Origin of the sequence: Streptomyces sp. NPDC004539, assembly GCF_040610055.1 — a bacterium.
Classification (GTDB): Bacteria; Actinomycetota; Actinomycetes; order Streptomycetales; family Streptomycetaceae; genus Streptomyces.
The window spans coordinates 514,839-560,682 of sequence record NZ_JBEXLS010000004.1; the positions used below are offsets into that span (position 1 = coordinate 514,839).

Annotated in this window: 38 protein-coding genes and 1 pseudogene (1 of these 39 running past the window's edge); 17 read left to right on the forward strand and 22 right to left on the reverse strand. The window is 71.2% G+C overall.

The window, feature by feature from the left end; all coding sequences use genetic code 11:
• The 3 genes in view from ABZX85_RS11730 to ABZX85_RS11740 are tightly spaced (each overlapping or abutting the next) and all read left to right on the forward strand, a layout consistent with a single transcriptional unit that may run on beyond the window.
• Positions 1 to 41 carry the final stretch of a glycosyltransferase gene (locus tag ABZX85_RS11730; RefSeq protein ID WP_355865317.1) on the forward strand. Its footprint begins 1,093 nt before the window's first position, so the window shows 41 of its 1,134 coding nt (coding positions 1,094-1,134); its start codon lies beyond the left edge, outside the window; its stop codon occupies positions 39 to 41.
• A complete protein-coding gene (locus tag ABZX85_RS11735; protein WP_355865320.1) occupies positions 38 to 733 on the forward strand; it encodes a lipopolysaccharide biosynthesis protein in 696 nt (231 codons plus the stop codon). Before ABZX85_RS11730 ends, ABZX85_RS11735 begins: the two co-directional genes overlap by 4 nt.
• Positions 730 to 1,836 carry a GNAT family N-acetyltransferase gene (locus ABZX85_RS11740; protein WP_355865323.1) on the forward strand — a complete coding sequence of 369 codons (1,107 nt, stop codon included), beginning with the start codon at positions 730 to 732 and terminating at the stop codon, positions 1,834 to 1,836. The genes ABZX85_RS11735 and ABZX85_RS11740 overlap by 4 nt, the downstream gene beginning before the upstream one ends.
• Positions 1,837 to 1,861: 25 nt before the next feature.
• Here the strand turns inward: ABZX85_RS11740 and ABZX85_RS11745 are convergent, their stop codons facing one another.
• Entirely contained in the window at positions 1,862 to 3,235 is a 1,374-nt protein-coding gene (locus ABZX85_RS11745) for a glycosyl hydrolase (RefSeq protein WP_355865326.1), read from the reverse strand.
• A 179-nt stretch (positions 3,236 to 3,414) separates the two neighbouring features.
• Between ABZX85_RS11745 and ABZX85_RS11750 the strand changes: the two are divergent.
• Together ABZX85_RS11750 and ABZX85_RS11755 are read left to right on the forward strand one after the other, a co-directional pair.
• Positions 3,415 to 4,647 (forward strand): annotated as a pseudogene (locus ABZX85_RS11750) (ATP-grasp domain-containing protein); the annotation flags it as partial.
• Positions 4,648 to 5,063: 416 nt separating this feature from the next.
• Positions 5,064 to 6,644, forward strand: a complete 1,581-nt coding sequence (locus ABZX85_RS11755; protein WP_355865328.1) for an NAD(P)-binding domain-containing protein — start codon at positions 5,064 to 5,066, stop codon at positions 6,642 to 6,644.
• A 103-nt stretch (positions 6,645 to 6,747) separates the two neighbouring features.
• On the opposite strand, the gene ABZX85_RS11760 is transcribed toward ABZX85_RS11755, so the two are convergent.
• From ABZX85_RS11760 to ABZX85_RS11770, 3 genes are all read right to left on the reverse strand, one after another.
• Positions 6,748 to 7,794, reverse strand: coding sequence for a chaplin family protein (locus ABZX85_RS11760; RefSeq protein WP_355865331.1), 1,047 nt, complete (start codon positions 7,792 to 7,794; stop codon positions 6,748 to 6,750).
• A gap of 168 nt (positions 7,795 to 7,962) precedes the next feature.
• Positions 7,963 to 8,190, reverse strand: coding sequence for a chaplin (locus ABZX85_RS11765; protein WP_109362607.1), 228 nt, complete (start codon positions 8,188 to 8,190; stop codon positions 7,963 to 7,965).
• Positions 8,191 to 8,439: 249 nt separating this feature from the next.
• Complete coding sequence (locus ABZX85_RS11770) at positions 8,440 to 8,850, reverse strand: rodlin (RefSeq protein WP_355865334.1); 411 nt, start codon at positions 8,848 to 8,850, stop codon at positions 8,440 to 8,442.
• Between the two features lie 222 nt (positions 8,851 to 9,072).
• Here ABZX85_RS11770 and ABZX85_RS11775 point away from each other — a divergent pair, with 222 nt between their 5' ends.
• From ABZX85_RS11775 to ABZX85_RS11785, 3 genes are all read left to right on the forward strand, one after another.
• A complete protein-coding gene (locus tag ABZX85_RS11775; protein ID WP_055722897.1) occupies positions 9,073 to 9,474 on the forward strand; it encodes a rodlin in 402 nt (133 codons plus the stop codon).
• A gap of 102 nt (positions 9,475 to 9,576) precedes the next feature.
• A complete protein-coding gene (locus ABZX85_RS11780; protein ID WP_355865338.1) occupies positions 9,577 to 10,674 on the forward strand; it encodes an LCP family protein in 1,098 nt (365 codons plus the stop codon).
• 111 nt (positions 10,675 to 10,785) lie between these two features.
• A complete protein-coding gene (locus ABZX85_RS11785) occupies positions 10,786 to 11,193 on the forward strand; it encodes a rodlin (protein WP_355865340.1) in 408 nt (135 codons plus the stop codon).
• A 77-nt stretch (positions 11,194 to 11,270) separates the two neighbouring features.
• On the opposite strand, the gene ABZX85_RS11790 is transcribed toward ABZX85_RS11785, so the two are convergent.
• From ABZX85_RS11790 to iolC, 10 genes are all read right to left on the reverse strand, one after another.
• Positions 11,271 to 13,190, reverse strand: a complete 1,920-nt coding sequence (locus ABZX85_RS11790) for an AMP-dependent synthetase/ligase (RefSeq protein ID WP_355865343.1) — start codon at positions 13,188 to 13,190, stop codon at positions 11,271 to 11,273.
• 76 nt (positions 13,191 to 13,266) lie between these two features.
• Entirely contained in the window at positions 13,267 to 14,121 is an 855-nt protein-coding gene (locus ABZX85_RS11795; protein WP_355865346.1) for an ABC transporter permease, read from the reverse strand.
• Positions 14,118 to 16,742: a CocE/NonD family hydrolase gene (locus tag ABZX85_RS11800; RefSeq protein WP_355865348.1), complete on the reverse strand. Its 2,625-nt coding sequence runs from the start codon at positions 16,740 to 16,742 to the stop codon at positions 14,118 to 14,120. The genes ABZX85_RS11795 and ABZX85_RS11800 overlap by 4 nt, the downstream gene beginning before the upstream one ends.
• A 204-nt stretch (positions 16,743 to 16,946) precedes the next feature.
• On the reverse strand, positions 16,947 to 17,438 hold the full coding sequence (locus ABZX85_RS11805) for a hypothetical protein (RefSeq protein WP_355865351.1): 492 nt from the start codon (positions 17,436 to 17,438) through the stop codon (positions 16,947 to 16,949).
• 18 nt (positions 17,439 to 17,456) lie between these two features.
• Complete coding sequence (locus tag ABZX85_RS11810; RefSeq protein ID WP_355865353.1) at positions 17,457 to 17,771, reverse strand: hypothetical protein; 315 nt, start codon at positions 17,769 to 17,771, stop codon at positions 17,457 to 17,459.
• 200 nt (positions 17,772 to 17,971) lie between these two features.
• The gene (gene mmsA, locus ABZX85_RS11815) at positions 17,972 to 19,474 is read right to left on the reverse strand and encodes a CoA-acylating methylmalonate-semialdehyde dehydrogenase (protein ID WP_355865356.1); all 1,503 of its coding nucleotides are present in this window, start codon (positions 19,472 to 19,474) and stop codon (positions 17,972 to 17,974) included.
• A 22-nt stretch (positions 19,475 to 19,496) separates the two neighbouring features.
• Positions 19,497 to 21,365 (reverse strand): 3D-(3,5/4)-trihydroxycyclohexane-1,2-dione acylhydrolase (decyclizing), encoded by a 1,869-nt coding sequence (gene iolD, locus ABZX85_RS11820; RefSeq protein ID WP_355865359.1) that lies wholly within the window; start codon positions 21,363 to 21,365, stop codon positions 19,497 to 19,499.
• The gene (gene iolB / locus ABZX85_RS11825; protein WP_355865362.1) at positions 21,362 to 22,174 is read right to left on the reverse strand and encodes a 5-deoxy-glucuronate isomerase; all 813 of its coding nucleotides are present in this window, start codon (positions 22,172 to 22,174) and stop codon (positions 21,362 to 21,364) included. Before iolB ends, iolD begins: the two co-directional genes overlap by 4 nt.
• Positions 22,175 to 22,181: 7 nt before the next feature.
• Positions 22,182 to 23,072 (reverse strand): deoxyribose-phosphate aldolase, encoded by an 891-nt coding sequence (locus ABZX85_RS11830; protein WP_355865365.1) that lies wholly within the window; start codon positions 23,070 to 23,072, stop codon positions 22,182 to 22,184.
• Positions 23,069 to 24,139, reverse strand: coding sequence for a 5-dehydro-2-deoxygluconokinase (gene iolC / locus ABZX85_RS11835; protein ID WP_355865368.1), 1,071 nt, complete (start codon positions 24,137 to 24,139; stop codon positions 23,069 to 23,071). Before iolC ends, ABZX85_RS11830 begins: the two co-directional genes overlap by 4 nt.
• Positions 24,140 to 24,284: 145 nt before the next feature.
• Between iolC and ABZX85_RS11840 the strand changes: the two genes are divergently transcribed.
• The 3 genes from ABZX85_RS11840 (at position 24,285) to ABZX85_RS11850 (ending at position 26,291) form a co-directional block, all read left to right on the forward strand.
• Positions 24,285 to 25,202: a sugar phosphate isomerase/epimerase gene (locus tag ABZX85_RS11840; protein WP_355865371.1), complete on the forward strand. Its 918-nt coding sequence runs from the start codon at positions 24,285 to 24,287 to the stop codon at positions 25,200 to 25,202.
• Between the two features lie 179 nt (positions 25,203 to 25,381).
• Positions 25,382 to 25,582, forward strand: a complete 201-nt coding sequence (locus ABZX85_RS11845; protein ID WP_010350119.1) for a MerR family transcriptional regulator — start codon at positions 25,382 to 25,384, stop codon at positions 25,580 to 25,582.
• A 118-nt stretch (positions 25,583 to 25,700) separates the two neighbouring features.
• Positions 25,701 to 26,291: a GNAT family protein gene (locus ABZX85_RS11850; RefSeq protein ID WP_355865374.1), complete on the forward strand. Its 591-nt coding sequence runs from the start codon at positions 25,701 to 25,703 to the stop codon at positions 26,289 to 26,291.
• Here the strand turns inward: ABZX85_RS11850 and ABZX85_RS11855 are convergent.
• Positions 26,272 to 27,315 (reverse strand): zinc-dependent alcohol dehydrogenase family protein, encoded by a 1,044-nt coding sequence (locus tag ABZX85_RS11855; RefSeq protein WP_355865377.1) that lies wholly within the window; start codon positions 27,313 to 27,315, stop codon positions 26,272 to 26,274. The two genes, ABZX85_RS11850 and ABZX85_RS11855, sit on opposite strands and share 20 nt — an antisense overlap.
• Positions 27,316 to 27,730: 415 nt before the next feature.
• Between ABZX85_RS11855 and ABZX85_RS11860 the strand changes: the two genes are divergently transcribed.
• From ABZX85_RS11860 to ABZX85_RS11870, 3 genes are all read left to right on the forward strand, one after another.
• The gene (locus tag ABZX85_RS11860) at positions 27,731 to 28,681 is read left to right on the forward strand and encodes a PrsW family intramembrane metalloprotease (protein ID WP_355865380.1); all 951 of its coding nucleotides are present in this window, start codon (positions 27,731 to 27,733) and stop codon (positions 28,679 to 28,681) included.
• Positions 28,682 to 28,762: 81 nt separating this feature from the next.
• On the forward strand, positions 28,763 to 28,993 hold the full coding sequence (locus tag ABZX85_RS11865; RefSeq protein ID WP_355865383.1) for a heavy-metal-associated domain-containing protein: 231 nt from the start codon (positions 28,763 to 28,765) through the stop codon (positions 28,991 to 28,993).
• Positions 28,994 to 29,079: 86 nt separating this feature from the next.
• Positions 29,080 to 31,323: a heavy metal translocating P-type ATPase gene (locus ABZX85_RS11870; protein ID WP_355865386.1), complete on the forward strand. Its 2,244-nt coding sequence runs from the start codon at positions 29,080 to 29,082 to the stop codon at positions 31,321 to 31,323.
• 866 nt (positions 31,324 to 32,189) lie between these two features.
• Here ABZX85_RS11870 and ABZX85_RS11875 read toward each other — a convergent pair.
• Complete coding sequence (locus ABZX85_RS11875; RefSeq protein ID WP_355865389.1) at positions 32,190 to 33,419, reverse strand: mannosyltransferase family protein; 1,230 nt, start codon at positions 33,417 to 33,419, stop codon at positions 32,190 to 32,192.
• A gap of 559 nt (positions 33,420 to 33,978) precedes the next feature.
• Here ABZX85_RS11875 and ABZX85_RS11880 point away from each other — a divergent pair.
• The 3 genes from ABZX85_RS11880 (at position 33,979) to ABZX85_RS11890 (ending at position 38,809) form a co-directional block, all read left to right on the forward strand.
• The gene (locus ABZX85_RS11880; RefSeq protein WP_355865392.1) at positions 33,979 to 36,228 is read left to right on the forward strand and encodes an ATP-dependent RecD-like DNA helicase; all 2,250 of its coding nucleotides are present in this window, start codon (positions 33,979 to 33,981) and stop codon (positions 36,226 to 36,228) included.
• Positions 36,229 to 36,508: 280 nt separating this feature from the next.
• Complete coding sequence (locus tag ABZX85_RS11885; RefSeq protein ID WP_355865395.1) at positions 36,509 to 37,798, forward strand: citrate synthase; 1,290 nt, start codon at positions 36,509 to 36,511, stop codon at positions 37,796 to 37,798.
• 186 nt (positions 37,799 to 37,984) lie between these two features.
• Positions 37,985 to 38,809 carry an MOSC N-terminal beta barrel domain-containing protein gene (locus ABZX85_RS11890; RefSeq protein WP_355865398.1) on the forward strand — a complete coding sequence of 275 codons (825 nt, stop codon included), beginning with the start codon at positions 37,985 to 37,987 and terminating at the stop codon, positions 38,807 to 38,809.
• A 170-nt stretch (positions 38,810 to 38,979) separates the two neighbouring features.
• Here ABZX85_RS11890 and rbsD read toward each other — a convergent pair whose 3' ends face one another.
• From rbsD to ABZX85_RS11920, 6 genes are all read right to left on the reverse strand, one after another.
• Entirely contained in the window at positions 38,980 to 39,369 is a 390-nt protein-coding gene (gene rbsD, locus ABZX85_RS11895; protein WP_355865401.1) for a D-ribose pyranase, read from the reverse strand.
• Positions 39,366 to 40,274 (reverse strand): ribokinase, encoded by a 909-nt coding sequence (locus ABZX85_RS11900; RefSeq protein ID WP_355865404.1) that lies wholly within the window; start codon positions 40,272 to 40,274, stop codon positions 39,366 to 39,368. The genes rbsD and ABZX85_RS11900 overlap by 4 nt, the downstream gene beginning before the upstream one ends.
• A gap of 83 nt (positions 40,275 to 40,357) precedes the next feature.
• Positions 40,358 to 42,304, reverse strand: a complete 1,947-nt coding sequence (locus tag ABZX85_RS11905) for a substrate-binding domain-containing protein (protein WP_355865406.1) — start codon at positions 42,302 to 42,304, stop codon at positions 40,358 to 40,360.
• Positions 42,294 to 43,814, reverse strand: a complete 1,521-nt coding sequence (locus ABZX85_RS11910; RefSeq protein ID WP_355865409.1) for a sugar ABC transporter ATP-binding protein — start codon at positions 43,812 to 43,814, stop codon at positions 42,294 to 42,296. The genes ABZX85_RS11905 and ABZX85_RS11910 overlap by 11 nt, the downstream gene beginning before the upstream one ends.
• Entirely contained in the window at positions 43,811 to 44,827 is a 1,017-nt protein-coding gene (locus ABZX85_RS11915; RefSeq protein WP_355865412.1) for a LacI family DNA-binding transcriptional regulator, read from the reverse strand. Before ABZX85_RS11915 ends, ABZX85_RS11910 begins: the two co-directional genes overlap by 4 nt.
• Positions 44,828 to 44,949: 122 nt before the next feature.
• Positions 44,950 to 45,420: a GNAT family N-acetyltransferase gene (locus ABZX85_RS11920; RefSeq protein WP_355865415.1), complete on the reverse strand. Its 471-nt coding sequence runs from the start codon at positions 45,418 to 45,420 to the stop codon at positions 44,950 to 44,952.
• Between the last annotated feature and the right edge of the window lie 424 nt (positions 45,421 to 45,844).

Here is a 45,844-nt window from a genome sequence, read left to right on the forward strand (position 1 = left end):
CCCTTTCCGTCCCGTCACCCCAGAAAGCCACCGCCACATGACCGAGAACACCTCCCGCCGCCCCGCCGTGCTCACCCGCGCCAAGGCGCTCCCGCCGTGGACCCTGCTCGCCGCCGGCGCCCTCGTCGGCGGCCTGGCCGGCGGCTCGTACGGCCTGCTGAAGCCGCCCGTCTACACGGCGACCGCGTACGTCGTCGCCGTCCCCGCCGAGAAGTCCGACCCGTCCTCCGCGCTCGGCTTCGCGCAGGCGTACGGCCGGGTCGCCACCCAGCTCGCGGTGCTCGGGGACGCGCAGGTGTGGGCCGGGGTGCCCGTGGCGACGCTCCAGAAGAGCGTCCAGACGGCGACCTCGCCGGACGCCCCGATGGTGTCGATCACCGCGGCCTCGGGGCGTGCCGACCTCGCCGCCGACATGGCCAACGCGGTGTCGCGGGCGCTCACCCAGCACGCGAAGAGCAGCGAGAAGACCACCAACGTCGAACTCCAGTCGTTCGCACGGGCGATGAAGCCGACCGCCCCGTCCTCGCAGTCCCCGGCCGTCACCGGCCTGGTCGGCGCGAGCGCGGGCGGGCTGCTGGGCGGACTCGTGCTGCTGGTGCGCCCGAAGCGGAAGGGCACGGCGGTCAGGGCGACTCAGCTCGCCGGCCACGGAGTTGTCGCGGAGTCCCCGGAGGAGACCAAGGCGCCCGTCCCCGGCCCGGCTCTCGCCGCCGACGTCCACGGGGCACGATGAAGACCGAACTGGTCGCGGACGAGGCCCGGTTCGCGGCTCTCGCCACCGACTGGGCGGACCTGTACGGGCGGTGCGCGACGGCGACCCCGTTCCAGAGCCACGCCTGGCTGCACTCCTGGTGGCTGTCCTACGGCAGGCGCGGCCGACTGCGCCTGCTGCTGGTGCGCGGCGCGGACGGCCGGCTGCTGGCCGCCGCCCCGCTGATGGCCGTCCGCAGCCCCTTCCCCGCGCTCGTGCCGCTGGGCGGGGCGATCTCCGACTACGGGGACGTCCTGGTCGACGACGGGCGCGCGGAGGAGGCGGTGGCCGCGCTCACCGAGGGGCTCGCGGCGGCGGCCCGCACCGCGCTGATCGACTTCCGCGAGGTGCGTCCGGGGGGCGCCGTCGAGCGGGTGTACGAGCACTGGCGCGGGCCCCGGCGCCGGGTCGGCGACTCGGTGTGCCTGGAGCTGCCCGCGGTGCCGATGGAGGAGCTGGTGGCGCGGCTGCCGTCGGCGAAGGCCCAGCGGGTGCGGGCCAAGCTGCGCAAGCTGACCTCGCTCGGGGTCGAGCGCAGCGTCGTCGCGCCGGACGAGGTGGACGGGGCGCTGCGGCGCCTCCTCGAACTGCACCAACTCCAGTGGCAGGGGCGGAAGGTGACCTCCGAGCACCTGCAACGCCGGTTCTGCGAGCACCTGGTGCGCTCGGTCGGGCCGATGGTCAGGTCGGGGGACGCGGTGGTGACCGAGTTCCGGCTGGACGACGACGTCGTCGCCGTCGATCTCACGCTGCTGTCCCGGAAGTTGGCCGGGGGGTACCTGTACGGGGCGCATCCGCGGCTGCGGGAGCGGAAGGCGGACGTCGCGGTGATGCTGCTGGACGCGTGCGCCGAGCACACCCGCGAGCGGACCCGGGGGGCGTTGAGCCTGCTGCGCGGGAACGAGCCGTACAAGCACCACTGGCGGCCCGAACCGGTCGTCAACCAGCGGCTGTTGCTCGCCCGGCGGCGCACCGCGCCACTGCTGTCGGCGGCGCTGTGCGACGTGGCGGCCCGGCGGCGCGGCAAGGAATTACTGCACCGCTGGGAGTCCTTCAGGGAGCGGTCCGGTGGCGGCGGGACCTGAGGCGGTCCCGCCACCACCGGCTCGGTCACCGGTTGCGGGAGAACCAGTCGAACTTGACGCAGAGCTTCCCGCCGAGCCAGTACTCGACCCAGTTGCCGAGGCTCACCGGCGCGCAGTTCGGCTGGGGTTCGGGCTGCGGCTCGGTCGGCGGTACGACCGGCGGGACCACCGGAGGTACGACCGGGGGTACGACGGGCGGCACCACCGGAGGCTCGACCGGGGTCACCGGCTCGTCCACCCGCCCGGACAGCAGCGAGCGGTACACCTCGGAGGAGCGCGGGTTCGCACCGCACTGCCACACGCCGTGCGGGCAGTAGTCGGTGACCGTGTTGTACAGCGGCTTGTGCTCGTCCATCCAGGCGAGCATGCGCCGCATGTACTCCGGGTTGTCACCGTTGCGGAAGAGTCCCCATTCCGGATAGGAGATGGCCTTGTTGTGGGATTTCGCGAAATCCACGTGGCTCTGAAGGCCGTAGGGCTCTGTCACCTGTTCGTCGAACGTCCGGCCGGTGGGCTGGTCGTACGAGTCCATTCCGACGATGTCGACCGTGTCGTCACCGGGATAGCACTCCGTCCACGGAACGGCGTCGCGGCCCCGGCTCGGCGTGAAGTCGAACTTGAACTGCTGGCCCGGCACCGAACGCATGGTGGTGACGATCCTGTTCCAGTACTTCTTCCAGGACTCCGGGTCCGGACCGCAGCGGTGGGTGTACGTCGTGCCGTTCATCTCCCAGCCGAGCACGATGACCGTGTCCGGCACCTTCAGGGCGACGAGCCGCTCGGCGAGGGCCTTGTAGTGGTGGTCGAACTGACCGGCGGCGCCCTGCCGCAGCAGCCGGCGCACCTCGGAGTCGGGGACGCCCTCCTCGTTGCGCTCCAGCATCGGCACGTTCAGGACGAACATCCGGTCGTCCTTCTCGCGCCGCCAGTCCGCCCACACGTCGAGGAAGCCGGGGGCGCCCTCGATGTTGCTCCACCGGTCGCCCGGCAGGTAGGTGTGACCGACCCTCAGCTCGGAACCCCCCAGCCAGCGGCTCAGCTCGGCGATCCGGGCGACACCGCGCGGACCGTAGTCGAGGTAGGCACCGAAGGCGGGGTACTTCTTGGCGGGGGCCGCCGGGTCCTTCGGAGGTACTACGGGTACCGCGGGGTCCACGGGGGCGGGGACCGCCGAGGGGGCCGGCTCCTGGGCGGGGGCCGCGGCCTCGTCGCCGTCCCCCCACCACCCGTCCGTCCACCGGCCACTCTCCCACCACGCGGGAGCGGGCGGATCGGCGCTCCGCACCACCCCCGAACCCGCGGCGAAACCAGGACCGGAGGCCAAGGCGGCCGATACGACGACAGCAGTCGCCACGACGGCCAGCCGCCGGGACCGGGCACGTCGCTTTCGTGGGGCCATGCCTGCTCCTTTCTCCACTCTCACGCGTGATGACCGCACCATTCGCGCGTTATGACAGCGTCAGGAATTCCTGACAGACAGTCACATGTAAGTCATACGAAAAGGAAGTACGCCACCGCCGTTACGGCTTTCGAGTGGTCCACTCGCCCGCACCGGTGAACGAACCGAAGGAATCGACCTTGCCCCTGCTCGACACCCGCGTCCCCGCAGTGCTCCTGCGGATCGACCGGAATCCCTTTCACCACGGAACGCTGGGTGCCGTGCGCTCCCTCGGCCGCGCCGGGGTCGAGGTCCACCTCGTCGCGGACGTCGCGGGCAGCCCCGTACGCCACTCCCGGTTCGTACGGCAGCTGCACCCGCCACCGCCGCCCGGGGCCGCCGACGCCGACATCGCGGCCGTGCTGCTGCGGGTCGCCGCGCGCGTCGAGCGGCCCGCCGTGCTGATCCCGATGGACGACGCGGGCGCGGTCGCGGTGAGCCGGCTGCGTACGGAGCTGGCGCCCGCGTACCTGCTGCCGCAGCAGCCCGGTGAGCTGCCTCAGCGGGTCGCGGACAAGGCGGAGCTGGCCGGGCTGTGCCGGGCGGCGGGCGTCCCGCATCCCGAGACGGTCGTCCCGGAGAGCCCTGAGCAGGCCGCGCAGGCGGCGTGGCGGCTCGGACTGCCGGTGGTCGCGAAGTGGAGCAGGCCGTGGCTGCTGCCCGGCGGGAGCGGACTGCGCAGCACGGTCGTCCTGCGCTCCACGCAGGAGGCGCGCGAGCTGTACCTCCGTACGGAGGAGGCCGGTTGCCGGCTGCTGCTCCAGGAGTTCCTGGCGCCGGGCACGGGGCTCGACTGGTTCTTCCACGGGTACGCGGCCCGCGCGGGCGCCGTCCTCGCGGGCGGGCCCGGCCGCAAGCTGCTGTCCTGGCCGCGCGGGGCGGGGCTGACGGCGGTCGGGGAGTGGGCGCCGAACGCGACGGTGACGTCCCTCGCCGAGCGGCTGACGGCCGACCTCGGCTACCGGGGCATCCTCGACCTCGACTTCCGGCGCTGCGCCGCGACCGGCGCCTACCACCTGCTCGACTTCAACCCCAGGCCCGGCGCGCAGTTCCGGCTCTTCTCGGACTCGGCGGGCCTCGACGTCGTCCGCGCCCAGCACCTGGACCTGACGCACCGTCCGCCGACGGCCGGCTCGCCGCGCCCCGGCCGCGCCTTCGTCGTCGAGAACTACGCCCCGCTCGCCGCGCTGCGCCCGGCCCCGCACGGCCGCGAACTCGCCTGGCACGCCGTCGACGACCCCGGCCCCGGCCGTGCGATGTGGGGCCTGTGGTGCCGCCACGTCGCCACCCGGGTCGCGGAACGCCTACGCCGCACGGCGGCCGGTCCGGGTCCGGGCGCGCGCCCCCGAGTCGTACGCCAGGCCGCCGCACCGGCGGTCTCCCGGACCGGGCTGCTGCGGCCGACGTCCCTGACGGTGGCCCCGGCGGGGGGCGGGACGTCGGGGGCGGGGGTGTCTGGGGCGGCGGCTGCGGGCTCGGCTGCGGCGGGCTCTGCGGCGGCGGGGGGCGCGGCGGGATCGGCGGCTGCCGGCGCTTCGCGGGCGGCGGGATCGGCGGCTGCCCCTCAGGTATCTCCCTCGCAGGTATCTCCGCCGCAGGTATCCCCCACGGAGTCCCCTACGGGCTCCCCCACAGCCTCTCCAGGGGGCTCCCCGGCGGGTTCTCCGCCGGGGCCGGCGGTCGTCCCGCCGGATCTCCCCCCGGCTTCCCCTACGGGTCCTCCCCCGGCCTCCCCGGAGGTCTCCGGTACGACCCCTCCGACCGACGACGAGAAAGCGAGCAGTTGCTGATGTTCGACCTGCTGGTGGTGGGAGCGGGCCCGTACGGCCTGTCCATCGCGTCTCACGCCGCATCCGCCGGGCTGAGCCTGCGCGTCTTCGGCCGGCCCATGGCGTCCTGGCGCGACCACATGCCGCGCGGCATGTTCCTCAAGTCCGAGCCGTGGGCGTCCAACCTGTCCGACCCCGCCGCGCGCTGGCGGCTCGACGCGTACTGCGAGACGCGGGGCGTCTCCGCGCGGCACGGCGAGCCGATCCCCGTGGAGATGTTCGCCGACTACGGCCTGTGGTTCGCCCGCAACGCCGTCCCCGAGGTGGACGAGCGGACGATCGTCCGGATCTCCCCGCGCCCCGGCGGCTTCGAGGCGGTGACCGACGACGGGGAGACCGTCCACGCGCGTACGGTCGCCCTCGCGGTCGGCGTCATGCCGTTCGTCGAGATCCCCTCCGCGCTGCACGGCGTCTCCCCCGGCCTCGTCTCCCACAGCAGCCACCACAGCAGCCTGGACCGCTTCGCGGGGCAGGACGTGACGGTCGTCGGGGGCGGCCAGGCGGCCCTGGAGACGGCCGCACTGCTGGCCGAACAGGGCACGCAGGTACGGGTGTTGGCCCGCGCGGGCCGGCTCGACTGGAACGACGTGCCGCCGCCGTGGGAGCGGCCGTGGTGGCAGTCCCTCCGCTCCCCGCACAGCGGGCTCGGCTGCGGGTGGCGGAACTGGTTCTACTCCGAGCGGGCCGGCTGGTACCGGCGCCTCCCCGAGGAGACCCGCGCCCGCATCGCCGCCGACGCCCTCGGCCCGGCCGGCGCCTGGTGGGTGCGGGACCGGGTGGAGGGGGTCGTCGAGGTGCTGCTGGGGCATGAGGTGACGGCGGCGGAGGGGAAGCCGACGGGGGGTGGCGAACTGGGCTCGCGGCAGGGTGAGTCGGGGGTTGCCGGGGGGCTGTTCGGCGGGGAGCAGGGCGGGTTGGGGGCGGACGGCAGGCAACAGGGGGTTGGTCAAGGCGAGTCGGCGGCGCCTGGCGGGCGATCCGGCTCCGGCTCCGGCTCCGGCTCCGGCCAGGACAAGTCGGGTGCGTCCGGCGGGCGTTCGGGTGCCGGGCGGGGCGAGTCGGGTGCGGGCGACGGACGTTGGGGTGGCGGGTCGGCCGTATCCGGCGTCGGTGGCGGCGGGTTCACTCCCGACGGCATCCGCCCCGGCGTCGACAAGCTCCGTCTGGAGATCGCCGGTTCCTCCGGCCGGACCCGTGTCATCGAGACCGACCACGTCATCGCGGCGACCGGCTTCAAGGCCACCCGTGAGCGACTCGCCCTGCTCTCCCCGGAGTTGCGCGGGGCGCTCGGTGCCGTGGCCGACGGATCTCCGGCCGTGGGCCGGGAGTTCGAGTCCTCCTGGCCGGGCCTCTTCATGGCCGGCCTCGTCACCGCCTCCGGCTTCGGCCCCGCCATGCGCTTCGTCCACGGCGCGACCTTCACCGCGGGCACCCTCGTCCGCGGCGTACGGCGCCGGCTGCGCACGGGCGTTCCCGGCGGCGCGGTCCCGGCACCGGGGCGGAGCGGGGAACGGGGTTCGGTGGACGCCGTACGGCGTTGATCCCGGGGCCGGTCGATCCGTACCGGCCGTAAAACGCGGGTGCCGGCCGCTTCTCGGAGCGTCCGGCACCAGGTGTGCGCAGGGGTACGGACCAGGGTCCGTGTCACCGACGGGTCGCGGCCCTGCCACGTCGGTAGAGCACGGCACCGCCGGCGATCATCGCGGCACTGAAGCCCGCGGCGGCGAGCAGGTCGCTCGTGCCGGTGTGGGCCAGGACGGGCGGCTGATCGTGGTGACCGGCGGGGGGCTGGTCGTTCCCCGTAGGCGGCTGGTCGTTGCCCGTGGGGGGCTGGTCATTGCCGGTGGGCGGCTGATCGTTGCCGGTCGGCGGCTGGTCGTTCCCCGTGGGCGGTTGATCGTTGCCCGTCGGCGGCTGGTCGTTGCCGGTGGGCGGCTGGTCGTTACCCGTAGGGGGCTGATCGTTCCCCGTAGGCGGCTGGTCGTTCCCCGTAGGGGGCTGGTCATTGCCGGTCGGCGGCTGGTCGTTACCCGTGGGCGGCTGGTCATTGCCCGTCGGCGGCTGCTCGCACGTCTCCCCGTTGGAGTCCGGCGTACCGATCACGTCCCCGGGGTTGTCGCAGACTCCCCCGCCCGGAGGCTGGTCGTTGCCACCCGGAGGCTGGTCGTTGCCGGTGGGCGGCTGGTCGTTGCCCGTGGGGGGCTGGTCGTTGCCGGTGGGAGGCTGGTCGTGCCCCGTCGGCGGCTGGTCAGGCGTGTCACCACCCCCGGTGTCACCCCCGCCGTACCCGGAGTCGTCGTCGGAGTGGTCGCCGTACGAGGACCCGTACCCGTGATCGTCGTCCCCGTAGGACCCGTACGACCCGTAGGACCCGTACGACCCCCCGTACGACCAGTGGTCCTCATCCGACCCGTACGACTCGTGATCCCGCTGCTCCCCCGGCTTCGCCGAGTGATGCGCGCACGAGTTGCCGAAGGTCGGGTTGAGGCCGGAGGCCGCGTCGGCGGTGTTGCCACAGGCGTTGACCGGTACGTCGACGGGGACCCCGACGTTGTTGCCGGACAGGACGCCGGGCGAACCGGCCGCCGTGCCGGCGGTGTGCGAGTCGGCGAACGCCGGGCTGCCGCACAGGGACAGAATGCTCGTCGCGGCAGCCGCCGCGACCATTCCCCTGCTCAGGGTCTGTCGCAATCTCGTTGTCTTCCTGCTCGAACTGCCATGAATGCTGGACTCGGCGTGAACGGACGCTCGACGACTGCCACGACTGGCACAAGAGAGCCGAAGGCCGGCCTCGGAACGTTGGGCAGGTGTCCAAGGCCGGCCTTCGACCAAGCCGTTCAGCCTGGTGTGACGGATACGTCAGTCGTTGACGCAGGTGTTGCCGAACGCCGGGTTCAGGCCCGCGATCACGTTGACCGTGTTGCCGCAGACGTTGACCGGGACGTGGACCGGGATCTGGACGACGTTGCCGGAGAGGACACCCGGCGAACCGATGGCCGCACCCTCGGCGCCCGCGTCGGCGAAGGCCGGAACCGCACCGCCCAGCGCCAGTACCAGACCCGCGATGACGGCAGCGCTCTTCTTCATGTCTATCCCTTCTCCGTGGTCATGCCTCCCATGACCTACAGGCTGCAAACGAGAGATAGACAGCGAAAGAAACTGAGCAACATGGGCCGAACGGGAATTCACTCGAACGCATTCATATAATCAGCACTTTGGAGCGACAGAACGATTCTTTGCAAGAAAGCAAGGAGAATTGACGGCGCGTCACAGAAAAACGCCCGGACGGCCCGCACGCAGAAGCGGACCGCCCGGACATGACACACCCGGCGGACGTCAGCCGTTGGAGACGCCGTTGCCCGACAGCGCGGAGATGTCGCTCAGGATGTGCGACAGCGGCTCGTCGCCCTTGGCCTGGGTGGAGTTCTCGACGCACTGCTGGTTCTGCGGCGCCGACAGGATCGGGATGTCCTGGACGGCGATCGGGACCACGCCGACGACGGAGCCCACGTTGGCCTTGAGCGGCACACCGGCGCAGAGCTTGTTGACGGAGCCCTGGACCAGCGTGGCCTGGGGGCTCATGTCGCCCTTGGTCACCGAGTTGCCGAACGCGGACTGCGCGCCGTTGCCGCTGGCCGAGGTGGTCCCGCTGTCGTCCCCGATGGCAAGCGCCTGGGGGGCCATCGCCGCGCTCGCGCCGACGACGGACGCGGCTACCGCCGCCACGGCCATTGCCTTCTTCAGCATTTCGCTCTCTTCTCTTTCCCGATCCCGGCCGTGGAGCCGGGACCATGTGCCTGCCACCGACACAACAGCGGGCACGGGAATTGGTTGCGGCGCTTCACCCGATCGGTTTGCCGACACGCCGCTCTTGGGCCGTACGGGTGAATGGGGGAAACCGACCGGCGCCTTCGTCGGTTGTTCAGCGCACTCCGGTGGACGGGGTTTCTCCAGAAGGGACTTATTCAAGTGATCAAGAAGGTACTCGCCGCTGCCGCTGTCGCCGCGTCCGTCGTCGGCGCGGGCGCCGGCCCGGCCCTCGCCATCGGCAACGACCACGGCACGACCTCCGCGAGCGGCAACGGCGCCTCCCAGGCGTTCGGCAACTCGGCGACCTACGGCAACATGAGCCCGCAGATGGCGCTCATCCAGGGCTCGCTCAACAAGCCCTGCATCGGTCTGCCGGCCAAGGTCAACGCCGGTTCGATCGTCGGCCTCGTGCCGATCGCGGTCCAGGACATCAACGTCCTGTCCTCCCCGCAGAACCAGCAGTGTGTCGAGAACTCGACGCAGGCCAAGGGCGACGAGCCGCTGTCGCACATCCTCGACGACATCTCGGTCCTCGCCGGCAACGGCGCGGCCAACCACTGAGCCGTCGAACGGGTTCACTTCGCTGAGCCCAGGGGCTGAATCCGGCCCCACCGCAGCGGGCCGCCGGTCTTCCGGCGGCCCGTTCCGCTTACCTTGCGCCGCGTGACGAGCGACAGAGCACCAGACGACCCCGACAGAAACCTTTCGCCACTACGACGGCCCGCCACTCGACGACGGCCGGGCCGGCGCCGCCTCGCCCTCACCGCCGTCGTCCTCACCGCCACCGGCACCCTTCTCGCGGGTGCCGCCCTGCCGGCCGCGCACTCCGCGCACTCCGCGCCCCGCCGCCCGCTGAACATCCTCCTGCTCGGCACCGACGAGCGGGACACCATCACGACCGCCGAGAAGCGCCGTTTCCACGCGGGCGGGGAGCCCTGCGGCTGCTCCGACTCGATGATGCTGGTGCACCTCTCGGCCCGCCGGGACCGGATCAGCGTCGTCGGCCTGCCGAGGGACTCCCTCGCGACGGTCCCGGCGTACCGCGACGACGCGGGGCGCACCCGGCGCGCGCATCCCGCGAAGCTCAACGCGGCCTATCAGGAGGGCGGTCCCGAGCTGGCGGTGAAGACCGTGTCGGCGATGACGGGGGTACGGATCGACAAGTACCTCCAGGTCGACTTCCGGCGCTTCATCGACTCCGTGAACCGGGCCGGCGGCGTCGAGGTGTGCACGCCCCGGCGGCTGCGGGACTCCGCGACGAAGCTGGACCTGCGGCCCGGCAAGCACCGGCTCGGCGGCGGTCCGGCACTCCAGTACGTACGCTCCCGGCACTTCGACAGCAGCGCCGACCTCGGCCGTATCCAGCGTCAACAGCGGTTCCTGGTCCAGGCGTTGCGCGGGCTCCAGGCCCGGAAGCTGCTCGCCGACCCGGTGCGTACGGCCAACCTGGCGCGCACGCTGCTCGGTTCGGGGCCGCAGGGTTTCGGTGTCCTCGAACTCGCGCGGCTGGCCGCCGAGTTGCGCAAGGTGCCGGCGTCGTCGACGGAGTTCGCGACGGTGCCGATCGCCGGCTTCAACCCCGTACGCAGGGACGTCGGTTCGACGCTCGCGTGGGACCGGGGGAAGGCGCGGGCGGTGTTCGGGAGGCTCGCCAAGGACCAGCCGCTGCTGGTGGGGCGGGCGAACCCGCGGCCGAAGGACCCGCCGAGCCCGCTGGGTGCGCCGGTGCCGGTGCGCGGGAGCGCGTACGCCTGCAAGTAGCGCGGGTGCGCTGGGCCGAACGGGGCAACTTGCGCAACCTCCGGCGGGGGCGGGCCGTTCTGGGTCATGCAGCTCCTCCCCCGGAGTCCGCTTTTCGAAGGGAACAGAACCATGAAGAAGCTGTGGGCAACCGCCGCTGTAGCCGCGTCCGTAGCCGGTATCGCGGCCGGTGCCGCGCCCCAGGCGCTGGCCATCGGTGACGACAGCGGGACCACCTCCGCCAGCGGCAACGGTGCCTCGCAGGAGTTCGGCAACTCCGCCACCTTCGGCGACATGAGCCCGCAGCTCTCGCTGGTCCAGGGTTCGCTGAACAAGCCCTGTGTCGGTCTGCCGGCCAAGATCAACGCCGGTTCGATCGTCGGCCTCGTGCCGATCGCCGTCCAGGACATCAACGTCCTGTCGGCGCCGCAGAACCAGCAGTGTGTCGAGAACTCCACCCAGGCCAAGGGTGACGAGCCGCTGTCGCACATCCTGGACGACATCTCCGCCCTCTCGGGCAACGGCGCGGCCAACGGCTGAGCCGTACCGCTCCGCCGGACGGCGGGTCACCGGGTTCTCCGGCGGCCCGCCGTCCGTCATGTCCGGCCGCTGCCGGGCTACTTGCGGTAGATCGCCTCGATGTGGTCGGCGTAGGCGCGGGTCACGATGTCGCGCTTGACCTTCAGGGACGGCGTGAGCATGCCGTTGGCTTCGCTGAACTCGCCTTCCACGAGGGTGAATTCGCGGATCGACTCGGCGCGGGAGACGGCCTGGTTGGCGTAGTCGACGGCGCTCTGGACGGTCTCGCGGAGCCTCGGGTCGGCGGCGAGTTCGGCGAACGGGGTGTCCGCGGGGAGCCCCCGGACGGTGAGCCAGTGGGCGATCGCGTCCGGGTCGAGGGTGATCAGGGCGGCGATGAAGGCGCGGTTGTCGCCGACGACGAGGCACTGCCCGACGGGGGTGCGGCTGCGCAGACGGTCCTCCAGGACGGCCGGGGAGACGTTCTTGCCGCCGGAGGTGACGAGGATGTCCTTCTTGCGGCCGGTGATGGTGAGATAGCCGTCGTCGTCGAGGGCGCCGAGGTCGCCGGTCTCGAACCAGCCGTCCCTGAGGACCGCCTCGGTGGCGGCGGGATTGTTCCAGTAGGCGGGGAAGACGGCGCCGCCCTTGATGAGGACCTCGCCGTCGTCGGCGATGCGGATCGCGGTGCCCGGGACCGGGCGGCCGACCGTGCCGGGGCGGGGTTCCAGGGGCGGGATCATGGTCGCGGCGGCCGTCGTCTCGGTCAGCCCGTAGCCCTCGTAGACGATGATCCCGGCGGCCTGGAAGAAGAGGTTCAGGGTGCGGTCGAGCGGACTGCCGCCGCTGATCGCGTAGTTGAGCCGGCCACCGAGCTCCTTGCGGATACGGCGGTAGACGAGGACGTCGTACAGGGCCCAGGCGGCGTACAGCTTGAGGTCGGGGCCCTTCGCCTTCGGGTCCAGGAACTTGGCGAGGTAGGTCTCGGCGAAGCGGACGCCGATGCGTTCGGCGCGGTCGAAGGAGGCGCCGCGGCCGATCTTCTCGGCGGTGGCGCGGCCGGTGTCGTGGATACGCTCGAAGAGGTAGGGCACGCCGACGATGAACGTGGGCCTGAACTCCTTGAGGGCGGGGCGGAGTTCGTCGGGTTTCACGCTCGGGAAGTGGCCGACCTCGATCCGGCCGGTGAGGCAGGCGATCTGGAGGACGCGGCCCATGATGTGGGCGAGCGGGAGGAAGAGGAGGGTGGAGGCGGTGCGGCCGGTGACGGCCTTGAAGACGGGGTGGAGGAGTTCGAGGACGTTGCCCGCCTCCTCGTGGAGGTTGGTGTGGGTGAGGACGCAGCCCTTGGGGCGACCCGTAGTACCTGAGGTGTAGCAGATGGTCGCGGTGGCGTCGGGGGTGAGTTCTCTGCGGCGCTTGACGACCTCGTCGTCCGCGAGGTCCCGGCCGAGGTTCTTCAGGTCCGCGAGGGCGCCCGCGTCCAGCTCCCAGAGTTTCGGTTCGCGGGCGGCGGTGGCCTCGACGACGGTGGCCGTGCCCGCCGGGTTCTCGGTGATGATGTGCCGGGCGCCGGAGTCGCGGACGATCCACTCGACCTGTTCGGCGGAGGAGGTGGCGTAGACCGGGACGGTGACGCCGCCGGCCGCCCAGATCGCGAAGTCGAGGACCGTCCACTCGTGCCGGGTCCGGGACATCACCGCGACCCGGCCGCCCGGTTCGACGCCGCCCGCGATGAGCCCCTTCGCGACGGCGGTGACCTCGGCGGCGAACTCGGCGGCCGTGACAGGGCGCCACGTCCCGTCGGGGTCACGGCGCTTGAGGACCACGTCGTCCGGGGCCTCGGCGGCGTTCTTGTACGGGAGGTCGGCGACGCTCCCGGCCGTCAGGGGGGTGGCGAGGGACGGGACGTGCGCCTCGCGGACCGTACCCGTCTCGTCCCGGACCAGGTCCAGGGCCGTACGGGCCGCGAGGTCGGTGCGCCCCTTCGCTCTCCTGAGATCCCTGCGTACGCCCATGACGGCTCCCCTGACTTCAACTGGCTGGAAGTGAGGGCAACTTACTCGCGCGTAGCCTTCTGAAGCCAGGGTTTGGTCAAGAGACCACGTCCTTGCGTGCGAAACCCCTGAACGCCAGGGCGAACAAGATCACCGCGTACGTCACCGACACCGAGGCGCCCTGGGCCATGCCCGCCCACTCGGGGGTGGGCTGGACGGCGTCGGCCCAGGCGAACTGCCAGTGCGCGGGGAGGAAGTCGCGCCAGTCGCCGAGGGCGGTGACCGCGTCCAGGACGTTCCCCACGATCGTCAGGCCGACCGCGCCGCCGACCGCGCCGAGCGGGGCGTCCGTCTTCGTGGAGAGCCAGAACGCGAGCCCGGCGGTGACCAGTTGGGAGACGAAGATGTACCCGACGACGATCAGCAGCCGCTGCGCCGCCGTCCCCGGCGCGAGCTCGCCGCCCGTCGGCAGCTCCAGCGAACCCCAGCCGTAGGCGGCCGTGCCGACCGCGAGGGCGACCAGCGGGAGCAGGACCATCGCGGCGAGGCTGAGGCCGAGGCCGACGACCAGCTTCGACCACAGCAGCCGGGCCCTGGGGACCGGCGCCGCGAGGAGGTAGCGCAGGGAGGACCAGCTGGCCTCCGAGGCGACCGTGTCCCCGCAGAACAGGGCGACCGGGATGACCAGCAGGAAGCCGGCCGACACGAAGAGGTTCACGGCGGCGAAGTTGGCGCCCGACGCCGTCGCCGTGTCCATCAGGGTGACCTGGCCGTCGCGGCCGTCCGGGGTGCCGCCGATCATGAAGGCGATCCACAGGACGAACGGCAGGGCGCCGAGGATGCCGCCCATGATCAGCGTGCGGCGGCGCTTGAGCTGGCGGGCGAACTCCACCTTCAGGGGCAGGGTGCTCGACGCCCGGTAGCCGGAGGCCGTTTCGGTGAGCGTGCTCATGCGGAACCTCCGATCAGGGTGAGGAAGGCGTCCTCCAGGCGGCGGTGCGGGCCGACGGACTCGACCGGGACGTCGAGCCGCACCAGTTCGGTGATCAGGCGCCGGGGGCTGCCGTCGGCGTCGAGGCGGATCAGGATGCCGTCGTCCGTCACCACCGCCGAGGCGATGCCCGGCAGGGCCGCGATCTTCTCGACGACCGGTTCGTCGACGGGGGCGGCCGTGCCGACCAGGAGGGTGTCGCCGGAGCCGATGATCTCGGCGACCGGGCCCGCCTGGACGAGCTGCCCCCGGTCCATGACCACGAGGTGCGTGCAGGACTGCTCGACCTCGGACAGGAGGTGGCTGGAGACGATGACGGTGCGGCCCTGGGCGGCGTACCGGATCATCACCTCGCGCATCTCGCGGATCTGCGGCGGGTCGAGGCCGTTCGTCGGTTCGTCGAGGATCAGCAGGTCCGGCAGGCCGAGCATGGCCTGGGCGATCGCGAGGCGCTGGCGCATGCCCTGCGAGTACGTGCGCACCGCGCGGGCGAGGGCGTCGCCGAGGCCGGCGATCTCCAGGGCCTCTTCCATGTGCGCGTCCTCGGCGGGGCGGCCGGTGGCCTGCCAGTACAGCTCCAGGTTCTCGCGGCCCGAGAGGTGCGGGAGGAAGCCCGCGCCCTCGACGAACGAGCCGACCCGGGAGAGGACCGGGGCGCCGGGGCGGATCGCGTGGCCGAAGACGCGGATCTCTCCGCCGTCGGGCTTGATGAGGCCCATCAGCATGCGCAGGGTCGTCGTCTTGCCCGCGCCGTTGGGGCCGAGGAGGCCGAGGACCTGGCCCTTTTCGACCGTGAAGCTGAGGTCCTTGACGCTGTAGCGGTCGCCGCCCTTGTACTTCTTCGTCAGGCCGGTGATCCGCAGGGGGACGTCGCTGTTCTCCGGGTCCGGGGCGGGGGTCGCCGTGCGGCGGCGGGCCGTCAGCAGGAGGGCCGCCGCCACGCCCGCGCCCGCGAGGGGGAGCCACCAGACCCAGGCGGGGAGGCCGGAGGAGGCGGTCTCCACGTCCGGGGCGGTCGGGACCTTGAGGTCGCTCTTGAGGGCCACGGTGTACGAGGCGGCTGCGGCCGGGGAGGCGTAGCCGAGGTCCGTGGAGGCGAGGACCAGGCGGAGGCTGTGGCCCTTTTCTACCTTGTGGTCGATCGCCGGGAGCGTCAGGGTGACGTCCTTGCCGTCCTTCGCGCCGGTCACCCGGATGGGGGTGACGAGCTGGGAGGGGAGGACCTGGCTGCGGCCGTTCGCGCCGACGTCGTACACCTTCGCGAAGAGGACGGCGTCGTCCGTCGTGGAGGTGACTCTGATCGTGGCCGTCGGGGAGCCGGTGACGCGGAGGTCGTCGGTGACCGGTTTCGAGGTAAACGCGGCGTATTGCCCGGGGAAGTCGAGGGAGAGGCCGACGCCGAGGGAGGAGAGCTGGGCGAGGCCGCCGCTGCCGGCGCCGAGGCCGGGGAGGGCGGAGATCGCGGGCGGGCTGGCGCCGGGCGGGTTGCTGAACGTCTGCTGCGTGCCGGTGAGCCGGACCGCCCGGGTGTCGTTGGTGAGGCCCGGGTACGTGTTCGCGCTCGCGCCCCTGAGGCGGGCCGCGCCGTCCGTGGAGTCGAGGCCGCCGGTGCGGGTGACGCGGAACGCCGGGCCCGTGTCCGCGGACTTGTCGTCCTTCAGGTAGCGGTCGAACCAGTTCTGTACGCGGGACTGGACCCGGGCCGATTCCAGGTCGCCGCCGTCATGGCCGCCGGCGAGCCAGTCGACGTCGACGGGGGCGCCGTTCGCCTTGATCGCCTTCGCCGCCGCGTCGGACTGGGCGAGGGTGAAGAGGGAGTCCGTCTGGCCCTGGAGGAGGAGGGTGGGGACCTTGATGCGGTCGCCCACGGCCGAGGGGGAGCGCTCTTCGAGGAGCTGCTTCGCCTGCGCGTCCGGGACGCCGGACTCCGCGACCCTGTCGTACATCGCGCACAGCGCCGGCTCGAACTTCGCGCAGCCGCCCGCCGTGTTGAAGAAGACGCCGGTCCAGAGTTTCTTGAAGACGCCGTCCGGGAAGAGGGCGTCGGCGAGGTTCCAGTACGTGATCGAGGGGGCTATCGCGTCGACCCGGCTGTCGTAGCCGGCCGCCAGCAGGGAGATGGCCCCGCCGTACGAGCCTCCCGCGACGCCCACGCGCGGGTCGTTGTCCTTGTCCAGCTCGACCTGGGGCTGTCGCGCGAGCCAGTCGATCAGCTTCGAGACGTCCTTGACCTCGGCGTCCGGGTCGTTCAGGCCGATCTTGCCGGTGGACTTGCCGAAGCCGCGCGCGGACCAGGTGAGGACGGCGTAGCCGTCGCGGGCGAGGTCCTCGGCCTGGCTCTTGAGGTCGTCCTTGCTCCCCCCGAATCCGTGCGCGAGGAGCACCGCGGGCCGCTTCTTCGAACCCTCGGTCGTGAAGTACGACGTGTCCAGCTTCACGCCGTCCACGTCCATCGTGCGGGCGGCCTCCCGCACCGCCGGTCCGCCGCCGTCCGACGCGACCGCCGTCCACGTCCCGGCGCCGGCCAGCACGGCCACGGCCGCCGCGCCGGCCAGCAGGCGCCGTGGGGAGGGGCGCCTCATGTGCGGCCCCGGTTCGCGTGCCGTCCCGGCAGTCGATGATCCATGTGTCAACGGTACGGGGTGAGTCTGACAACGAGCTGTCGACCGGAGGGCGAGGTGGGCGCCATCCTCGGGGCGTACGGGGTGGTGGGGCGTACTGCGGGCGCGGTACGCCCCGGGGCGGCGCTGTGACGGGCCTCACCGGTCCTCACCGGTCCTCGGGCGTCAGCCGTTGGTGTCGACGTACCAGTCGTTGGTGCACTGGAGCGACGTACCGCGCCGCAGACAGACGCGGGTCGCGTGGCGGAGGCCGTCGATGGGGCCGGTGCGGATCGAGTCCGTGCTGTGCAGGGTCGATTCGCAGTAGTCCCAGCCGCCCATCTGCTCGATGCGGTGGGTCTTCCAGGGTTTTCCGGTCTGCGGGTCGTACTTGGGCAGTTCGCGGATGGATCTGTCGATGGACAGGATGTCGCCGCTTCGGAAGCGGTAGCTGCTGCCCGGGTGGACGATCGCCCGCGCGGCGCCGTTGGAACGCGCGGTCTGCAACGTCACCCACGCGCCGTTCAGGCTGCCCGAGTACGGGCTCGCCAGGTCGTACCAGACCGAACCCGACTGCGACACGCACCTCTTGGCGGCCTGTGCGGGCTGCGGGAACGTGAGGATCAGGCCGGCGGTCAGCGCGGCGGCGGCAGCCGTCCGCAGGGTTCTGCTCGGCATCGTGCCCCTCCCCCGCCGCTAATTCCCGAGCTGGTAACCGGCGTTGTTGATCCACGTCGCCGTGTCCGACCGTTCCGACCAGACGCCGCTGCCCATCTTCTTCCACTCGCCGTACCGGATCTCGCAGCGGCCCGAGCCCGAGCACACCTGGAGCATGACCCGGTAGTACTTCTCGCTGAACCCCGAGCACTTGGTACCGCCCCAGTGCCGGTCCGGGTTCACCCTCGTGTCACAACTGCCCGCCGTCGGAGCGGCCGTCGCCGATGCCGCGGAGGTTCCGGTGAGAGCCGCCGCGGCGAGGCAGAGCGCGGCGAAGGTACGCAGGTTTCGCATGGGTCCCCCTGTGGACATGCCTGTGGTCTGGCGGGGGACGCTAGCGCAACCGGCGGTTGCTGTGAATGAGTTGTGAGGTCAAGAGTCGGTGTGGTGCTCCGGCAGGCCGGCCGCGGGTGGCCGGCGGGAACAACTCCGCCCCGCTCAGGCCCTGTTGAGGGGTGAGCGGGGCGTCGTCCGGGTGGGGCTACGGCTGCCGGTCAGTGGTTGCGCGGGAAGCCCAGGTCCACGCCCGAGGGGCCCTCGGAGGGGTCCGGCCAGCGGGTGGTGACCACCTTGCCGCGGGTGTAGAAGTGGGTGCCGTCGTTGCCGTAGATGTGGTGGTCGCCGAAGAGGGAGTCCTTCCAGCCGCCGAAGCTGTGGTAGCCGACGGGGACGGGGATGGGGACGTTGACGCCCACCATGCCCGCCTCGACCTCCAGTTGGAAGCGGCGGGCGGCGCCGCCGTCGCGGGTGAAGATCGCGGTGCCGTTGCCGAAGGGGGAGGCGTTGATCAACGCGATGCCTTCGTCGTACGTGTCTACGCGCAGGACCGTCAGGACCGGGCCGAAGATCTCCTCCTGGTACGCCTTGGCGGTCGTGGGGACCTTGTCCAGGAGCGAGATGCCGATCCAGTGGCCGTTCTCGAAGCCGTCGACGCGGAAGTCGCTGCCGTCCAGGACGACTTCGGAGCCCTCCGCCGCCGCGCCCTTCACGTAGGAGGCGACCTTGTCGCGGTGGGCCGCCGTGATCAGGGGGCCCATCTCGGAGGTCGGGTCGTTGCCGGGGCCGATCTTGATCTTCTCGGCGCGCTCGCGGATCTTCTCCACCAGCTCGTCGCCGATCGAACCGACCGCCACCACCGCGGAGATGGCCATGCAGCGCTCACCGGCCGAGCCGTAGGCGGCCGAGACAGCGGCATCCGCCGCCGCGTCCAGATCCGCGTCCGGGAGGACCAGCATGTGGTTCTTCGCGCCGCCGAGCGCCTGGACGCGCTTGCCGTTCGCGGAGGCCGTGGTGTGGATGTAGCGGGCGATCGGGGTCGAGCCGACGAAGGAGACGGCCTTGACGTCGGGGTGCTCGAGGAGGCGGTCGACGGCCACCTTGTCGCCGTGCACGACGTTGAAGACGCCGTCCGGCAGACCCGCTTCGGCCAGCAGCTCCGCGAGCTTGAGGGACGCCGAGGGGTCCTTCTCGCTCGGCTTGAGGACGAACGTGTTGCCGGTCGCGATGGCGATGGGGAACATCCACATCGGCACCATGGCCGGGAAGTTGAACGGCGTGATGCCCGCGACGACGCCCAGCGGCTGGCGGATCGAGGCGACGTCCACGCGGCTGGCGACCTGCGTCGACAGCTCGCCCTTCAGCTGGACGTTGATCCCGCAGGCCAGGTCGACGATCTCCAGGCCGCGCGCGACCTCGCCGAGCGCGTCGGAGTGGACCTTGCCGTGCTCGGCGGTGATCAGCTCGGCGATGGCGTCGCGGTTGGCGTCCAGCAGCGCGCGGAACTTGAAGAGGATCTCGGTGCGCTTGGCCAGCGAGGACTGGCCCCAGGACACGTACGCGTCCTTCGCGGCGGCGACCGCGGCGTCGACCTCGTCGACCGTCGCGAACGCGACCTTCGTGGTGACCTCGCCGGTCGCCGGGTCCGTGACCGGACCGAACGTGCCCGACGCGCCTTCGACGGTCTTGCCGCCGATCCAGTGGTTGACGATCTTCGTCATGACCAGGTGCTCCTTTTGTCGTTCAGAGGTGGCGGCGACGGGTGGCGACGTGCCGTTCGTACTGCTCGCGGGCCTTGATCGCGGACGGTCGGGTCGCGGTCTCGGCCACGGGAACATCCCACCAGGCTTGCGCCGGGGGCGCTCCCGACACTGTGTCTGCCGTTTCGGTCTCGACGTAGACACAAGTGGGGGTGTCGGCGGCGCGCGCCTCGGCGAGGGCCTCGCGCAGTCCGCCGACGGTCTTGGCGCGCAGGACGCGCATCCCGAGGCTCTCGACGTTGGCGGCGAGGTCCACGGGGAGGGGGGCGCCGGAGAAGGTGCCGTCGGAGGCGCGGTAGCGGTAGGCGGTGCCGTACCGCTCGCCGCCGGTCTCCTCGGAGAGGCCGCCGATGGACGCGTACCCGTGGTTCTGGATGAGGAGCATCTTGATCGCGATGCCCTCCTGTACGGCGGTGACGATCTCGGTCGGCATCATCAGGTACGTGCCGTCGCCGACCAGCGCCCAGACGTTGCGCTCGGGGGCGGCGATCTTGACGCCGATGGCCGCCGGGATCTCGTACCCCATGCAGGAGTACCCGTACTCCAGGTGGTACCCGTCCTTGGAGCGGGCCCGCCACAGCTTGTGCAGGTCGCCCGGGAGGGAGCCGGCCGCGTTGATGACGATGTCCGACTCGTCGGAGAGGGCGTCCAGTACCCCTAGTACCTGGGTCTGAGTGGGCCGTACGTCCTGCTCGGTCGCCTCGTACGCCGCGTCGACGCGCTGCTCCCAGCGCTCCTTGTCCTCGGTGTACTCGTCCACGTAGGCGGTACCGACGCGGTAGTCCTCAAGAGCTGCGGACAGCTCGGCCAGCGCGCTGCGCGCGTCCGCGACCAGCGGGAGGCCGGCCAGCTTGTGCGCGTCGTACCCCGCGATGTTGAGGTTGAGGAAGCGGGCGTCCGCGTCGAAGAGGGTGTTCGAGGCGGTGGTGAAGTCGGTGTAGCGGGTGCCGACGCCGATGATCAGGTCCGCGGTGCGGGCGAGTTCGTCGGCGGTGGCGGTGCCGGTGTGGCCCACTCCCCCTACGTCCTGAGGGTGGTCGTACGGGAGGGAGCCCTTGCCGGCCTGGGTGGAGGCTACGGGGATACCCGTAGTACTCACGAGGGAGGCGAGCGCCTCCTCCGCGCGGCTGTGGTGGACGCCGCCGCCCGCGACGATCAGGGGGCGCCGGGCCGCCTTGACCGCCTCGACGGCCGCCGTCAGCTCGACGGGGTCGGCGCCGGGGCGGCGTACCGTCCAGACCCGGTCCGCGAAGAACTCCTCCGGCCAGTCGTACGCCTCGGCCTGCACGTCCTGCGGGAGGGCGAGGGTGACGGCGCCGGTCTCGACCGGGTCGGTGAGGACGCGCATCGCCTGGAGGGCGGCCGGGATCAGGGCCTCGGGGCGGGTGACGCGGTCGAAGTACTTCGATACCGGGCGCAGCGCGTCGTTCACCGACACGTCGCCCGCGTACGGGACTTCGAGCTGCTGGAGGACCGGGTCGGCGACGCGGGTCGCGAAGATGTCACCCGGGAGGAGGAGGACCGGGAGGTGGTTCACCGTCGCGAGGGCCGCGCCCGTCACCAGGTTGGTGGCGCCGGGGCCGATCGACGTCGTCACCGCGTGGGCGGAGAGCCGGTTGGACTGGCGGGCGTAGCCGACGGCCGCGTGGACCATCGACTGCTCGTTGCGACCCTGGAGGTACGGCATCCGGGTGTCGTACTCGAGGAGTGCCTGGCCGAGGCCGGCCACGTTTCCGTGGCCGAAGATGCCCCAGGTCGCGCTGATCAACCGCTGCCGCTGCCCGTCGCGCTCGGTGTACTGGGCGGCCAGGAAGCGCACGAGCGCCTGGGCCACTGTGAGCCTGGTGGTCATCGGTAACCCTCCGTGTGGTCCGGGTGGAAGCAGATCCGCCATTCGCGGGTGGCACCCGGTCCGGCCATGACGTTCAGGTAGTACATGTCGTGGCCGGGCTGTGCGATCGACGGGCCGTGCCAGCCGTCGGGGACGAGGACGGCGTCACCCGAGCGGACCTCCGCGAGCACGTCCGCGCCGCCCTCACGGGAGGGGGACACGCGCTGGTAGCCGAAGCCGTGCGGGCCGTCGATCTCGAAGTAGTAGATCTCCTCCAGCTCGGCCTCCTCGCCCGGCCGGTGCTCGTCGTGCTTGTGCGGCGGGTACGACGACCAGTTGCCGCCCGGCGTGATGACCTCGACGGCGATCAGCCTGTCGCAGTCGAAGGCGTCGGCCGAGGCGAAGTTGCGGACATGGCGCAGTCGGTTCTCACTGCCCCTGTCCTCGACGGGGACCTCCGGTGCGGGGCCGTAGCGGGCGGGGAGTCGTCGCTCGCACTTCGCTCCTGCCAGGGCGAAGCGGCCTCCCGCACCGGAGGCGATCGTGGCCCGGGCGTCCCGGGGAACGTACGCGAAGTCGGTGACCCCCGCGAAAACGCTTTCCCTGCCCAGGAGTTGGAACTGTTCGCCGTCCGTTTGCACGGTACAGCCGCCTTCGAGGGGGAGGACGATCCACTCGCTCTCCCCCGCGTCGAAGGTGTGGGAGCCGTCGGGCCCCAACTCGACGATACGCAGGGCGCTGTAGCCCCAGCCCGCGCTCTTCGGGTCGATGTGGAGCGCGTAATCGCCTTGCGCGGACGCGCCCTTGGGTACATACAGGTCGTTACTCATGCGGCCCTCACAGCAGTCCTACGGCGGTGTCCACGGCGGTGGCGACGTCGCCGTCCGCCGGGTACAGCAGCGAACGGCCGACCACCAGGCCCCGGACGGTGGGGAGTTGGAGCGCGCCGCGCCACTTCTCGTACGCGCCGTCCTGGTCGCCGCCGACCTCGCCGCCCAGCAGCACGGCGGGCAGCGTCGACGTCTCCATGACCTGGGCCATGTCGTCGGGGTTGTCGGTGACGGGGAGCTTCAGCCAGGTGTAGGCCGAAGTGCCGCCCAGGCCCGAGGCGATGGCGATCGAGCGGGTGACGGCCTCGGCGGAGAGGTCGTTGACGACCTTGCCCTCGGGGGTCCGGCGGCTGATGAACGGCTCGACGAACAGCGGGAGTCGGCGGGCCGCCATGTCGTCGATGGCGCGGGCCGTGGTCTCCAGGGTGGTGAGGGAGCCCGGGTCGTCGTAGTCGATGCGGACGAGGAGTTTGCCGGCGTCGAAGTTCAACCGCTCGATGTCCTCGGCGCGGTGGCCGGTGAAGCGGTCGTCCATCTCGAAGACGGAGCCCTGGAGGCCGCCGCGGTTCATCGAGCCCATGACGACCTTGCCGTCGAGGGCGCCGAGCAGCAGCAGGTCGTCCAGGATGTCGGCGGTCGCGAGGACGCCGTCCACGCCGGGGCGGCTGAGCGCGAGGCACAGCCGTTCGAGGAGGTCGGCGCGGTTGGCCATGGCAAGCTTGTCGCCGCCGACGCCGAGGGCGCCGCGCGCGGGGTGGTCGGCCGCGACGATCATCAGGCGGCCGGTGTCGTTCACGAGGGGGCGCCGGACGCGGTTCGCGGCGGCTTCGGCGACCGCCTCGGGGCGTTCGGTGCGCAGGCGGACGATCTCGCCGACGTCGACGGCTACGGGGCTCATCGGCCGGCTCCGGTCTCGGGGGTGGGTGCGGTGCCCGGGGTGGCGGCAGGGCCGGCGTTGGGGGCGGCCGTTTCAGCAACCGCTTGCACAACCGCGCCCGCCGCGCCCGAGATCTCCGGGGTGACCTCGCCCGCCGCGACGGCCGCCTCGATCTCGGCGGTCGTCGGCATCGCCGAGCTGCACTCCAGCCGGGAGGCGACGATCGCCCCGGCGGCGTTGGCGTGGCGCATGATCTTCTCCAGGTCCCAGCCTTCGAGGAGGCCGTGGCAGAGGGAGCCGCCGAAGGCGTCGCCCGCGCCGAGGCCGTTGAGGACGCTCACCGGCAGCGGCGGGACCTCGGCCTCCTCGCCCTTGCTGTTGACCGCGAGGACGCCCTTGGGTCCCTGCTTGACGACGGCGAGTTCGACGCCCGCGTCGAGCAACGCCCGTGCGGCGGCCCGGGGTTCGCGCACGCCGGTCGCGACCTCGACCTCGTCGAGGTTGCCGACGGCGACGGTCGTGTGCTTCAACGCCTCGGTGTAGAACGGGCGGGCGGTCTCGGGGTCGGACCAGAACATGGGGCGCCAGTCGAGGTCGAAGACCGTCGTGCCGGACTTCGCGCGGTGGGCGAGGGCGGCGAGGGTCGCCGTACGGCTGGGCTCCTCGCTGAGGCCGGTGCCGGTGACCCAGAACAAGCGGGCCTCCTGAAGGGCCGTCAGATCCAGTTCGTCGGCGGCGATTTCGAGGTCCGGCGCCTTCGGGCGGCGGTAGAAGTAGAGCGGGAAGTCGTCCGGCGGGAAGACCTCGCAGAAGGTGACCGGGGTCGGCAGGCCGGCCACCGGGGTGACCCAGCGGTCGTCGACGCCGAAGCGGCGCAGCTCCTCGTGGAGGTAGGTGCCGAAGGGGTCGTCACCGGTGCGGGTGATGACGGCCGCGCTGCGGCCGAGGCGGGCCGCCGCGACCGCGACGTTCGTCGCCGAGCCGCCCAGGAACTTCCCGAAGGAGGTGACCTGCGGGAGTGGGACGCCCGTCTGGAGCGGATAGAGGTCCACTCCGATCCGTCCCATGGTGATCAGGTCGTACGCCATCGGGTTCCCTTCACGTCGGCTCTCCAGGGCATGCGGCTGGCTGCAAGGGTTTTCTAGTCCCGCTCTCCACGAGCTGTCAATACTTTGTCCAGACATTCGGACCAGCTCTTGACACCTCTCCCGGGAAGACCGCACGCTGACGCCCATGACGACGCTGTCCTCATCTCCTTCACTCTCCCGTATCCGGATCGGTTCGGCCCCCGACAGCTGGGGCGTCTGGTTCCCGGACGACCCCGCCCAGGTGCCCTGGCAGCGGTTCCTCGACGAGGTCTCCGCGTCCGGGTACGAGTGGATCGAGCTGGGCCCCTACGGGTACCTCCCGACCGATCCCGCAGTCCTCACGGAGGAGATCGCCAGGCGGAACCTCAAGGTGTCGGCCGGGACGGTCTTCACGGGGCTGCACCACGGCGAGTCCGTCTGGGAGAAGACCTGGGCGCACGTCGCGGACAACGCCGTCCTCGCGCAGGCGATGGGCGCGAAGCACCTCGTCGTCATCCCGTCCTTCTGGCGCGACGACAAGACCGGCGAGGTCCTGGAGCCGGACACGCTGACGCCGGAACAGTGGCGCAATCTGAACACCCTCACCGAGCGGCTCGGCGAGCGCGTGCGGGACGAGTACGGGCTCCAGATCGTCGTCCACCCGCACGCCGACACCCACATCGACAGCGAGGAGAACGTCGTCCGGTTCCTGGACGGCACGGACTCCGGGCTGGTCTCGCTCTGCCTCGACACCGGGCACTACGCGTACTGCGGCGGCGACAGCGTCAAGCTGATCGAGACGTACGGGGAGCGGATCGGGTACCTGCACCTCAAGCAGGTCGACCCCGAGATCCTCGCGGACGTCCGCGCGAAGGGCACGCCGTTCGGGCCGGCCGTCGCGCAGGGGGTCATGTGCGAGCCGCCGACGGGGGTGCCGGAGCTGGGGCCCGTCCTGGAGGCGGCCGGGAAGCTGGACGTCGACCTGTTCGCGATCGTCGAGCAGGACATGTACCCGTGCGAGCCGGACAAGCCGCTGCCGATCGCGCAGCGCACGCGGGCGTTCCTGCGGTCCTGCGGGGCCTGAACGCCCTCTTGTTCACCGTGTCCGAAACGCGCTCCCCACAGGGGCGCGTTTCGGGCATTTCTTGTCAGGTGTGTCACAAACACCACCCCCGTGTCACGCATGTCCGGTGTACGCGGGCTTTCGGTCACACGTGATCAACCGACGCTTCCCCCCGGTCGGCCCGCGTCGTTCAGCAGTTCATGACAGACCGTCAGCTCTGGTCCTACAGGGACATCGCCGCACACATCCGCGTCCAGCCGGACACCGTCCGCTCCTACCGCAAGCACGGGCTCCTGCCGCCCCCGGACCACGTCGAAGGGGGCAAGCCGTTCTGGTACGCCGACACGGTCCGGGCGTGGGCCGCGTCGAGACCCCGGAGCCAGACCCGCCGGGAGGAGTGACCGGCCCCCGGCCGCCCCGTCAGCCCCGCCGGCCCCGTCGGCGGGCCCGTCGACGGCCCCGTCCGAGGCCCCGGAAATTCCACTGTGCCCCGCCCCCGGGTGGGGCACAGTGCCGTCCATGGACTTCTCCGTGAAACCCGTCCTCACCGGCCCCCTGACCGTCCTGCGCCCCTTCACCGAGGCCGACGCCGAGGGGATGGCCGTCCTGCTGGACGACCCCGAGGTGATCCGGTTCACCGGGGCCTCTCCGAATCCGCTCGGCCCCGAGTTCCTGCGGTCCTGGTACGGGTCGCGTGCCGCGCAGGCCGACCGGCTCGACCTCGCCGTGACCGACCGGGCCAGTGGGGAACTGGTCGGGGAGGTCGTCCTCAACGAGTGGGACCCGGAGGCCCGCAGCTGTACGTTCCGCACGATGCTGGGGCCGCGCGGGCGGGGGCGGGGGCTCGGCACGGAGGCCACCCGGCTGATCGTCGGGTACGGATTCGACCGGATCGGACTGCATCGGATCGGGTTGGAGGCGTACGCGTTCAATTCTCGCGCCCTGAGGGTCTACGAGAAGGTCGGGTTCGTGCGGGAGGGGATACGCAGGGAGATCGAGCTGAAGGACGGGGAGTGGGTGGACGAGGTGCTCATGGCGGTCCTGGAGGGCGAGTGGGCCGTCCACCGGGGGTGGCCCGAGGCCGCCGGGGTCACGTCCACGGCGCGATGACCGTCACCCCGGAACCCGGCGCCGTACCCATCTCGGCCAGTGCCCGCGGGACGGCGTCGAGGCCGATCGTCGAGGTGACGAGCCGGTCGGGGCGCAGGACGCCGGAGCGGACCGCCTCCAGCATCTCCGGGTAGGTGTGGGCGGCCATGCCGTGGCTGCCGATGATGCGCAGTTCCAGGGCGATCGCGCGGGCCATCGGGACGGGGGTCGTGCCGGTGTCCGAGGGGAGCAGGCCGACCTGGAGGTGCCGGCCCCTGCGGCGCAGGGAGTTCACGGACGCGGCGCAGGTCGCCGGGGAGCCGAGGGCGTCCAGGGAGAGGTGGGCGCCGCCGCCGGTCAGCTCACGGACGTACGCCGCCGTGTCGTCCACGGTGCTCGCGTCGACGCACTCCGTCGCGCCGAACTCCCTCGCGAGGCGGAGGGCGTGCGGGGAGATGTCGACGGCGATCACCCGGGCACCGGCGGCTGCCGCGATCATGACGGCGGAGAGGCCCACGCCGCCGCAGCCGTGTACAGCGACCCACTCGCCCGGGGCGGCGCGGCCCTGCTGGACCACCGCGCGGAAGGCGGTCGCGAAGCGGCAGCCGAGGGAGGCGGCGGTGGCGTACGAGATGTCTTCCGGGAGGGCGACCAGGTTGACGTCCGCGTGGTCCAGGGCGACGTACTGGGCGAAGGAGCCCCAGTGGGTGAAGCCGGGCTGCGTCTGGTTCTCGCAGACCTGGTGGTCGCCCGCCTGGCAGGAGGGGCAGTGGCCGCAGGCGCAGACGAAGGGGACGGTGACGCGGTCGCCGGGGTGCCAGCGGGTGACGTCCGGGCCGGTCTCCTCGACGACTCCCGCGAGTTCGTGGCCGGGGACGTGCGGGAGGGTGATGTCCGGGTCGTGCCCCTTCCAGGCGTGCCAGTCGCTCCGGCACAGTCCGGTGGACTCCACCCGGACGACCACTCCGTGCGCCCGGGGACCCGGGTCCGGAACCTCCCTGACCTCGGCCCGCTCCCCGTACCGCTCGAACACCACTGCCCGCATGCCGCGCTCCCTTCGGTGAGGTGATCATGCAGGAGTCGGGGGTGGGTGGGTAGTGGGGGTGCGGGGTGGTGGGCTTCGATCGGGCCGGTGGGTGGCTGGGGGCGGAGGGCCGCTCACCCGCGCGTGCGGGGTGCCTCCCCCAAGCTCTTCGAACAGGGGGGACCCCCAGCCCACCCGTGCCGCCCCATGGGGGTACCTCCCAGGCCCTTCGGGCACTGGGGGAGGCACGACTGCCCGCAGCTAGGTGCAGACAGGAACGTGGGTGCGGGTGGGAGGGAGGCAGCGCGGCTGGCCGCAGCTAGGGCCGGGGGGTGGGTGGAGGGTGTCGCCCGTGCGCTTCGTCCGGACTGCGGGGTGTCTCGTACGCGCCTAAAGTGCGACGAAAGTTGCTCTCTCCGTCGTCCGAGGGGCCCCTGTGACGTATTCGCCGCCGCCTGGTGCTCCTCGGGCGCGTATTCCTGGTCCGCAGCAGCCGCCGCCGGGGTATCCGCGGATTCGGGCGGGGTTGTGGAGGCATGCGCTGGGGGGTGGGCTGGGGCTGTGGGTGTTGACGGCGGTGGTGACGTACGCGACCGGGAACACGACGTTGCTGCCGACGCTCATCCTGCTGGGGAGTTTCCTCGTTCCCGTGACGTTCGTGCTGTGGGCTTATGAGCGGCACGGGCGGGATCTCGGGGTGAGTGTGCTGCTGGGGTGCTTTCTGACCGGGGGGACGCTCGGGGTGCTGGGGGCGTCGGTCATGGAGACGTACCTGCTGCACCCCTCCGCCTGGATGTTCGTCGGGGTGGGGCTGATCGAGGAGGCCGTGAAGCTCGGGGCGCTGATGCTGGTGCTGCGGCGGCAGGTACGGCTGCGGGGGATGCGGACGGGGCTGGTGCTCGGGGCGACCGTGGGGTTCGGGTTCGCGGCGCTGGAGAGCGCCGGGTACGCGTTCAACGCGGCGGTGTCGACCGAGGGGATCGACCTGCGGGCGCTGGTGGAGACGGAGGTGCTCAGGGGGCTGCTCGCGCCGTTCGGGCACGGGCTGTGGACGTCGATCGCCGGCGGCGTACTCCTGTCGTACCGGATGCCCAACGGGCGGTTCCGGATCACCGGGGCGGTCGCCTGGACGTTCCTCGGTGTGTCGCTGCTGCACGCGGCGTGGGACTCGACGCACGGGATCGCGGTCTGGCTGGTGACCCGGCTGACGAGCGTGAACCTGGAGCGCGGCCTGTTCGAGGTGGGGTACCTGGCGGACGCGACCCGGCAGCAGGCCCACCTGTTCACGGCGTTCTCGGTCGGCGGGATGGCCTGCGTCGCCCTGCTCGGGGTGGCGTGGGCGCGGTCGCTGGCCCGCCGGGACCCCTCTTGGAGAAATACCCCCTAGGGGTATAGAGTCGGGAACAGAAGGAGCACCGTGGGCCCCAGTCGGCCCCTGCTCCCCCACGCCTTCCCGAGGAGTAACGACATGACCGCCTCCACCGACACCGTCACCGCCGTCTACAAGGTCAGCGGCATGAGCTGCGGCCACTGCGAGGGCTCCGTCTCCGGCGAGATCTCCCAGCTCGACGGCGTCAGCTCGGTCAAGGCCGTCGCCTCCACCGGCGAGGTCACGGTCGTCTCGGCCGCCGCGCTCGACGAGGAGGCCGTCCGCGCCGCCGTCGACGAGGCCGGCTTCGAGCTGGTCGGCCGGGTCTGAGACCCCGCCCCCCGTTCACCCATCCCCCGACGGGCCGTACGACCGACCGGTCAGGTACGGCCCGTCGCGCTTCCTGGAGTACGGAGATGTCCAGCACGCACGCACCGACGGCCCCGGAGACAGCCGAGGTCGAGCTGATCATCGGCGGCATGACCTGCGCCACCTGCGCCGTCCGCATCGAGAAGAAGCTCAACCGGATGGACGGCGTCGAGGCGACCGTCAACTACGCGACCGAGAAAGCCCGGGTCAGTTACCCCCCAGGGGTAGCTGTCACCGATCTGATCGAGACGGTCGTCAAGACCGGGTACACCGCCGAGGAACCCGCGCGTGTGGAGCCCGTCTCGGACGACGACGCCCCCGGGGAGGCCGATCCGGAACTCGACGGCCTGCGCCACCGCCTGCTGGTGTCCCTCGCCCTCGCGATACCGGTGGTCCTCCTGTCGATGGTCCCCTCGTTCCAGTTCGACAACTGGCAGTGGCTGACGCTGACGCTCGCCGCCCCGGTCGTCGTCTGGGGCGGCCTGCCCTTCCACAAGGCCGCCTGGACGAACCTGCGGCACGGCTCCACCACGATGGACACGCTGGTCTCGGTCGGGACGTCCGCCGCGTTCGGCTGGTCCCTGTGGGCGCTGTTCTTCGGCGACGCCGGGATGCCCGGGATGCGGCACGGCTTCGAGTTCACCGTCTCGCGCGAGGGCGCGTCGTCCGCGCTGTACCTCGAAGTGGCCGCCGGGGTCATCGCGCTCCTGCTGCTCGGCCGCTATCTGGAGGCGCGCGCGAAGCGGCGCTCCGGGGCCGCGATGCGGGCACTGATGGAGCTGGGCGCCAAGGACGTCGCCGTCCTGCGGGACGGGCGCGAGACTCGGGTCCCGGTCGGCGAGCTGAAGGCCGGCGACCGGTTCGTCGTACGGCCCGGGGAGAAGGTCGCGACGGACGGGGTGGTCGTCGAGGGCGCGTCCGCCGTGGACGCCTCGATGCTCACCGGGGAGTCCGTACCGGTCGACGTCGGGCCCGGGGACACCGTCACCGGGGCGACCGTCAACGCCGGGGGGCGGCTCGTCGTCGAGGCCACGCGCGTGGGCGCCGACACGCAGCTCGCCCGGATGGCGCGGCTCGTGGAGAACGCGCAGAGCGGGAAGGCGCGGGTGCAGCGGCTGGCCGACCGGATCTCCGGGGTGTTCGTGCCGGCCGTGCTGCTGATCGCCGCCGCGACGTTCGGGGGCTGGCTGGGGGCGACCGGTGACACGGTGGCCGCGTTCACCGCCGCCGTCGCCGTCCTGATCATCGCCTGCCCGTGCGCGCTGGGGCTCGCGACGCCGACCGCGCTGCTGGTGGGGACCGGGCGGGGGGCCCAGCTCGGGATTCTCATCAAGGGGCCCGAGGTGCTGGAGTCCACGCGGCGGGTCGACACCGTCGTCCTCGACAAGACGGGGACGGTGACGACGGGCCGGATGACGCTCCAGGAGGTGTACGCGGCCGAGGGGACCGGCGAGGAGGAGGTGCTGCGGCTCGCGGGAGCGCTGGAGCACGCGTCCGAGCACCCCGTCGCGCGGGCGATCGCCGCAGGCGCCACTGAACGGGTCGGGGAGCTGCCCGAGGTGTCCGGGTTCGAGAACGTGCCCGGGAGGGGCGTACGCGGCCGTGTGGACGGCCTGGAGGTCGCCGTGGGGCGGCTCTTCGAGGGCGCCGGGGAGGTGCCGCGGGAGCTGGCCCGGGTGAAGGAGGCGGCCGAGCGGGCGGGGCGTACCGCCGTCGTCGTCGGCTGGGACGGGCACGCGCGCGGGGTGCTCACCGTCGCGGACGCGGTGAAGGAGGGCAGCGCGCAGGCCGTGCGGGAGCTGCGCGCGCTCGGGCTCACGCCGGTGCTGCTCACCGGGGACAACCGGACCGTCGCGGAGTCCGTCGCGGCCGAGGTCGGGATCGACGAGGTGATCGCGGAGGTGCTGCCGGAGGACAAGGTGGCGGCCGTGGAGCGGTTGCAGGCCGAGGGCCGGGTCGTCGCGATGGTCGGGGACGGGGTCAACGACGCCGCCGCGCTCGCGCGGGCCGACCTCGGGCTCGCGATGGGGACCGGGACGGACGCGGCGATCGAGGCGGGCGACCTCACGCTCGTCCGCGGGGACCTGCGGGTCGCGGCCGACGCCATCCGGCTCTCCCGGAGGACCCTCTCGATCATCAAGGGGAACCTCGTGTGGGCGTTCGGCTACAACGTCGCCGCGCTGCCGCTGGCCGCCGCCGGGCTGCTCAATCCGATGATCGCGGGGGCGGCGATGGCCTTCTCCTCGGTGTTCGTGGTCACGAACAGCCTCCGGTTGCGTACGTTCCGCTGAAGATCGGCGAAAGTTACCTAGGGTTACAGGGAGTTGGTTCAATTTGAGACCACTGGATATGACAATCCCCCTGGAGTCCGGGCAGCACCTCACATAAGCTCTTCACAAGGCTCGCGCATCTTCACCACGCAAGAGCCCCGGTCGCCGTATCCGGTCACTTGCGCACCAAACGGGACATGCGCGAGAGACACAGATCACAGTGATGTGAACGTAACCATCGAAGGGGTTCGAAGGTCTAAGTTGACGGTGTCAGGAAGCGTCTTGGGGGGCGCCGACTGGCATCTGAGGATGTCTTGGGGGACCTCCTCAGAGATGCGTTGCCGGGACACGTACAACGGGAAGCTTTGAGCGGCCCTCCCAGCGTGCGCGTCCCGGCAGATCGCAAACCCTGACGGTGCGACGACTTTTGCTCGTTCCGCTCACGCACAACCGCATACGCAGTACACAGCACAGCGATTCAGGCGCTGTCCTCCGAAACGCCCGGCCGGATCCCGTGGGGGGAATCCGCACCGGGACATGGGAAGGCGCCCTGGACGTCGGCCCGTGGGGGGACCGGCGCCAGGGCGCCTTCTGCTGTCCGGGGACGTTTTCGACGCCCCCGCGCGCGTGAAGGCGATATTCACCGACACCCCCGCGCGCGGAAAAGCTTTTCCATTTCACCGCGCGGCCGTATTCCCCGGCCTAGGCCGTGTCTTTCGGATCGGTCCGCCTCAAGAAGCGGTGCCTTGGTGACGCCGGTGAGCGGGGTGTGGTGCGTGCAGCTGCAAGGCGGAGGAGGGAGTCGACGCGGCGCGTCGGCGACTGACGACAACGCCGCAGATGTGCGTGCCACACCCCGCGCCCAGGGCCGATCCGAAAGACACGGCCTAGATCGCGAAATGCCACACCGTCACCATGTACGCCCCGTACCAGGAGCCGAACAGCGCGGCGACCGCCAGGGTGACGATCGCGGTGCTCGCGCGTACGCGCGCGAGTGCGCGTGCGGCGGGGATCACGAAGATCAGGGCGGGGATCAGCAGGCGCAGCTTGGAGTGGTAGAAGTTGCTCTGGCCGAGGGTCAGGAGAAGGACGACCGTTCCGTAGACGGCCAGCGGGGGCCAGACCCGGTCGCGCCAGGCGGCTGCGGTGGCGGCGACGAGGGCGAGCAGCAGCAGGGCCGTGCTGACCGGGACCCAGCCGTCGGCCTTGGTGAAGGTGTCGCCGAGGAAGCCGAAGAAGGCGGCGCCGTTGTCCCAGCGGGTGCCCCAGCCGGCCTCCTGGATCTTGAACCAGGCGTCGGGCTCGCCGGTGCGCAGCGCGACCCACAGGACGTAACCGGGGACGCCGCAGTAGGAGACCAGGAGGGCGGCCACGGGGCGCCAGACGATGCGGCCCTCCCGGCGGAGGTGGAGGGCGACCGCGACGCCCAGGGCGGCCATCAGGGCCACCGCGACGGGCCGGGTGAGGCCCGCGAGGAGGATCAGGGTGCCGGCCGTCAGCCACGCCTTGCGGTGGATCGCGAGGAGCGCGCCGGCCGCGAACGCGAGGAACAGCGACTCGCTGTAGGACATCAGGAAGACGAGCGCCATGGGCTGGGCGCAGGCGACGAGGAACGTCGCGATGTGCGCGGTGCGGCGGTCGTAGAGGTCCAGCAGGAGGCGGTGCAGGCATATCAGCGCGGCTATGAGCGCGAGGTGCGCGGTGACGAGCCCGGCGGTGTCGTAGTCCAGGAAGGTCAGCGTGTGGACCGTGCGGACCAGGAAGGGGTAGGCCGGGAAGAAGGCCAGGGTGCCGCCCTGGAGGCCGTTCTGGGTGATCGCGAAGTCGTGGGGGTAGCCGTTGCGGGCGATGTCCAGGAACCACTGCCCGTCCCAGGAGATCAGCCGGTCGTGCACGCTCTGGTCGCCCGGCGGGTTCAGCAGGACGAGCAGGACGAGGTGCAGGACCAGCGCGACGCCGTACACGGCGAGCGGGAAGCGGGCCGCGCGGGCCGCCCGGTACAGGCGGGTCGGGCGCGGGCGGGCGTTCCAGGGGTCCAGGCGCGGCGGCGGGGCGGGGGCGCGCACCTCGGGCGGCAGGGGGCCACGGGCCGGCAGGGGCAGGGGGGTGGGCGGCATAGGGGAAGTTCGCAATTCTTTCTTGGGGAATGCGGTACTGCGGTGCCTGGCAGGGAATTGAGGCTCGGTCAGCCCGGGCCCGGGCTCGGATACGGGCGGGTATCCGGGGGTGGAAGGCGGTGTTCGGGGGGAACTCCGAGAGGGCTCGCATTCGGCGGGGAATTGCGATGGGTCACGGTGGGGTGACCTGTCGGGAACACCAGCGCGAGCGCGCCGAGTAACAGCGAGGCGGCGGCGCATGAGCCGAGGAGAGTGGCTCTGTACGGGTGCGACGGCATGTCGGCGTCTCCGGGCGTGGATCGGTGGGGGGTCTCCAGGAGCCGGATATCGCGCGGCGACGGGGAAATCGCCCGCGCCCTCGCGATTACCAGTTCGATCCTCTCACGCGGCAGTTCGGGGAAATAGTCCGCCGGGTTGCTTGAAGTGTAAAGCTTCGATCTCGTTTGTGAATTCATGGTGAAAAGTGAGCGTCGTTCCGATACTGACCGGTCGCTTTTCCGGACGGCCCGGAATCGGCCGTTCACACCTCGTTGTCAGACCCGGGCGGTACCTTCGGATCATGTCCAGTCAGGCGGGGAACCCCTCGGGTGAACGGCGGTCGACGACCCTCGAAGGCGTGCTGGAGCGCATCACGTACGCGAACGAGGAGAACGGCTACACGATCGCCCGCGTAGACACCGGAAGAGGCGCCGGTGATCTTCTCACGGTCGTCGGGGCGCTCCTCGGGGCGCAGGTCGGGGAGTCGCTGCGGATGGAGGGCCGCTGGGGCTCGCACCCGCAGTACGGCAAGCAGTTCACCGTGGAGAACTACACGACGGTCCTGCCCGCGACCGTCCAGGGCATCCGGCGCTATCTCGGCTCCGGCCTGGTCAAGGGCATCGGCCCGGTCTTCGCCGACCGCATCACCCAGCACTTCGGCGTCGACACCCTGCGGATCATCGAGGAGGAGCCGAAGCGCCTGATCGAGGTCCCCGGCCTCGGCCCCAAGCGCACGCGCAAGATCGCCGACGCCTGGGAGGAGCAGAAGGCGATCAAGGAGGTCATGCTCTTCCTCCAGACCGTCGAGGTGTCGACGTCCATCGCGGTGCGGATCTACAAGAAGTACGGCGACGCCTCGATCTCCGTCGTCAAGAACCAGCCCTACCGCCTCGCGGCCGACGTCTGGGGCATCGGCTTCCTCACCGCCGACAAGATCGCCCAGTCCGTCGGCATCCCGCACGACAGCCCGGAGCGCGTGAAGGCGGGCCTCCAGTACGCGCTCTCCCAGTCGGCCGACCAGGGCCACTGCTACCTCCCGGAGGAGCGCCTCATCGCGGACGCGGTGAAGCTCCTCCAGGTCGACACCGGGCTCGTCATCGAGTGCCTGGCGGAACTGGCGGCACCCCCCGAGGACGGCGAGGACCCCGGCGTCGTCCGCGAGAAGGTCCCCGGGCCCGACGGCGAGCCGGTGACGGCCGTCTATCTGGTCCCGTTCCACCGCGCGGAGCTGTCGCTCTCCGGGCAGCTGCTGCGGCTGCTGCGCACCGGCGAGGACCGGATGCCGGGGTTCCGGGACGTCGTCTGGGAGAAGGCGCTCGGCTGGCTCAAGGGGCGTACGGGGGTGGAGCTCGCGCCCGAGCAGGAGGCGGCCGTACGGCTCGCGCTGAGCGAGAAGGTCGCGGTGCTGACGGGCGGGCCGGGGTGCGGGAAGTCGTTCACCGTGCGGTCGATCGTGGAGCTGGCGCGCGCGAAGCGGGCCAAGGTGCTGCTGGCCGCGCCGACCGGGCGCGCGGCGAAGCGGCTCGCGGAGCTGACCGGCGCCGAGGCGTCCACGGTCCACCGGCTGCTGGAGCTGAAGCCCGGCGGGGACGCGGCCTACGACCGGGACCGGCCGCTGGACGCGGACCTGGTCGTCGTCGACGAGGCGTCGATGCTGGACCTGCTGCTCGCGAACAAGCTGGTGAAGGCGGTCCCGCCGGGCGCGCATCTGCTGTTCGTGGGGGACGTCGACCAGTTGCCGAGCGTGGGTGCCGGTGAGGTGCTGCGGGATCTGCTCGCCGAGGGCGGGCCGGTGCCGGCGGTGCGGCTGACGCGCGTGTTCCGGCAGGCCCAGCAGTCTGGGGTGGTGACGAACGCGCACCGGATCAACGCCGGGCAGCATCCGGTGACCGACGGGATGCAGGACTTCTTCCTGTTCGTCGAGGACGACACGGAGGAGGCGGGGAAGCTCGCGGTGGACGTGGCCGCGCGGCGCCTCCCGGCCAGGTTCGGGCTCGATCCGCGGCGCGACGTACAGGTCCTGGCGCCGATGCACCGGGGGCCGGCCGGGGCCGGGAACCTCAACGGGCTGCTCCAGCAGGTCATCACGCCCGGGCGGCCCGACGTGCCCGAGCGGCGGTTCGGCGGGCGGGTGTTCCGGGTCGGCGACAAGGTCACGCAGATCCGCAACAACTACGACAAGGGGGCGAACGGCGTCTTCAACGGCACGGTCGGCGTCATCACCTCACTCGACCCGGTGGAACAGTGCCTCACCGTGCTGACGGACGAGGACGAGGAGGTGCCGTACGACTTCGACGAGCTGGACGAGCTGGCGCACGCCTACGCCGTCACCATCCACCGCTCCCAGGGCAGTGAATATCCCGCCGTGGTGATCCCCGTCACGACGGGAGCATGGATGATGCTCCAGCGGAACCTGCTGTATACGGCCGTCACCCGCGCGAAGCGCCTGGTGGTGCTCGTGGGGTCGCGCAAGGCGATCGGGCAGGCCGTGCGGACGGTCTCCGCGGGGAGGCGGTGCACGGCGCTGGACTTCAGACTGGCCCAAGGGTGATCCCCCGGCCGGCCGGGGGCCGGTCCCGGCACCGGGCAGAGCTCCTTGTTCTCCTGCCCTGTGAAGTCGTGGGAAAAAATGATCGATCAAATGAGTCACGAAGGTCACAGAGCACTTCCGGAAGCGGAACAAAGGCGGCAGGATGAGCAAGTTGGCGGCACTGAGTGCCGCCGACACGCCCGATGGCCGACCCCGAGTGCACTCTCCTGCGCCAAATGGGGGATGGTAGAGACAGTCAGGGCAACCTCGAAGATGAGGCACAACGTCGGTGAGGGAAGACGTGAGCGACAACTCAGTAGTACTGCGGTACGGCGACGGCGAGTACACCTACCCGGTGATCGACAGCACCGTCGGTGACAAGGGCTTCGACATCGGGAAGCTCCGCGCCCAGACCGGTCTCGTAACGCTCGACAGCGGCTACGGCAACACCGCCGCCTATAAATCCGCGATCACCTACCTCGACGGCGAAGCGGGCATTCTTCGCTACCGGGGCTACCCGATCGAGCAGTTGGCCGAGCGCTCCACGTTCCTGGAGGTGGCCTACCTGCTGATCAACGGGGAGCTGCCGACCGTCGACGAGCTCGCCGTGTTCAAGAGCGACATCACGCAGCACACCCTGCTGCACGAGGACGTCAAGAACTTCTACAAGGGGTTCCCGCGCGACGCCCACCCGATGGCGATGCTGTCGTCGGTCGTCTCCGCGCTGTCGACGTTCTACCAGGACAGCCACAATCCCTTCGACGAGAAGCAGCGCAACCTCTCGACGATCCGGCTGCTCGCGAAGCTTCCGACGATCGCCGCGTACGCGTACAAGAAGTCCGTCGGGCATCCGTTCGTCTACCCGCGCAACGACCTCGGGTACGTCGAGAACTTCCTGCGGATGACGTTCTCCGTCCCCGCGCAGGACTACGACCTCGACCCGGTCGTCGTCGCGGCGCTGGACAAGCTGCTCATCCTGCACGCCGACCACGAGCAGAACTGTTCGACCTCGACGGTCCGGCTGGTCGGGTCGTCGCAGGCGAACATGTTCGCCTCCATCTCCGCCGGCATCAACGCGCTGTGGGGTCCGCTGCACGGCGGGGCCAACCAGTCCGTGCTGGAGATGCTCGAAGGCATCCAGGCGAGCGGGGGTGACGTCGACTCCTTCATCCGCAAGGTGAAGAACAAGGAGGACGGCGTCCGGCTCATGGGCTTCGGGCACCGGGTCTACAAGAACTTCGACCCGCGCGCGAAGATCATCAAGGCGGCGGCGCACGATGTCCTCTCGGCGCTCGGCAAGTCCGACGAGCTGCTCGACATCGCGCTGAAGCTGGAGGAGCACGCGCTCTCGGACGACTACTTCGTCTCGCGCAGCCTCTACCCCAACGTCGACTTCTACACCGGGCTGATCTACCGGGCGATGGGGTTCCCGACGGAGATGTTCACGGTGCTGTTCGCGCTGGGGCGCCTTCCCGGGTGGATCGCCCAGTGGCACGAGATGATCAAGGAGCCCGGTTCGCGGATCGGGCGTCCGCGGCAGATCTACACGGGCGTCGTGGAGCGGGACTTCGTCCCGGTCGAGGAGCGCTGACGCCTCCGGCGGTTGCGCCGGGTGCGGGTGAATGTGGGCCGAGGGTCCTTCCGTCTGGTGATGGGAGGGCCCTTTGGCTGTGGGGGGTGGGGGGGCTGATCGGGGGCGGGAGCGGGGCGTGGACGGGGCGGGTTGTGGGCGAGAGCGGGGCGTGGACGCGGTGCCCTCCCGTGATCTGATACCCCCATGCCCGCCTCCGTCGCTCAACTCCACCGCCACCCCGTCAAGTCGATGCTCGGCGAGCGTCTCCCCGCCGCCGACCTCACCGACCGAGGGCTCACCGGCGACCGCCGCTACGCCCTGCTCGACACGGAGAGCGGGAAGGTGGCGAGCGCCAAGTCCCCGCGCCTGTGGCGGGAGTTGCTGCGGTGTACGGCACTCACCGGCGACTCCGGGGTGAGCATCGGTACGCCGGACGGCCGGAGTTGGGCCGTCGACGACCCCGGCGTCCACGACGCGCTCTCCGCCCACCTCGGGCGTGAGGTCACCCTCGTCGACACGCCCCCGCCGGCCGCGAGCCTCGACAGGGACCGCCCCGAAGAGGTGCTGGAACACGGTGTCACGGCTCAAGTCGCCCATGACCTGGTCGAGTTCGGCTCGGCCGCTCCGCCGGGCACCTTCTTCGACTTCGCCCCGGTCCACCTGGTCACCACCTCGACCCTGCGCGCCCTGGCCGCCCTGAGCCCGCGCGGCACGGTGGAGGCGGAGCGCTACCGGGCCAACCTGGTGATCGGCACGGAGGGCGAGGGGTTTCCGGAACACGCCTGGGTGGGGCGGGAGTTGGCCATCGGTGACGACGTCGTCCTGCACATCGTCGCCTCGACGCCCCGGTGTGCCGTACCGACCCTGGCGCACGGGCGGCTTCCGCGCGACCCGGACGCGTTGCGCGTTCCGGCCCGGCACAACCGGGTTCCCGCGCTGCCGGGGAGAGCGGCGGAGCCGTGTGTCGGGGTGTACGCGAAGGTCGTGAGGGGTGGCCGGGTGCGCGAAGGGGACGCCGTGCGGCTCTGAAAAAATCTTCAAGAAGCCGTACAACCCTTTCCCACCATCGCCGGTCGTACTGTGCGTCGGAACCTTGGAGGGGGATCTGGGGGGATCACGAGGGTTCCGGCACGGAGGGGGAAACGCCGAGGGGCCCGGTCGACGGACGGGGCCCCTCGAAGCATCTCCGGCACAGGTGGCTAGAAGAACACCCCGCACCGCAGCAGCACGTTCGCGTACGGCCGGGCCTCCCCCGTCCGCACCACCAGCCGCGCCCCGGCGGACAGTTCCTTCAGCTTCTCGTGCGACACGTACGACAGCTCGGCGAACGACCCGGCCAGCAACCCGTCCGCAGCGGGGTTCGCGACCTTCACCTCCTCCGCCGCGACCGCCCCCTCGACCACCAACTCGTCGAGCAGCCCGGCGAGTACGTCCTCGAACGACGGCACCCCCGCCCGGAACGCGAGGTCCACCACCCGGGGCCCGTCCGGGATCGGCATCCCCGCGTCGCACACGAGCACCCCGTCCCCGTGCCCCAACTCGGCGATGGCCCCGGCGAGATGGCGATTCAGAATCCCGCCCTTCTTCACAGCGCGTCGACCTCCTCGGCGGTGGGGAACGACTCCTGCGCACCTCGACGTGTGACAGCGACCGCACCGACGCGAGCCGCGTAGGCAGCGGCCTCCGCGAGGGACGACCCCGCCCCCAACTTCCAGGCCAGCGCTGCCGTGAAGGAGTCCCCGGCCCCGGTCGTGTCGACGGCGTCGACCTTCACGGACGGCACCCGCACGACCTCTCCCGACGAGGCGGAGGCCACCAGCGCCCCCTCCGAACCCAGCGTCACCACAACCGACTTGGGACCACTCGCGAGCAACTCCCGCACCCACTCGGTGGGATCGTCGCCGAGGGAACCGCCCCCCAGGATCACCCGAGCCTCGTGCTCGTTGACGATCAGCGGATCGCACGCCGCCAACACCTCGGCGGGCAACGCCTGCGGAGGAGAGGGGTTCAGCACGAACCGTGTGCCGGACGGCAGTTGGCGGACGACCTCCACGACCGACTCCAGCGGGATCTCCAACTGCGCGGAGACGACCCGCGACGCGTGGAACAGCGACCCGGCGGCCCGGACGTCCTCCGGCGTGAGCCGCCCGTTCGCGCCGGGCGACACCACGATGCTGTTGTCGCCCGACGGGTCGACGGTGATCAGCGCGACGCCGGTCGGCGCCCCGCCCACCAGCACGCCCACCGTGTCGACCCCGGCGCCCTGCTGCGACTCCAGCAGCAGCCGCCCGTTCGCGTCGTCCCCGACCCGCGCGAGCAGCGCCGTACGCGCGCCCAACCGGGCGGCGGCGACAGCCTGGTTGGCCCCCTTGCCACCGGGATGGACGGCGAGGTCGGACCCGAGCACCGTCTCTCCGGCGCCGGGCCTGCGCTCGACACCGATCACGAGGTCGGCGTTGGCCGACCCGACGACCAGCAGGTCGTAGTCGTACATGAATTGACTCCCAGTCATCCCTGCGAACGGCGGTGCGGGTGGCGGGAGTTCACGTGTCTCCCGCCACCCGCCCCTGAGCTGTCTCAGCCGCTGAACCCGGCCACGTTCTCCTTCGTGACCACCTTCACCGGCACCTTGATGGTCTCCTCGACCTTCTCGCCCTTGATCGCCTTGAGCGCGTTGTCCACGGCGATCTTCCCGAGCTGCGACGGCTGCTGGGCGACCGACGCGTACAGCGTCCCCTGCTCAACCGCCTTGAGTCCGTCGGGAGTTCCGTCGAACCCGACGACCTGGACCGACTTCCCGGCCTTGGACCCGAGCGCCTTGGCCGCGCCGAGCGCCATCTCGTCGTTCGCGGCGATGACCCCCTGCACGTCCGGGTGCGCCTGGAGCAGGTTCGACATGACGTCGAGCCCCTTGGTCCGGTCGAAGTCGGCGGGCTGCTGCGCGACGACCTGGATACCGGGGTACGCCTTGAGCCCGTTGGCGAAGCCCTCGGCCCGCTCGCGCGCGGCGGACGTACCCGCCTGGCCCTGGAGGATGACGATCTTCCCGCTGCCGCCGAGCTTCTCGGCGAGGGTCTTGGCGGCCTGCTCGCCGCCGGCGACGTTGTCGGAGGCGACCAGCGCGTCCACGTCGGCCTTGTTGACCCCGCGGTCGACGGCGATGACCGGGATCTTCGCCTTGTCCGCGGCCTTCACGGAGTTGCTCGCGGCGTCCGAGTCCACCGGGTTGACGATGATCGCGCCGAGGTTCGAACTGGTGAAGTTCTGGAGCTGGTTGGCCTGCTGGGAGGCGTCGTTCTGCGCGTCGGTGACGGTCAGGTCGACACCCAGCTTCTTCGCCTCGGCCTGCGCACCGGACCGGATCTGCACGAAGAACGGGTTGTTGAGCGTGGAGAGCGAGAGGCCGATCTTCTGGTTGCCGGACGTCGAGTCGTTGTGCAGGAACGACGTCGCGCCCACGATCGCCACCGTCACGACCGCCGCGATCCCGTACGTCGCGACCTGCTTCCCCTTGCCCCCGCCGGGCGCCCCGATCGCGGTCGGCGCCGCACCGGCCTTGCGCCGCACCGTGTCGAGCAGCACCGCCAGCGCGATGACGACACCGATGACGACCTGCTGCCAGAACGCCGAGACGTTGAGCAGGTTCAGCCCGTTGCGCAGCACCGCGAGGATCAGCGCGCCGATCAGCGTCCCCGACGCCTTACCCGTACCCCCCGCGAGGGAGGCGCCGCCGATGACGACGGCGGCGATGGCGTCCAGCTCGTACCCGCTGGCGGCCTGCGGCTGCGCGGAGGAGAGCCGGGAGGCGAGGACGACACCGGCGATGGCGGCGAAGACACCGGACATCGCGTAGATCGCGAGCTTCTGCCGGTTCACCCGCAGGCCCGACAGGCGTGCCGCTTCCTCGTTACCACCGATGGCGTACATCGAACGGCCGATGTACGTACGGCCGAGGACGAACGCGGCGATGAGGCCCATGGCCACCATCACGAGCACCGGCACCGGCAGCCACCCGCCGAGCGTGTCGCCGAGGTGGGAGACGGAGTCCGGGAACGCGATCGGCGACCCGTCCGAGATGACCAGCGCGAGCCCGCGCGCCACCGACAGCATCGCGAGCGTCGCGATGAACGGCGGCAGCTTGCCGTACGAGATCAGGAAGCCGTTGATCAGACCCGCGGCTATACCGGTCGCGAGGGCCAGCAGCACCGCGAGCACCACCGGCACGCCGTGCGAGGTGGCGGTCCATGCCAGGACGGTCGCCGAGAGCGCGGCCACCGAGCCGACCGACAGGTCGATGCCCGCCGAGACGATCACGAAGGTGACACCGAAGGCGAGGATGGCGGTCACGGCCGCCTGGACACCGACGTTCAGCAGGTTGTCGGTGGTGAGGAAGTCGCCCGACAGCGCCGACATGGCGATGACGAGGACGATCAGCGCGGTCAGCGCGCCGTTGTCGAGCAGCAGGCGGCGCACCGCCGCGGCGCCACCGGCGCCCGTACCGCCCTTGAGCGTTTCAGCGGCCACGGGGGGCCTCCAGTTCGGTAGTGGGGTTGCTCACGGCCAGCGACATGACCGAGTCCTGTGTGGCCTCGTCGGCGGACAGCTCGCCCGCGATCCGGCCCTGCGCCATCACCAGCACCCGGTCACTCATCCCGAGCACCTCGGGCAGATCGCTGGAGATCATGAGGACGGCGGCCCCGGCGGCCGTCAGTTCGTTGATCAGCTGGTAGATCTCGACCTTGGCGCCGACGTCGATCCCGCGCGTCGGCTCGTCGAGGATCAGCACCTTCGTGTCGGCCAGGAGCCACTTGCCGATGACGACCTTCTGCTGGTTGCCGCCGGACAGCGTCCGCACCTGCTGGCCGAGCCCCGCCATCCGCACCCCGAGCTGCTCGGCGATCCGGGCGGCGTCGTCGTGCTGGCTCTTGAGGTCGACGATCCCCCCTTTGGTGGCAGACCTGAGAGTGACCAGTCCGAGGTTCTCCTCGACCGACTGATCGAGGACGAGCCCCTGACCCTTGCGGTCCTCAGGTACCAGTCCGATACCGGCGGCCATGGCGGCGACGACGTCGTGACGCCGCAGGGAAGCCCCGGAGACCCGGACCGTACCGTGGTCGTACGGGTCGGCCCCGAACACAGCCCGTACTACTTCGGTACGACCCGCGCCCACGAGACCCGCGATCCCGACGACCTCACCGGCCCGCACCTCGAAGCTGACGTCGTGGAAGACGCCGTCCCGGGTGAGCCCCTCGACGGACAGCAGAGCCGCGCCCGTCTCGGCCCGCTCGCGTGGGTACTGCTGCTCGATGGACCGGCCGACCATCAGCCGGACGAGCTCCTCCTCCGGCGTGGAGGCGGGGACCTGGCCGACCGACTTGCCGTCCCGGATGACCGTGACCCGGTCCCCGAGGGCGGCGATCTCCTCCAGGTGGTGCGTGATGAAGACGATCCCGACGCCGTCCTCGCGCAGCTTCCGCACGATGACGAAGAGCTTCTCGACCTCCTCGGAGGTCAGCACGGCCGTCGGCTCGTCCATGATCAGGACCCGCGCGTTCAGGCTCAGCGCCTTCGCGATCTCGACCATCTGGAGCCGGGCGATGCCCAGTTCACGCACCCGCGCGCGGGGCGAGACACTGACGCCGACGCGTGCGAGCAGCACCTCGGCGTCCGCCTCCATCTGCTTGCGGTCGATCATCCCGTACCTGCGCGGCTGGCGGCCCAGGAAGATGTTCTCGGCGACCGTCAGATCGGGGACGAGGTTGAACTCCTGGTAGATGGTGGCGATCCCGAGCCGTTCGGAGTCCTGCGCGCCATGGATGCGCACCTCCTCGCCGCCGGCCAGAATCCGCCCCTCGTCGGGGGTGTAGGCGCCGGAGAGCATCTTGATGAGCGTGCTCTTTCCCGCGCCGTTCTCACCGAGCAGCACATGGACCTCGCCCCGCTTCAGGTCGAAGTCGACGCGGTCCAGCGCGACCACCCCGGGGAAGGTCTTCCGTATGCCCTCGATGCGCAGCAACTCGTCCGCGTTGCTCACGACTGGCTCCTGTTCGTTACGGGGTTCTCGCCGCACGAGCGGCGAACGACGAGACGGGCGGGAAGGGTCACCGACTCCGGCGCCCGCCCCTCGATGCGGTCCACGAGAGCGCGTACGGCGGCCCGCCCCAGCTCGTCCGTGGGCTGCGAGATCGCGGTGATCGGCGGGTCCGTGTGCACGAACCAGCGGATGTCGTCGAACGCGGCGAGCGCGATGTCGTCCGGCACGCGCAGCCCGCGCGCGCGTACGGCGTCCAGGGCGCCCAGTGCCATCAGGTTGTCGGCGGCGAACACGACCTGCGGGGGTTCGGGGAGGTCGAGGAACCCCTCGGTCACCCGCCGTCCGCTCTCCGCCTGGAAGTCGCCCTGGCCTATGTACTGGTCCGGCAGGTCGAGCCCGCACTCCGCGAGCGCCTCCCGGAACGCCTCGACGCGCTCCTGACCGGTCGTGGTGGCCGCCGGGCCGGCGATGATCGCGAGCCTCCGATGGCCCAGCCGGTGCAGGTGCGTGACGAGATCCCGTACGGCCGCCCGCCCGTCCGACCGCACCACGGGCACGTCGACGCCGGGAATCCAGCGGTCCACGAACACCATCGGCGTCCCGCCCCGGGCCGCGTCCAGCATCAGCGGCGACCCGCCGTCGGTCGGCGACACGAGCAGCCCGTCGATACGGCGGTCCAGGAGCGTCCGTACGTGGTGGTCCTGGAGTTCCGGACGCTCATCGGCGTTCCCGATGATCACGCTGTACCCCAGCGCCCGCGCCTCTTCCTCGACGGACCTGGCCAGCTCGGTGAAGTACGGATTCAGCACGTCGCTGATCACGAGGCCGAGGGTGCGCGTCTCGTCCGTCCGCAGCGACCTCGCGACCGCGTTGGGCCGGTACCCCAGCGCCTCGACGGCCGCCTCGACCCGGGTCCGGGCGTCCGTACTGACGGAGGGGTGCCGGTTGAGCACCCGCGACACGGTCGCAACGGACACACCCGCCTCGGCGGCAACATCCTTGATGCTCGCCATGACCGCCCCACCTCCTCGTGGAATCGATTACATCGACGTGTCAAACACGATTGGAATCGATTACATGCCCGAGAAGCAAGTGTTACGCCACTGGCCGAAACCCGATCGTGATGAACCCCTGCTCAGATGAGCGCGAGGTCGTACCGGACCCCGCCGCGCGCGGTGGCCCCGCCGGCCACGAATCCGTTCCGCTCCAGAACGGTCCGTGAGGCTCGGTTCTCGACGGCCGTCCCCGCGAAGAGGGCCCGGAGCGCGTACGCGTCCCGCGCCAGCCGGCACACCTCTCCGACACTCCGCGTCGCGACGCCTCGCCCGGTCCAGCGCTCCCCCACGCGGTATCCCAGCTCTGCGAGCCCGTCCTCGACGTCCACGAGGTTGACCCTGCCCACCACCTCCTCGCCGCTCATCACGACGTGGAAGTGACACACCCCTTCCTCCTGCTCGGCCAGCAGCCCGGTGAGCCGCTCGTCGAACTCCCGGAAGTAGTCGTCGCCCCGGTCGGGGATGGTGCGGGCGAAGTAGGCGCGGTTGTCGAGTTCGAAGGCGAGGAGGGCGGGGGCGTGGTCTGCTCGGAGACGCTCCAGACGGGTCATGGGGCGACGCTAGCTCGGGGGTGCGGGGCGGTGGAGGTCGGTGCTTGCCCGTGGAGTCCCGTCCGTCCGCTGCGGGGGACAGCGAACGGGCGGGACGTTCAGGGGTGTTGAGGTGGTTCTCGGGGGGGGCGGATCAGGTGTGGAGGAATCTCGTCAGGGTCGCGGCGGACATCGCGAAGAGGCTGGCGAGGCTCAGGGTCGTGAGGAGAGTGTTGAGGAGGCGGGGAGTGGGGGGCGGTGGGGGTTGAGTCGGGGGGATGCGGGGTGGGGGTGTCACGTAGGTCGGGGGGACTTCGGTGATCTGGTGGGGGTGGGGTCGGATCACTGGGGGTGGGCCTCGGTGTGGTGGCGGCGGAGGAGGACGTTGGCGTCGGTGGCGGCGCTGTAGTCGTGGTTCTTGGCGGCGGCGCGGCGGAGGGTGGCG

Coding starts and splice junctions, on each gene's coding strand:
- ABZX85_RS11735 (WP_355865320.1), top strand. CDS start 38: ATGACCGAGAACACCTCCCGCCGCCCCGCCGTGCTCACCCGCGCCAAG.
- ABZX85_RS11740 (WP_355865323.1), top strand. CDS start 730: ATGAAGACCGAACTGGTCGCGGACGAGGCCCGGTTCGCGGCTCTCGCC.
- ABZX85_RS11745 (WP_355865326.1), bottom strand. CDS start 3,235: ATGGCCCCACGAAAGCGACGTGCCCGGTCCCGGCGGCTGGCCGTCGTG.
- ABZX85_RS11755 (WP_355865328.1), top strand. CDS start 5,064: ATGTTCGACCTGCTGGTGGTGGGAGCGGGCCCGTACGGCCTGTCCATC.
- ABZX85_RS11765 (WP_109362607.1), bottom strand. CDS start 8,190: ATGAAGAAGAGCGCTGCCGTCATCGCGGGTCTGGTACTGGCGCTGGGC.
- ABZX85_RS11770 (WP_355865334.1), bottom strand. CDS start 8,850: ATGCTGAAGAAGGCAATGGCCGTGGCGGCGGTAGCCGCGTCCGTCGTC.
- ABZX85_RS11785 (WP_355865340.1), top strand. CDS start 10,786: ATGAAGAAGCTGTGGGCAACCGCCGCTGTAGCCGCGTCCGTAGCCGGT.
- ABZX85_RS11790 (WP_355865343.1), bottom strand. CDS start 13,190: ATGGGCGTACGCAGGGATCTCAGGAGAGCGAAGGGGCGCACCGACCTC.
- ABZX85_RS11795 (WP_355865346.1), bottom strand. CDS start 14,121: ATGAGCACGCTCACCGAAACGGCCTCCGGCTACCGGGCGTCGAGCACC.
- ABZX85_RS11800 (WP_355865348.1), bottom strand. CDS start 16,742: ATGAGGCGCCCCTCCCCACGGCGCCTGCTGGCCGGCGCGGCGGCCGTG.
- ABZX85_RS11805 (WP_355865351.1), bottom strand. CDS start 17,438: ATGCCGAGCAGAACCCTGCGGACGGCTGCCGCCGCCGCGCTGACCGCC.
- ABZX85_RS11810 (WP_355865353.1), bottom strand. CDS start 17,771: ATGCGAAACCTGCGTACCTTCGCCGCGCTCTGCCTCGCCGCGGCGGCT.
- mmsA (WP_355865356.1), bottom strand. CDS start 19,474: ATGACGAAGATCGTCAACCACTGGATCGGCGGCAAGACCGTCGAAGGC.
- iolD (WP_355865359.1), bottom strand. CDS start 21,365: ATGACCACCAGGCTCACAGTGGCCCAGGCGCTCGTGCGCTTCCTGGCC.
- iolB (WP_355865362.1), bottom strand. CDS start 22,174: ATGAGTAACGACCTGTATGTACCCAAGGGCGCGTCCGCGCAAGGCGAT.
- ABZX85_RS11830 (WP_355865365.1), bottom strand. CDS start 23,072: ATGAGCCCCGTAGCCGTCGACGTCGGCGAGATCGTCCGCCTGCGCACC.
- iolC (WP_355865368.1), bottom strand. CDS start 24,139: ATGGCGTACGACCTGATCACCATGGGACGGATCGGAGTGGACCTCTAT.
- ABZX85_RS11840 (WP_355865371.1), top strand. CDS start 24,285: ATGACGACGCTGTCCTCATCTCCTTCACTCTCCCGTATCCGGATCGGT.
- ABZX85_RS11845 (WP_010350119.1), top strand. CDS start 25,382: ATGACAGACCGTCAGCTCTGGTCCTACAGGGACATCGCCGCACACATC.
- ABZX85_RS11850 (WP_355865374.1), top strand. CDS start 25,701: ATGGACTTCTCCGTGAAACCCGTCCTCACCGGCCCCCTGACCGTCCTG.
- ABZX85_RS11855 (WP_355865377.1), bottom strand. CDS start 27,315: ATGCGGGCAGTGGTGTTCGAGCGGTACGGGGAGCGGGCCGAGGTCAGG.
- ABZX85_RS11865 (WP_355865383.1), top strand. CDS start 28,763: ATGACCGCCTCCACCGACACCGTCACCGCCGTCTACAAGGTCAGCGGC.
- ABZX85_RS11870 (WP_355865386.1), top strand. CDS start 29,080: ATGTCCAGCACGCACGCACCGACGGCCCCGGAGACAGCCGAGGTCGAG.
- ABZX85_RS11875 (WP_355865389.1), bottom strand. CDS start 33,419: ATGCCGCCCACCCCCCTGCCCCTGCCGGCCCGTGGCCCCCTGCCGCCC.
- ABZX85_RS11880 (WP_355865392.1), top strand. CDS start 33,979: ATGTCCAGTCAGGCGGGGAACCCCTCGGGTGAACGGCGGTCGACGACC.
- ABZX85_RS11890 (WP_355865398.1), top strand. CDS start 37,985: ATGCCCGCCTCCGTCGCTCAACTCCACCGCCACCCCGTCAAGTCGATG.
- ABZX85_RS11900 (WP_355865404.1), bottom strand. CDS start 40,274: ATGTACGACTACGACCTGCTGGTCGTCGGGTCGGCCAACGCCGACCTC.
- ABZX85_RS11915 (WP_355865412.1), bottom strand. CDS start 44,827: ATGGCGAGCATCAAGGATGTTGCCGCCGAGGCGGGTGTGTCCGTTGCG.
- ABZX85_RS11920 (WP_355865415.1), bottom strand. CDS start 45,420: ATGACCCGTCTGGAGCGTCTCCGAGCAGACCACGCCCCCGCCCTCCTC.